The sequence below is a fragment of the Halalkalibaculum sp. DA3122 genome (genome assembly GCF_043951865.1).
Taxonomy (GTDB): domain Bacteria; phylum Bacteroidota; class Rhodothermia; order Balneolales; family Balneolaceae; genus JAMQKA01.
In genome coordinates this window covers 1-57671 of record NZ_JBINJF010000024.1, presented here as the reverse complement: position 1 = coordinate 57671, position 57671 = coordinate 1, and the positions used below count along the sequence as shown (strand labels likewise).

The 57671-nt window shown below is 47.8% G+C and carries 57 protein-coding genes, 3 tRNA genes and 1 pseudogene (1 of these 61 running past the window's edge); 33 read left to right on the top strand and 28 right to left on the bottom strand.

Features of this window, described 5'->3' with window-relative positions; translation table 11 throughout:
* Nucleotides 1-302 carry the final stretch of a glycoside hydrolase family 3 protein gene (locus ACG2F4_RS14525; RefSeq protein ID WP_395261606.1) on the top strand. 802 nt of this gene lie to the left of the window's left edge, so the window shows 302 of its 1104 coding nt (coding positions 803-1104); the start codon falls outside the window, past its left edge; the stop codon is at nt 300-302.
* Between the two features lie 266 nt (nt 303-568).
* Nucleotides 569-1153, top strand: coding sequence for a DinB family protein (locus tag ACG2F4_RS14520; protein ID WP_395261605.1), 585 nt, complete (start codon nt 569-571; stop codon nt 1151-1153).
* A 63-nt stretch (nt 1154-1216) separates the two neighbouring features.
* Here ACG2F4_RS14520 and ACG2F4_RS14515 read toward each other — a convergent pair whose 3' ends face one another.
* Both ACG2F4_RS14515 and ACG2F4_RS14510 read right to left on the bottom strand, forming a co-directional pair.
* Entirely contained in the window at nt 1217-2179 is a 963-nt protein-coding gene (locus tag ACG2F4_RS14515; protein WP_395261604.1) for a N(4)-(beta-N-acetylglucosaminyl)-L-asparaginase, read from the bottom strand.
* A gap of 16 nt (nt 2180-2195) precedes the next feature.
* Nucleotides 2196-2654 carry a sterol desaturase family protein gene (locus tag ACG2F4_RS14510; RefSeq protein ID WP_395261603.1) on the bottom strand — a complete coding sequence of 153 codons (459 nt, stop codon included), beginning with the start codon at nt 2652-2654 and terminating at the stop codon, nt 2196-2198.
* Between the two features lie 364 nt (nt 2655-3018).
* Here ACG2F4_RS14510 and ACG2F4_RS14505 point away from each other — a divergent pair, with 364 nt between their 5' ends.
* Together ACG2F4_RS14505 and ACG2F4_RS14500 are read left to right on the top strand one after the other, a co-directional pair.
* Nucleotides 3019-3717 (top strand): hypothetical protein, encoded by a 699-nt coding sequence (locus tag ACG2F4_RS14505; protein WP_395261602.1) that lies wholly within the window; start codon nt 3019-3021, stop codon nt 3715-3717.
* Nucleotides 3717-5036, top strand: coding sequence for an ABC1 kinase family protein (locus ACG2F4_RS14500; RefSeq protein WP_395261601.1), 1320 nt, complete (start codon nt 3717-3719; stop codon nt 5034-5036). The genes ACG2F4_RS14505 and ACG2F4_RS14500 overlap by 1 nt, the downstream gene beginning before the upstream one ends.
* A gap of 461 nt (nt 5037-5497) precedes the next feature.
* On the opposite strand, the gene hflC is transcribed toward ACG2F4_RS14500, so the two are convergent.
* The 5 genes from hflC to ACG2F4_RS14475 form a co-directional block, all read right to left on the bottom strand.
* The gene (hflC, locus tag ACG2F4_RS14495; protein ID WP_395261600.1) at nt 5498-6445 is read right to left on the bottom strand and encodes a protease modulator HflC; all 948 of its coding nucleotides are present in this window, start codon (nt 6443-6445) and stop codon (nt 5498-5500) included.
* 12 nt (nt 6446-6457) lie between these two features.
* Nucleotides 6458-7507 (bottom strand): FtsH protease activity modulator HflK, encoded by a 1050-nt coding sequence (gene hflK / locus ACG2F4_RS14490; protein ID WP_395261599.1) that lies wholly within the window; start codon nt 7505-7507, stop codon nt 6458-6460.
* A 64-nt stretch (nt 7508-7571) separates the two neighbouring features.
* Nucleotides 7572-10100, bottom strand: coding sequence for a PP2C family protein-serine/threonine phosphatase (locus tag ACG2F4_RS14485; protein ID WP_395261598.1), 2529 nt, complete (start codon nt 10098-10100; stop codon nt 7572-7574).
* A gap of 513 nt (nt 10101-10613) precedes the next feature.
* Nucleotides 10614-11063 (bottom strand): BrxA/BrxB family bacilliredoxin, encoded by a 450-nt coding sequence (locus ACG2F4_RS14480; RefSeq protein ID WP_395261597.1) that lies wholly within the window; start codon nt 11061-11063, stop codon nt 10614-10616.
* Nucleotides 11064-11185: 122 nt separating this feature from the next.
* Nucleotides 11186-11794, bottom strand: a complete 609-nt coding sequence (locus ACG2F4_RS14475; protein WP_395261596.1) for a superoxide dismutase — start codon at nt 11792-11794, stop codon at nt 11186-11188.
* A 240-nt stretch (nt 11795-12034) separates the two neighbouring features.
* Here ACG2F4_RS14475 and sthA point away from each other — a divergent pair, with 240 nt between their 5' ends.
* The 3 genes from sthA (at nt 12035) to ACG2F4_RS14460 (ending at nt 15597) form a co-directional block, all read left to right on the top strand.
* Entirely contained in the window at nt 12035-13489 is a 1455-nt protein-coding gene (gene sthA, locus ACG2F4_RS14470) for a Si-specific NAD(P)(+) transhydrogenase (RefSeq protein WP_395261595.1), read from the top strand.
* A gap of 724 nt (nt 13490-14213) precedes the next feature.
* Complete coding sequence (locus ACG2F4_RS14465) at nt 14214-14669, top strand: hypothetical protein (protein ID WP_395261594.1); 456 nt, start codon at nt 14214-14216, stop codon at nt 14667-14669.
* Nucleotides 14670-14679: 10 nt separating this feature from the next.
* Nucleotides 14680-15597: a hypothetical protein gene (locus tag ACG2F4_RS14460; RefSeq protein WP_395261593.1), complete on the top strand. Its 918-nt coding sequence runs from the start codon at nt 14680-14682 to the stop codon at nt 15595-15597.
* Between the two features lie 143 nt (nt 15598-15740).
* Here ACG2F4_RS14460 and ACG2F4_RS14455 read toward each other — a convergent pair whose 3' ends face one another.
* A complete protein-coding gene (locus tag ACG2F4_RS14455; RefSeq protein ID WP_395261592.1) occupies nt 15741-16451 on the bottom strand; it encodes a DUF429 domain-containing protein in 711 nt (236 codons plus the stop codon).
* Between the two features lie 9 nt (nt 16452-16460).
* Nucleotides 16461-18245 carry an aspartate--tRNA ligase gene (aspS, locus tag ACG2F4_RS14450; RefSeq protein ID WP_395261591.1) on the bottom strand — a complete coding sequence of 595 codons (1785 nt, stop codon included), beginning with the start codon at nt 18243-18245 and terminating at the stop codon, nt 16461-16463.
* Between the two features lie 333 nt (nt 18246-18578).
* Here aspS and ACG2F4_RS14445 point away from each other — a divergent pair, with 333 nt between their 5' ends.
* The gene (locus tag ACG2F4_RS14445; RefSeq protein WP_395261590.1) at nt 18579-19232 is read left to right on the top strand and encodes a response regulator; all 654 of its coding nucleotides are present in this window, start codon (nt 18579-18581) and stop codon (nt 19230-19232) included.
* A gap of 1031 nt (nt 19233-20263) precedes the next feature.
* Here ACG2F4_RS14445 and ACG2F4_RS14440 read toward each other — a convergent pair.
* Nucleotides 20264-20337, bottom strand: a tRNA-Met gene (locus tag ACG2F4_RS14440).
* 383 nt (nt 20338-20720) lie between these two features.
* Between ACG2F4_RS14440 and proS the strand changes: the two genes are divergently transcribed.
* From proS to ACG2F4_RS14405, 7 genes are all read left to right on the top strand, one after another.
* Nucleotides 20721-22187 (top strand): proline--tRNA ligase, encoded by a 1467-nt coding sequence (gene proS / locus ACG2F4_RS14435; protein WP_395261589.1) that lies wholly within the window; start codon nt 20721-20723, stop codon nt 22185-22187.
* A 28-nt stretch (nt 22188-22215) separates the two neighbouring features.
* Entirely contained in the window at nt 22216-22881 is a 666-nt protein-coding gene (locus tag ACG2F4_RS14430; protein ID WP_395261588.1) for a hypothetical protein, read from the top strand.
* Nucleotides 22878-24404, top strand: a complete 1527-nt coding sequence (locus ACG2F4_RS14425) for an NAD(P)H-hydrate dehydratase (protein WP_395261587.1) — start codon at nt 22878-22880, stop codon at nt 24402-24404. The genes ACG2F4_RS14430 and ACG2F4_RS14425 overlap by 4 nt, the downstream gene beginning before the upstream one ends.
* On the top strand, nt 24401-24796 hold the full coding sequence (locus ACG2F4_RS14420) for a VanZ family protein (protein WP_395261586.1): 396 nt from the start codon (nt 24401-24403) through the stop codon (nt 24794-24796). Before ACG2F4_RS14425 ends, ACG2F4_RS14420 begins: the two co-directional genes overlap by 4 nt.
* Nucleotides 24797-24926: 130 nt before the next feature.
* Nucleotides 24927-25583, top strand: coding sequence for an energy transducer TonB (locus ACG2F4_RS14415; RefSeq protein WP_395261585.1), 657 nt, complete (start codon nt 24927-24929; stop codon nt 25581-25583).
* Nucleotides 25584-26032: 449 nt separating this feature from the next.
* Entirely contained in the window at nt 26033-26695 is a 663-nt protein-coding gene (locus ACG2F4_RS14410; protein WP_395261584.1) for an energy transducer TonB, read from the top strand.
* A gap of 233 nt (nt 26696-26928) precedes the next feature.
* Nucleotides 26929-27591, top strand: coding sequence for an energy transducer TonB (locus ACG2F4_RS14405; protein WP_395261583.1), 663 nt, complete (start codon nt 26929-26931; stop codon nt 27589-27591).
* Nucleotides 27592-28127: 536 nt separating this feature from the next.
* Here ACG2F4_RS14405 and ACG2F4_RS14400 read toward each other — a convergent pair.
* The gene (locus tag ACG2F4_RS14400) at nt 28128-28445 is read right to left on the bottom strand and encodes a YtxH domain-containing protein (protein WP_395261582.1); all 318 of its coding nucleotides are present in this window, start codon (nt 28443-28445) and stop codon (nt 28128-28130) included.
* Between the two features lie 190 nt (nt 28446-28635).
* On the opposite strand from ACG2F4_RS14400, the gene fsa reads away from it, so the two are divergent.
* Nucleotides 28636-29298: a fructose-6-phosphate aldolase gene (fsa, locus tag ACG2F4_RS14395; protein WP_395261581.1), complete on the top strand. Its 663-nt coding sequence runs from the start codon at nt 28636-28638 to the stop codon at nt 29296-29298.
* 207 nt (nt 29299-29505) lie between these two features.
* On the opposite strand, the gene ACG2F4_RS14390 is transcribed toward fsa, so the two are convergent.
* The 4 genes from ACG2F4_RS14390 to ACG2F4_RS14375 all read right to left on the bottom strand — a co-directional run bounded on the left by ACG2F4_RS14390 (nt 29506) and on the right by ACG2F4_RS14375 (nt 33140).
* Nucleotides 29506-30984 carry a phytoene desaturase gene (locus ACG2F4_RS14390; protein WP_395261580.1) on the bottom strand — a complete coding sequence of 493 codons (1479 nt, stop codon included), beginning with the start codon at nt 30982-30984 and terminating at the stop codon, nt 29506-29508.
* Nucleotides 30985-31264: 280 nt separating this feature from the next.
* A complete protein-coding gene (locus ACG2F4_RS14385) occupies nt 31265-31939 on the bottom strand; it encodes a septal ring lytic transglycosylase RlpA family protein (protein ID WP_395261579.1) in 675 nt (224 codons plus the stop codon).
* 91 nt (nt 31940-32030) lie between these two features.
* Nucleotides 32031-32471, bottom strand: coding sequence for a gamma-glutamylcyclotransferase (locus tag ACG2F4_RS14380; RefSeq protein ID WP_395261578.1), 441 nt, complete (start codon nt 32469-32471; stop codon nt 32031-32033).
* Nucleotides 32472-32831: 360 nt separating this feature from the next.
* Nucleotides 32832-33140, bottom strand: coding sequence for a hypothetical protein (locus ACG2F4_RS14375; RefSeq protein WP_395261577.1), 309 nt, complete (start codon nt 33138-33140; stop codon nt 32832-32834).
* A gap of 373 nt (nt 33141-33513) precedes the next feature.
* On the opposite strand from ACG2F4_RS14375, the gene ACG2F4_RS14370 reads away from it, so the two are divergent.
* The 14 genes from ACG2F4_RS14370 (at nt 33514) to ACG2F4_RS14305 (ending at nt 40924) form a co-directional block, all read left to right on the top strand.
* Nucleotides 33514-34734 (top strand): tyrosine-type recombinase/integrase, encoded by a 1221-nt coding sequence (locus ACG2F4_RS14370; RefSeq protein ID WP_395261576.1) that lies wholly within the window; start codon nt 33514-33516, stop codon nt 34732-34734.
* A 2-nt stretch (nt 34735-34736) separates the two neighbouring features.
* A complete protein-coding gene (locus ACG2F4_RS14365) occupies nt 34737-35306 on the top strand; it encodes a hypothetical protein (protein ID WP_395261575.1) in 570 nt (189 codons plus the stop codon).
* A 144-nt stretch (nt 35307-35450) separates the two neighbouring features.
* Nucleotides 35451-35684: a helix-turn-helix transcriptional regulator gene (locus tag ACG2F4_RS14360; RefSeq protein ID WP_395261574.1), complete on the top strand. Its 234-nt coding sequence runs from the start codon at nt 35451-35453 to the stop codon at nt 35682-35684.
* A 93-nt stretch (nt 35685-35777) separates the two neighbouring features.
* Nucleotides 35778-36068: a hypothetical protein gene (locus ACG2F4_RS14355; protein ID WP_395261573.1), complete on the top strand. Its 291-nt coding sequence runs from the start codon at nt 35778-35780 to the stop codon at nt 36066-36068.
* Between the two features lie 212 nt (nt 36069-36280).
* Nucleotides 36281-36862, top strand: coding sequence for a hypothetical protein (locus ACG2F4_RS14350; protein WP_395261572.1), 582 nt, complete (start codon nt 36281-36283; stop codon nt 36860-36862).
* 216 nt (nt 36863-37078) lie between these two features.
* The gene (locus ACG2F4_RS14345; protein WP_395261571.1) at nt 37079-37654 is read left to right on the top strand and encodes a hypothetical protein; all 576 of its coding nucleotides are present in this window, start codon (nt 37079-37081) and stop codon (nt 37652-37654) included.
* 5 nt (nt 37655-37659) lie between these two features.
* Nucleotides 37660-37923 (top strand): hypothetical protein, encoded by a 264-nt coding sequence (locus tag ACG2F4_RS14340; protein ID WP_395261570.1) that lies wholly within the window; start codon nt 37660-37662, stop codon nt 37921-37923.
* 169 nt (nt 37924-38092) lie between these two features.
* Nucleotides 38093-38299 (top strand): hypothetical protein, encoded by a 207-nt coding sequence (locus tag ACG2F4_RS14335; protein ID WP_395261569.1) that lies wholly within the window; start codon nt 38093-38095, stop codon nt 38297-38299.
* The gene (locus tag ACG2F4_RS14330) at nt 38296-38556 is read left to right on the top strand and encodes a hypothetical protein (protein WP_395261568.1); all 261 of its coding nucleotides are present in this window, start codon (nt 38296-38298) and stop codon (nt 38554-38556) included. Before ACG2F4_RS14335 ends, ACG2F4_RS14330 begins: the two co-directional genes overlap by 4 nt.
* Nucleotides 38553-38735 carry a hypothetical protein gene (locus ACG2F4_RS14325; RefSeq protein ID WP_395261567.1) on the top strand — a complete coding sequence of 61 codons (183 nt, stop codon included), beginning with the start codon at nt 38553-38555 and terminating at the stop codon, nt 38733-38735. Before ACG2F4_RS14330 ends, ACG2F4_RS14325 begins: the two co-directional genes overlap by 4 nt.
* Complete coding sequence (locus tag ACG2F4_RS14320) at nt 38732-38980, top strand: hypothetical protein (RefSeq protein WP_395261566.1); 249 nt, start codon at nt 38732-38734, stop codon at nt 38978-38980. The genes ACG2F4_RS14325 and ACG2F4_RS14320 overlap by 4 nt, the downstream gene beginning before the upstream one ends.
* 100 nt (nt 38981-39080) lie before the next feature.
* Nucleotides 39081-39464, top strand: coding sequence for a hypothetical protein (locus tag ACG2F4_RS14315; protein ID WP_395261565.1), 384 nt, complete (start codon nt 39081-39083; stop codon nt 39462-39464).
* Between the two features lie 8 nt (nt 39465-39472).
* Nucleotides 39473-40288, top strand: coding sequence for a hypothetical protein (locus ACG2F4_RS14310; protein WP_395261564.1), 816 nt, complete (start codon nt 39473-39475; stop codon nt 40286-40288).
* A 12-nt stretch (nt 40289-40300) separates the two neighbouring features.
* Nucleotides 40301-40924, top strand: a complete 624-nt coding sequence (locus ACG2F4_RS14305; RefSeq protein WP_395261563.1) for a hypothetical protein — start codon at nt 40301-40303, stop codon at nt 40922-40924.
* A 688-nt stretch (nt 40925-41612) separates the two neighbouring features.
* Here the strand turns inward: ACG2F4_RS14305 and ACG2F4_RS14300 are convergent.
* Nucleotides 41613-41685: transfer RNA gene (locus ACG2F4_RS14300), tRNA-Thr, on the bottom strand.
* Between the two features lie 130 nt (nt 41686-41815).
* On the opposite strand from ACG2F4_RS14300, the gene ACG2F4_RS14295 reads away from it, so the two are divergent.
* Nucleotides 41816-42433, top strand: a complete 618-nt coding sequence (locus ACG2F4_RS14295) for a rhomboid family intramembrane serine protease (RefSeq protein ID WP_395261562.1) — start codon at nt 41816-41818, stop codon at nt 42431-42433.
* Between the two features lie 279 nt (nt 42434-42712).
* On the opposite strand, the gene serC is transcribed toward ACG2F4_RS14295, so the two are convergent.
* Entirely contained in the window at nt 42713-43792 is a 1080-nt protein-coding gene (gene serC, locus ACG2F4_RS14290) for a 3-phosphoserine/phosphohydroxythreonine transaminase (protein WP_395261561.1), read from the bottom strand.
* Nucleotides 43793-43815: 23 nt separating this feature from the next.
* A complete protein-coding gene (locus ACG2F4_RS14285) occupies nt 43816-45027 on the bottom strand; it encodes a DUF1015 domain-containing protein (protein WP_395261560.1) in 1212 nt (403 codons plus the stop codon).
* A gap of 149 nt (nt 45028-45176) precedes the next feature.
* Between ACG2F4_RS14285 and ACG2F4_RS14280 the strand changes: the two genes are divergently transcribed.
* Entirely contained in the window at nt 45177-45512 is a 336-nt protein-coding gene (locus ACG2F4_RS14280) for a DUF1844 domain-containing protein (protein ID WP_395261559.1), read from the top strand.
* A 12-nt stretch (nt 45513-45524) separates the two neighbouring features.
* Complete coding sequence (locus ACG2F4_RS14275; RefSeq protein WP_395261558.1) at nt 45525-45950, top strand: NUDIX hydrolase; 426 nt, start codon at nt 45525-45527, stop codon at nt 45948-45950.
* An 89-nt stretch (nt 45951-46039) separates the two neighbouring features.
* Here the strand turns inward: ACG2F4_RS14275 and rpoC are convergent, their stop codons facing one another.
* The 10 genes and pseudogenes from rpoC to ACG2F4_RS14225 form a co-directional block, all read right to left on the bottom strand.
* Entirely contained in the window at nt 46040-50377 is a 4338-nt protein-coding gene (gene rpoC, locus ACG2F4_RS14270) for a DNA-directed RNA polymerase subunit beta' (protein ID WP_395261557.1), read from the bottom strand.
* A gap of 52 nt (nt 50378-50429) precedes the next feature.
* On the bottom strand, nt 50430-54263 hold the full coding sequence (gene rpoB, locus ACG2F4_RS14265) for a DNA-directed RNA polymerase subunit beta (protein ID WP_395261556.1): 3834 nt from the start codon (nt 54261-54263) through the stop codon (nt 50430-50432).
* A 168-nt stretch (nt 54264-54431) separates the two neighbouring features.
* Nucleotides 54432-54806: a 50S ribosomal protein L7/L12 gene (rplL, locus tag ACG2F4_RS14260; protein ID WP_395261555.1), complete on the bottom strand. Its 375-nt coding sequence runs from the start codon at nt 54804-54806 to the stop codon at nt 54432-54434.
* Nucleotides 54807-54856: 50 nt separating this feature from the next.
* A complete protein-coding gene (gene rplJ, locus ACG2F4_RS14255) occupies nt 54857-55381 on the bottom strand; it encodes a 50S ribosomal protein L10 (protein ID WP_395261554.1) in 525 nt (174 codons plus the stop codon).
* Nucleotides 55382-55400: 19 nt separating this feature from the next.
* Nucleotides 55401-56102, bottom strand: a complete 702-nt coding sequence (rplA, locus tag ACG2F4_RS14250) for a 50S ribosomal protein L1 (protein ID WP_395261553.1) — start codon at nt 56100-56102, stop codon at nt 55401-55403.
* A 15-nt stretch (nt 56103-56117) separates the two neighbouring features.
* Nucleotides 56118-56549: a 50S ribosomal protein L11 gene (rplK, locus tag ACG2F4_RS14245; RefSeq protein ID WP_395261552.1), complete on the bottom strand. Its 432-nt coding sequence runs from the start codon at nt 56547-56549 to the stop codon at nt 56118-56120.
* A gap of 81 nt (nt 56550-56630) precedes the next feature.
* Entirely contained in the window at nt 56631-57197 is a 567-nt protein-coding gene (gene nusG, locus ACG2F4_RS14240; RefSeq protein WP_395261551.1) for a transcription termination/antitermination protein NusG, read from the bottom strand.
* Entirely contained in the window at nt 57194-57394 is a 201-nt protein-coding gene (secE, locus tag ACG2F4_RS14235; protein ID WP_395261550.1) for a preprotein translocase subunit SecE, read from the bottom strand. Before secE ends, nusG begins: the two co-directional genes overlap by 4 nt.
* Nucleotides 57395-57404: 10 nt before the next feature.
* Nucleotides 57405-57477, bottom strand: a tRNA-Trp gene (locus tag ACG2F4_RS14230).
* 98 nt (nt 57478-57575) lie between these two features.
* Nucleotides 57576-57671: pseudogene (locus ACG2F4_RS14225) on the bottom strand (elongation factor Tu); the annotation flags it as partial.

Below are 57671 nucleotides of genomic sequence, written 5' to 3'. Positions count from 1 at the left end.
TTTCCAGCCCGGTACTTGACGAGCTGCTGAGAGATCGCCTCAGTTTCGAGGGATTGATCTTCTCCGATGACATGCAGATGCAGGCGATACGTTCTCAATACGGACTTGAAACCGCTTTGAAACAGGCCATCAACGCCGGTGTAGATATCCTGGTGTTTGCCAACAATTCCGTTTTTGAGGAAGATATTGCCGAACGGGCAATCTCTGTCATCAGTCGCATGGTGGAACGGGGAGAAATTTCCAGGACAACTATTGAAGACTCGTACAAACGGATTATGAGGATAAAAAGCACCTTTGAGTGATAAAAAACTCAATATACAACATGGTGCAGTGATCTGTACCCATATTCTTTTTGCGATCTTCAGTTGAATTTATCAGACACTCAGCAAGGATGCAGATGGGCTGACTTGGTTTTTACCCCTTCGGGTTTTACGAATTTGAAATCCTCTTTTATGAGATATAAACTACTATTTTGATTTTTTTCAAAGATTGATCCTCAACAAGAATCTGTTTATTGAAGGCTCTCTTTGGTTTTAGGCACAAAGACAGGATATAAAATTATTCAGGTATGGCGAATCTTCCCGGCGTAAAAGAATATACGATTCAATGGTATATAACCCGGTTTTCCGATGCGCGGGACCGGGCCATTTCATTTTGTCAGCCGATAAGCGAGCCGCTCTTTATACAGCGGCCGGCTGAAGACCGATGGAGCATCGCCGAGTGTTACAGCCACCTTAATGAATTCGGGGAGATATATTTGGAAAATATTCGCGACGGGCTGGCTACCGCGCCGACCTCTTCCGCAGAAAATGAAGAGCGGCCTTTTCCGCCCCGGCTGCTCTGGAAAGGGGTTATCAAACTGTTCGCCCCACCATACCGGCTGAAGATGAAAACCGTAAAACCTTTCTCTCCGGCATCCAAAGCGCGACTAAAAAAACAACCGGTACTGGATCGTTTTGTACACCTGCAGGATGCCTTTATCGATGAGCTGACAACTGCCTGGGTCAACTCGGTAGACCTAAACAAAATCAAAGTCTCCAATCCCCTTCTCAAATTTGTCCGAATGACCCTTTCGGAGAGTTTTGCCGTGGCCGAGGTTCACCAACGCCGTCACATCTGGCAGGCACAACAGGTTTGGAAACAGCTTACATAGCTTACTTTAGTAACTCTTTACGACAGCCAGAGGTATTCCTTTTCGTGTGATCAAAAACGAACCCTAACCAAACCAGCTCTCACTGGAGATGAGCTCTTCCTGTTGCAAGGTCCGAACAGCGTAGGAATATCCCGACTGAATCGCGTATCCACCATAGGCGCCTTTCTTGTTTAATGCCAGAAATCCGACCTGTCCATCCATTGCTCCCCCGTGGTTATTGACAATCCGTTCTACGGCCCGACGGCAGGCGTCTGTGGGCGACGCTCCATGCCGCATCAGCTCTACCACAAGGTGACTCCCGGCAACCCTGATCACCTCTTCCCCTACCCCGGTGGCCGCGGCAGCCCCTATATCGTTGTCAACAAACAGACCCGCGCCGATCAGGGGCGAATCTCCCACGCGGCCGTGCATCTTCATGCCGATTCCGCTGGTCGTGCACGCCCCTGAAAGATTTCCCTGCCGGTCCAGTGCCAGTATCCCGATCGTGTCGTGATTCATATATTGATCCCAGCTTGTCACCGGGTACTCCGGATTCTTTTTCCAGTTTAACCATACCTGGCGGGCTTCTTCGGTGAGCAAATTTTCCTTTTTAAAACCGTTGTCGAGGGCAAACTGCTGCGCACCCTCACCGACCATCATGACGTGTGGTGAATTTTCCAGTACTTTCCGTGCCACCGAAACAGCGTGCTTGATATCCAGCAAAAACGCCACCGATCCGCATCGCGATTCATGGTTCATGATACAGGCATCCAGAGTTACCTTCCCGGTACGGTCCGGATAGCCCCCATATCCCACGGAGCGATCTCCCGGATCGGCCTCCGGTACCCTTGCCCCCGCCTCTACTGCATCCAGGGCCGGCCCGCCTCCAGAAAGGATCTCCCACGCGGCACTGTTCGCCTTGCGGTTGTCCCAGGTTGAGATTACAACCGGTCCCTCAGCTTCAGCTTGCCCAGAGAATGAAAACTTTCTTCCCGCAGGCAGTAATGCGCCCAGCAGGGATGTCTTTAAAAAAATTTTGCGATCCATATGACAATTTCTCCTGTTATCGGTTTTCTTGGTTGTACTTGTCGTAGGGAAAAAGAAACAGCCCGTACGGTTCATGCCCCTTTTTATCCGCCGACTGGTGATGACGCTGGTGCGCGCGACGAATTAAGCGCATGATCTTGTTGTCACTTTTAAAGGGCATAAATCGTTTGTGAGCAAACAGGTCGTGAATGATAAAATACAGGATCCCGTACACTGCAATGCCGGTTCCGATGGCAAAGGCGACCGAACCCAGCGGATCTCCCGCCCCCCAGAACATCAATCCCACCGATACCAATGCAAAGAAGAGCGAAAACAGGTCGTTCAACTCAAACCAGCCATGCGTGGGTGTGTGATGCGACTCGTGAATATTCCAGAGGAACCCGTGAAACAGGTACCGGTGTACAAGGTAGGATATGATCTCCATCCCGTAAAAACCCAAAAGTAGCAATCCGGCAAATCCCAGAATCTCGTTCATGATATCTTTTTCCTGTTTATTAATCTTGGATCAATATGTTAACCCTGGCCGAGTAGAACGCCGATGTTAAAACATGCGCAACTAATTATAAAGAGCGGGCGTTGTAAAACCAACTACCGCTGGAGGAAGATCAAATACAGCGCTATGTTGAGCGGAACCAGTTTAAGAGCGGGCAGATCTACTTCAGTAATTAAACGTGTAATCAGGGGAATGAGACAACCTCCCAGAAAACTTACTCCTATTCCATTACCTTCGGATTTAATTACCTGCAAAAATTGTTTGCGGAAATGGATGATAAAAAAGACAGAGTTACGTTTTCAGAAGACGAGCAAACATGTTGAATGTTTAAATATCCCTTAACCCGATGAATAAAACCGATCCCGGAAAATTTGAATTCAAGTACAGGATATCTGAAGCTGCAGTAGAGCAGTACGAGAAAGAGGGAAAAGGCTTTACTCTTAAGCAGGTGAGCCGTCAGGCAGATTGCACAGTGGCCGACATTCTTGAATATTTTCCTGGTAAAAAAGCGATCCTTCAATTTTACTACACGGGCCTGCTTGTTCGCTACCGGCTGATGTTGGAGGATATCGAGGGATTTGACGATTACCTGCTAGCTGAAAAACTATCCAATTTTGTATATACCTCATTTGATCTTTTGGATGAACACAAGTCGTTTGTCCGGGAAACGTTTACCCCGTTGATATTCTGTTCCTATTCCGGTACCGGGTTCGAACAGCAAACACGGGAACTGCTGGAGCGTTTTTTTTCCGGTGATCCCCGGATATCGTCGAGCAGTGCCCTGCTGATGAACCGTTACTTTTACCAGGTGCTTTACCGGAAATATACGGCGCTGATCCGCTTCTGGCTTAAAGATACCAGTGAAGAGCAGGAGGTAAGCATGGAGCTAACTGATAAATACACTGCATTCCTTCAGGAGCTTGTGTACAGCGCGGCCGTCGACAAAGGATTTGACCTGGCTAAGTTCCTGTTTTCCAATGCAGTTTTCAGCAGCGGATTCCAATCGATTAAAAACCTGTTCCCAGAAATTGAAATACGAGACTAATGAGTGACGATTTTCCCTCTTCAAAATTTGAGCGCGGAAAAATATTTGCCAAAACCGGGTTAAAGCTGGGCACCAACTATGCCAGGCGCCATCTGAAGAAAGCCGCCGGCCGGAAAGAAAGCCGTGAAGAAAGCAGCCGGTTCCATACCGAAAACGCCCGTCAGGTATTTAATGAATTCAGCAAGCTTCGCGGTACGGCCCTCAAGATTGCGCAGTCGCTGAGCATGGACCAGGGCCTGTTGCCGGAAGAGTTTACAGAAGTGATGGGAGAAGCCCAGTACAGCGTCCCACCCATCAACAAAGCGCTGGCGCGATCGATTATCAAAAAACAGCTTGGCGCCTATCCCGAGCAGCTGTTCCGGTCTTTCAACCCGGAGGCACTGGCAGCAGCCTCTATCGGGCAGGTGCACAAGGCAACACTCAGGGATGGGCGGCCCGTAGCGGTGAAGATTCAATACCCGAATGTACGTGAGACCATCCAGTCGGACTTGGGGATGGCCAAGCTCTTAATTAAACGGTTTGTTAAAAACGGGGCCGACCTCGACGATTATTTTGAGGAAGTACAGTCCACCCTTATGGAAGAGACCGATTACATTCATGAAGGAGAACAGATTGAAGCCTTCCACAGGCGGTTCTCGGGCGACCGGTACATCACGCCGAGATGGATCAGGGAGTATTCCACCCAAAAGGTGCTGACGATGACATTTATTAAAGGCAAGCACCTGAAGGAGTTTCTCGACACCTCGCCGTCCCAGGAGAAACGCGACCATTTTGGCCAGCTGTTGTGGGACTTTTTCCACGACCAGGTGGTGCAGCGCGATACGGTTCATGCCGATACGCATCCCGGCAACTTTTTTTTTACGGATGACGACCGGCTGGGGATTATCGATTTTGGGTGCGTAAAGAAATTTCCCATCGATTTCTCAAATAAATACCTGCGCCTGCTGCCGATCCACATGGCGGACGATATCGACAAAATTCGTGACCTCTTCCTCGAACTCGACATCATCAGGGAAAACCCGGACAACCCCCAGAAAGAGGAGCAGTTTTTCCAGTTCTGCATGAATTACGGGCGGGCGTTCGCAGAGCCCTACAAAACCGACGAATTCGATTTCGGGGATCCCGAGTTCCGGGAGCGCATCAACCGTTTTGCCAAGGAACCTCCCATCATGAACGAACCACGCGGCTCAAAACACTTTATCTATAGCACGCGCGTACATCTGGGGCTTTACAATCTGCTAATGAAACTGGGGGCCCGGGTCAACACCCGGAAAAGCCGCGAAAAGGCTCTTGCCGTCCTGGAAGAAATGACAGCCTGAACACGCTTACCGACTGTACACATGTTCAGAGCTTATCAGTTGTTGCAAGGACCTTTGCAGAACCTGCTATTTTGCTGGTAAGTAGTTGTACCACCAAGCTTGTTGACCTTTAAACGGGAGTAAACCCCTCAGAACAAGGAATTGAGGGTTTTGCAAAGCCCTTTACAATACGTTTTCGATCTTCCTGTATACTTATAAAGGGACAGCCGTGACTTTTTAAGCAAGTTCTAACCCGCATTTCTCACAAGTATTTTGGATAAATTCCTGTAACTTTTTGGGTTACAATAACTTATACCAATTTTTACTGCCAAATTATCATTACAATCTGCAAAAGGCTGCGAAATTTGCCCTTCAGCTTCGTTGAAGGACAAATCGCCTACTCAACGTTCAGAGAGGTACGTCTGCGCGGTCATTTGCCCTTCGCCTTGCTGAAAAACAAATTTCTTGGTGAGAAATCCGGGCTAATTGCCCATATTCTGCAGATATTGGTAAAAGTCGCTGTTTGTCGAGATCACGACCGAGGTCTTCTCATCGAACGTATTGCGATACGCTTCCATCGAACGGACGAACTTGTATAGCTCCCGCGCCTGCGCACTCTTGTCGTATGCATTGGCATAAACGGCCGCAGCTTCGGCATCCGCCTGGCCCCGAATCTCCTCCGCCCTTCGAAACGCTTCTGACTGGATCTGCTTCAGTTCCCGCTCTTTTTCGCCGTTAATACGCGATGCTTCTCCCTGTCCCTCGGAACGGAACTTCTCGGCTATGCGCTGCCGCTCGCTGATCATACGGTCATAGACGGTCTGGCGCACATCCTCTACGTAATTGATCCGTTTAAACCGAAAATCGAGTACGGCCAGTCCCAGGTCGCCGGCCCGCTCATTTGCCAGCTGCTGAATGGTGGTCTGAATAGAATCACGCCCGACCGAAATATCTGCCAGGGAGTCTTCCACCACCTCAGAAATGATTCCCTCCCGGATCGGCTCGCGGTTGGTGGATCGGACCAGCTCCACGAGATCGTGAGAGGCAATGGCGTTGCGGGTTTCCCCATCCAGGATATCATCCAGACGAGATTGAGCACCGCGCTCATCCCGAAGCCGTTTGAAAAACTGGAGTGGATCGGTGATCTGCCAGCGGGCGTATGTATCCACAAAGATAAATTTCTTGTCCTTGGTCGGTATCTGATTCCGATCCCCGTCCCATTCCAGGTAGCGCTTGTCAAAATAATGCGCCTCGTGGATGAACGGGATCTTCATTTTCATACCGGGTTCCGTTTTCACTTCTCCCACCGGTGCCCCAAACTGCGTGATAACCACTTGTTCTGTCTCATCTACAATATAGAAGCCATCCATGGCTACCAGTACAAGGATAGCCAGGATCACTATCATGGATATTTTCGTGATATTTTTCATTGACCTGAAATCTTAGTTATTTCCTGAATTATTTGTATTTGATTCGGATCCACCGCCCGCGCTGCTGCCCGCCTGTTGCAGGGGCGTACCGGAGCCGTTCATCTGCATTTGAAGCAGCGGCAACACGCTGTTACCCTCCTGGTCGGTAACAACTTTATTCCCGATTCTGGGCAGGATTTCCTCCAGCGTTTCTAAGTAGAGGCGCTGCTTGGTCACCTCCGGGGCCTTCATGTATTCTCCGTACAGGTCGTTGAACCGTGCCACCTCTCCCCGGGACCGGTTCACACGGTTCACCGCGTATCCCTCGGCTTTCTGGATCGTCTCCTCGGCTTGTCCGCGTGCGCGGGGAATCACGCGATTATAAGCCGATTTCGCCTCATTAATAAGCGTTTCGCGCTGCTGCTGGGCCTCGTTCACTTCATTGAATGAGGGCTTCACGCGTTCAGGAGGGTTGACATCCTGCAGCACCAGCTGCTCCACTTTAATGCCGGTTTCGTACTCGTCACAAATAGCCTGGATCAACATTTGGCCCTGGTTGGCAACCTCGGCGCGTCCTACCGTCAGCACTTCATTCACGGTGCGGTCGCCCACAATCTGGCGTATGGCTGCTTCCGAAATATCGCGCAACGTCTGATCCGGATTCCTGACCTTGAACAAAAACTTGTACGGGTCTTCCACGCGGTACTGTACGACCCATTCCACATCCGCCAGGTTCAGATCTCCGGTCAACATCAGCGATTCATCCCGGTATCCCTCTTTCTGGTATGTAGACCGCACTCCAGAGCTGGTGGTGCGATACCCAAACTCGAGCTTGAGCTGGCGTTCCACCGGTACAATCTGGACCTCTTCAGCAAGCGGTATTTTGAAATTGAGTCCCGGATCGGCCGTGCGGGTGAACTCTCCGAACCGCATTACCAGCCCCACCTCTTCTGGGTCAACCGTAAAAAAGGAAGTGAATGCAAGGACAAATGCGACCGCCCCGAGGACAATTAGCCTCAGATGACCGCCTAGATTTTTTATTTGCTCGGGCAATTCGGGCCCCGAATATGTTTTTTCTGCCATCGGTTAGTGGTTAAATTTTGATTTATCATTTGCTGACTCAACGTACGGCCTCAGTTGGTCTGCCTCAAACTTTAAGACAGATAATTGTCGTATCGTCGGCCAGTTGGTAATCACTGAATTTCTGAATCCTGCGTTTGATGTCCAGTGCAATTTCATTGCAGGTTTTCTGGTCTGTATCCAGGGACTCCAGCAGTCCTGCGAGATTCTCATAGCCAAACCGGTTGCCCTCCGGATCAACGGCTTCCGGCAGGCCGTCGGAATAAAAAAGAAGAAAATCACCCGGCTGCAAGTTTGTTTCAAGTGCCTGGTAATCTACCCTGTCGAACAGGCCCAGCGGGTATTTCGGGGCCGGAGTGGTGATGAACTCCGCCCTGCCCTCCCGCTTGATCATCGGGAGACAATGCCCGGCATTTGCAATAGTCAGCTTCCTCATCTCCGGGTCATACTGCGCAATAATACAGGTAATAAATGTCTGTGGATCAGTACGATGATAAAGCGTTGGCGCCACTTCACGCAGGATGGAAGCCGGATGATCATTGGACAAGCGAGAGAGCAGCAACCCGCTGGTAAATACGGCATGCATGGCTGCCTTCATCGCTTTACCTGACACATCCGCGATCGTCATCGTAAGAATCTCGGCTTCGGGCCTGCTATTGCGACCCACGACATAGTCAAAATAATCGCCGCCGACCTCAAAAGAGGGAAGGAAAAAACCATATACATCCACCCCCGGTATTGACGGGGGACGCAGCGGCATCAGCTTAAACTGGCTTTCCCGCGCTATCTCAATCTCTTTTTCTACGCGCAGGTGGTTGGCAATACGTTCCTGGTATTGCGGGATGTAGCCCCCCATCTCGGAAACAGAATTCCCATACCTGAAGGATGCCAGCCCGTACAGGAAAGGGAAGCCGAGTATAAAAAACTGGACCCAGGCAACATAACCGATATCCATGCTCCGGGACCCAACATACGGGAGCGTGAATATCGTAACGGCAAAAATCCACCACCCCGTGGAAACGGTCAATATTCCCGCCCGGTCAAACGCATAAATCAGGGCAGGGGCCAGTCCCGTAAACAGGATTACCTCATGCCAGATGGTACCATTTGTACCAAAAAGAGCAGCAGAGCCGGCACACAAAAATCCGAGAAGAATGGCAGCCACAGGATAAAAAATCTTTTTATTCGGAAGCCGCTTCCTCAGAAATCCGACAACAACCCCGATGTGTCCCAGGGCGACCAGCCAGGCGTTGACCCAACCCGACATGTTGATCGTAAGCAGCTTGGGCGAAATACTTGGTTCTGTAAATCCAAACTGGCTGTCATGCTGATAAAAAACCAATCCCATTAGGTAGAGCGCAAGGGACAGTCCGCCCAGCAACACGCCTCCCAGGGCGAAACCCCGGAGCAGTCCATCGCCGGTTTCCCTGAAGAAAAACCGGTATCGCCAGAACGCATCGATCACGTGGAGTTGTTCATCCCCGTTTTCACGAGCAGTGGCCTCCCACCCGATATACGCGAGGGCTCCATACAGTCCGCATACAGCTCCAAATAAAAGGAAATTGAAAAACAGGATGGTAAACATATCATCCGTCAAAAACGGCCTGTGGGTATAAATAAGGAAGAGAATACGCCACAAAAAGATAGCCAATGTAATAGTTACAAATACAAACAGGGCGCGTTTCCACTCTACTTGCCCTTTATTGATATGCTTGATCCCCTTGAAAAATACCAGCACTACCAGCAAGCCGACCGTCAGGTAGAGCACAATATAATATTGACTGTCCGGTGCAAACGGTCTTGCGAACTGTTCCGGTTCGTATTGATCGGTGGCGGCAAAGGAGATCAAGGAAGCCCCATACCTGATCTGCGTTCCGTATTGCCCGTTCACTTCCCTTATTTTGGGCTGTATCTCCAGTATCAGCCGCTCTGGACCAGCATTTGCCTTTTCTATTATCTGCCAGTGAAATGTGGTATTGCTGCCCACATCGGTTTCCGAAACGTTTGCCGAGTTGTTATCGAATGTCGGTGTTACGTCCGACAAGGAGGTATCCCGGATATCCACGCTTGACAGCCGGTACTCGCTGAGATCATAGGCAAAAATATCAGACACAATCTTTTGTGCCACCCCGAGCAGGGAGTCTCCTGGTACAAATGTGGGATTATCAGTGACAGAATTGGTTGCAGCACGGCGCACTTTTCCTTCATCATCATAACGCAGCTGCAGGTGTCCGGCCCGTTCAAACAGGTCAGACTGTGAAAGAGAAAGCGAAGTTTCCAACTCGTCCAGGCTTGTGGCCACGGTAACGAGCCAGCTACTCAGGAAGGCATCCCGCTCATGAAGCTCGCCGGGGCGGGACAGACTGTCGCCCAGCGAGTCAGCAAGTATTTCATAATACCCCAGGTGCTGCGTCCGGGTGCTGAGCATATGCAAACTATCGGTGGAAAATCCCAGTTCGCGGGCAAGCTCAGAAGTTCGGCTCTCAACCGTCGCCCGGCTTTCGTGAATAGGGTTCCCGGCATTAAAATCGACGGATGGACGCAGAAGAAAAAACAGTGCATAGCCAACAGCACCGAGGAAGATCCAATATGCCAAACGTTGCCCCATCTGTTCGTACGAGTAATAGTTGATTCTTAGAAACTACAAGCAAAATTTTGTATAAAACGAAAAGTGACTGAATGCAAAAGTCTTTGCAAAACCGTTGTTTTGGCCAATATCGTCATTTTTTCGGCTTCGAAATCCTCATTTATTAGATATAAACTGCGGTTCCGAATCCGCTCAGGCTTTGATCTTGACCAAAATTCCCGGTTTTTCAAAGCCCTCTGCAAATCACCCTTCATGAATAAGAACCTGATGACGTGATTTGACCTGTGCGAATAGAGACTACGACTTTTAATTCATTTTGTTACTTTATTTTTGAGAAAGGGCTGCCAGTTGACGAATATTTCGACATAACAACAGGTACTTCTTGCCCACATTTCTCTGTGAGACAAACAGGCTTACGGCTTTGAAACAGCAACGGTTTTGTAGCCCATTTTAAAAAAGTAAGGGCACCCGGTTGCTACCAGTGCCCTTACATATAAACAGAATAAAAATCAGCGGTGGCCGTCAGCCCTCTTTGGCCTCCTCGGCAAAAGATTCAAATACCATTTTCAGGTCTTTAGAAATTTCTTCTTTTGTGCGGCCTTCAATCCTGTGACGGGGTATCATCGCCTTGATGTCGCCATCTTTAAAATAGGCGAATGCCGGGGATGACGGCGGGTATTCGCTGAAATATTCGCGCGCCCGAGCCGTGGCCTCCTTGTCTTGACCGGCAAATACGGTGACCATGTGATCCGGTTTTACATCGCTTTCGTCAAGCGCAATTTTTACTCCGGGCCGCGCATTACCTGCGGCACATCCACAAACCGAGTTGATAACCATCAACATGGTACCTTTGTCATATTCCTTCATTGCGCGATCCACATCATCCGGGGTCTTCAGTTCTTCAATTCCCAGTTCCGTGAGCTCTTCGCGCATCCATGAGGTGTCGGGACCTACTCCAAATCCGAATTGCATAACAGTGTGTACTTTTATTAAAGGGGTGTCTGATTCATTTCAAATATAACAAATATATAAAGAATGTGCGACGCATCTTCAGATACGCCGCACAAATCCTTACCCTTTTGCAGTTGATCTGATCAGGTGGCGTCGTTGTAATATTCGTTCACCTGATCCCAGTTGACAAGATTCCAGAAATTGTTGACATACTTGCCACGCTCGTTTTGGTAGTGCAGATAGTAGGCGTGCTCCCATACGTCAACACCCAGGATAGGGGTTAGCCCATCCATGTACGGGCTGTTCTGGTTGGCCGTTGACAGTACCTGCAGCCCGCCGTCTTCATCGACGCACAGCCAGCCCCATCCGGAACCAAACTGGCCGGTAGCCGCATTGTTGAATTCCTCTTTGAAGTCGTCAAAACTACCGAATTCATCATCGATGGCATCTGCAATGTCACCGGTCGGGTCGCCTCCCCCATTGGGAGAAAGAATCGTCCAGAACAGCTTGTGATTGGCAAATCCGCCACCGTTGTTGATAACAGCCTGGCGTTTTTCTTCTGGTACCTCGTCAATGCGTTCGAGCACTTCTTCTATCGGGAGATCGGCAAATTTATGTCCCTCAAGTGCTGCATTCACCTTGTTGGTGTATCCCTGGTGATGCTTGGTGTGATGAATTTTCATCGTGCGTTCATCAATGTGAGGCTCCAAGGCATCATAATCATACGGAAGATCTGGAAGTTCAAAAGCCATAATAATGTATAAAAATTTTATTTAACGGTTTGTTTAAAATAAATTCCAAACAGACTTAACTCTTTGGCTTGCAACGCACTATTGTGCTATTGCAGGAGCGTGTATATAATCATTTTTTCTGTAAAAATCGTTCCCGAAAGTCTTAACAATGTTTTAATGAAACCGATGCAGCATTGCTTGCTCATTTCTGGTATTTTAACATGAATTTTGAATGTTGTTTTCAGTTAAAAACACAAAGGTATGTCTCACGAATACGATGTAATTATAGTTGGAAGTGGACCTGCAGGTTATTCCTGTGCCATGCAGAGCTCCAAATTTGACAAAAAGGTGCTGGTCGTTGAAGCCCATGACAGCAACCTGGGGGGAACCTGGATCAACCTGGGAACCGTGCCCAGCAAGGCTCTCCGGGAATCGGCCAACACAATCAAAAAATTTGACACGCAGTTCGGAACCAGGGAAACCCGAAAACCGTATGAGCGCTTCCGCATGGAGGACCTGCTGCAATACAAAAATGCAGTATTGGAACAGGAGAATAAAAAGGTAAAGAATGACCTCATCAAAAATGAGGTTGATGTGGCCCGCGGATTCGGCCGTATTGCCGGGGAGCACACCGTAGAGGTCGAAACGCCCATCGGAACCACCGAACGGTACAGCGCAGACCGGATTTTGCTCTGTACCGGAAGCAGCCCTGTCTATCCAACAAGTTTTGAGATCGATCACGATAAAGTGCTGGACTACAAGTCCATTTTCGGCCTTACCCATATTCCCAAGCGCCTGGCGATCATCGGCATCGGCGTGAACGCCCTGGAATATGCGACCACGTTCGCCGCGCTGGGGACGCGGGTGACCATGCTAAGCGAGGACCAGGAGCACCTGACGTTTTTGGATGAGGAGATCCAGGACCACCTGGACCAGGCGCTGGCCGATCAGAGTATTACCATTAAAAAGGGGGTACAGGTTGAAAGTATCGAGTATAACTCCATACGAACCTGTGTAGAGGTCCGTTTTAGAAAACTGCAGGGCGATGACCGATTGCAGGTTATAGAAACCGAGCACGCACTCTACATGGGGGGAAGCAAACCCAACACCGCTGATATCGGGCTGGACAAGGTCCAGATCGAAATCGACGATGAAGGGTATATTCCGGTGGATGATACCTACAAAACAAAAATTGACAGTATCTACGCCGCCGGAGATATCATCGGGTTTCCCCGGCTGGCCTCGGCTTCTTTCACCCAGGGACGTCTCGCCGCCTGCAACATGTTCGACATACCGGCCAAAGACATCCCCCAGCAGATTCCCTTTGGCATCTACACCCTGCCCGAAATGTCGCATATCGGGCTGACCGAGCAGCAAGCTATCGATGAGGGAATAGATGTGACCGTGGGACGCGCCTATTTTAAAAATATTGCCAAAGCGGATATGATGGGCGACCCCAGGGGCATTCTCAAACTTGTCTTCAGCACTGATTCTTTTAAACTACTGGGCGTGCACATACTCGGAGACCAGGCCTGCAACCTTATCCACCTGGGGCAGTCCGTGATGGCTTTTGACGGTGATATCCGCTACTTCATCCGCAACGTCATGAATTATCCCACCCTGAGTGAAGCCTACCGGCGGGCCGCCTTCAACGGAGTCAACCGCGTGTACAAAGCGGGAGTGAAATATAAGAAGATACTCGAAAACGGTGGCTAAGACCGGTGATAAATCGGTCAAAAACAGATTGATAAATAGTGTGAGCCGGCGGTTTATTGATACTGGTATTGAGACTACGGGAATACTCCCATTTTCCGCTCAGTCCTTTGAAATTTTGGGGCGGCAGGCCACCGTATCGGGACCGTGCCGGCCGCCCCACTTCTCTCCTCGGTTGGTCGCTGTGCCATAATATTTTGAGCTGGCGTTCACACCTGCATACCACGGGCGTGTTGAGATACTCCGCGTTATTCCAGTGACCCGATTGATGGGGGGGGGGCAGATCCCGATCCCCGAACGTTTAGAAGACGAACCTTTCACGGCCTGTAATCTGTAAGATTTCGACCCTGAACCTCGTCAGGAGATTTATTCCCAAGCAAGGCGACAGGTTAAGCTCAGTCACCTCACCGCGATATGTGGTTTGTTTCAACTGTGCGTTTGTAAAGCACTCCACCGGACTCAAATACAGGATCCTGCAAAACTGTATCTTTGACGAGCCTCCTGCAAACATACAATGCAATCTCCTTTTGGAGGCATAGACCAGGAGGTGACTTTGCTGTCCCCGGGAATGATCGCTGGTTTTGATATAGTATTCAAAAATTAAATAATTGTTAACATTTACACTTATTCAAGATAATTAATGATGCTAAATGTTATCTTGAATTGATGTAAAACATTCATTCTTAATAAATCAAAGTTGACTATGGAGAGAGGAATATTATCTAAAATGAAGAACGTTTTACTCGTTTGTTTCCTGGTAAATGCGGTCTTGGTAAGCACCCACAAGGGAGAGTTCTGGCCATTCAGTATATTTCCCATGTTTTCGCAAGCGGGCAACCCGTGGTCGCGTGCGATTGTTGAGGAGGTGGATGATCCCGCCAGGGCAGATTTGTGGGATACCAAACCCCTTGCTGATGTAAGCGATCGTGTAGTGCCTCTCAGCGAGCATGGTATTGATGATATCGATTTTGCCAACTTTATATCCAAGACGGAGAAGTGGGATAACGAGCGTATACAAGCGCTTCGAGACCTGTTCCGGGCTGAACGGATGGGGGATATGAAGTGGCTGGCCACCCGGGTTACCGGCTACATGACGGAAGATGATTCGGTTGTCGTTAACGCCATCCCGTTGCTGCTGGTTACAAAAGACACCACATATAAGAATCCAAATCTATTCAAATAGAAGAGGACCCATGTTACGGACTTTCACCAATTCTATTAGCAGAAATCTTTTTGAACCTGAGCACCCCGATTCCCTGGGGACCAAGGTTTATTACCGTCTTTTCGAACTGTTCACAGTGGTCTACTCCATTATCTACGTATGGAAGTGGGGACTTTATACCCAGCGCCTGAGCGATGTGGTTTTACCGCTGGGCCTTGCCCAGTACATCGATGTGGAACTGTTTTTGGGGACCTACTTTCCCCTGGTCAACGCCGGGCTTCTCACCATCTTTGTGATCAGCGCCCTGTTTTTTGACAAGGCCAAATGGCTGTACGGGGTTGCCTTTATATTGCTTCATTTGCAGTATGTGACCCGGTACAGCCAGGGCGAGATTCCCCACAGCCAAAACATGGTCGGGTTCTGTCTTCTGGGCCTGGGAATCGGAAGTGTTTTCTTCAAAGACAGGGAGCACTCATTACATTTCGGGCTCGGTTTTGTCGTCTTTTTCCTGGGACTCGGCTATACCACCGCAGCCTTTTCCAAACTGGTTGCAACCGGAGTTACGTGGGTCGACGGCCATCACCTTTGGCTGTGGATTGCCGAAAAGGGAACCGATGTGCTTTCAGATAAAGGAACATTTCAGTTGAACTGGGTACAGGAGGCAGCGCTTCAAAGTCGCACCGTGGCCACCCTGTTTCTCACGGCAGGACTTTTGACAGAATTTTTCGCTTTCCTGGTCTGGTGGAAACGATACCGAACGCTTATGTTTATCGGCATTATCGGCTTGCACATGGGTATCTATATAACGATGAATATCCTGTTTCTCTCCTACACGATCGGGCTCTGCATCATCGGGCTGCCCTGGCACCGTGTCATTGACCAGGGTTTAAAATATTTTGGAAAAATGAAACAGCGTTCTGTTCAAAGCGAATATCGCTCCCGGTATTAGCAATGCGTATTTATATTTGTAGAGGACTTTGCAAAATCAAAGCCTCAATTCCTCGTTCCGAGGGAGTTGTATTCCCGTTTAAAAGTCAATAAGGCCAATGGTACAACCACCTCCAAACAAATGGCAGGTTCTGCAAAGGGCCCTTATACGTAATGGATAGCCATCGGAAGGCCGGTGGAATCGGTGGGCGGATCTTCCGGCAGCGTCTTTATCGGCTCTTCAAGCGAACGGAGCGCAAACAGCGCCAGCGCCATGGCATCCACGATGTCGTCCTCCTCCACCTGGTTTCGCCGGTATTCCTCCTTGATATCCCGGAAAAAGTCGTCGGCAAATTTGCTCTGCTCCTTCAACAGCCCGAGTCGATGACGCAGCCCTTTTTTGGTCTGTTTTTTTTGCAGAATCGAATTGCCGCCGTTTAACTTCTGAAACAGCAGCTCGGGGTGACTCTCAAATACTTTTCCCCGGAAATCCTCATGTTCCTGCAGCAGGCGATCAACGGAACGGATATTGGGGGTGATATTCCATGCCTGGATGGAAATTTTCTTGCCCGTGGTCTCGTAGCTCTCCATCGAAGCCTCCGCATAAGTGGGCGAGTGGAGCGCCGGCCGGATTGGAGGATCAAATACGCTGGCCTGGTAGTCGGGACCAAGCACCTCGCGCAGCATCTCATCGCATTTTCGGGTATAACTTACATCATTTAGCCCGATCGGGACATCGATGAAGATGCGATCGTATTCCCGAAACGTCTCTTCAAGCTCACTGTCCGACTCCAACAGCCAATAGCCGGCGTGCTCCTCATCCAGACTAATAGCGATCCAGCCCACTTTGCAACCGTCAATTCCTACTGTTTTCAACTTGTAATCCTAGTTTTGTTCTTTAATATCTTCCTGCAGCCGAATGTGTAAATCGTCCAGCTGTTCCGGGTCCACATAATCGGGACTTCCGTCCATCAGGTTTTGAGCCTTCTGGTTTTTGGGAAACGCGATCACATCGCGCAGGCTTTTGCCACCGGAAAGCAGCATCACGATCCGGTCGACCCCAAGCGCGATACCGCCGTGGGGCGGGGCGCCATATTTGAAAGCTTCCAACAGGAAGCCAAACCGTTTTTCAGCTTCTTTATCGTCAATGCCCAGCAGAGCAAACATCTTCTGCTGGAGCTCCCGGTTGTGAATACGGATCGACCCGCCGCCGATCTCATATCCGTTCAGTACGAGATCGTACGCCCGCGAGCTCACCTCGGAGGGGTCCGAATCCATCTTCTCGATATCCGCAGTCTTGGGTGAGGTAAAGGGGTGATGCAGGGCATGATAACGCTGCGAATCTTCATCCCACGCCACCAGCGGAAAGTCAGTCACCCAGAGAAAGTTATACTGCGATTCATCAATCATGCCGTGTTCCCGGCCCATCATAAGGCGAAGTTCGCCCAGCTGCTCGTAGACCGTAGGTTTGGGTCCGGCAAGTATGAGGATCAGATCGCCCATCTCGGCATCCGCCTGGTCAATCATCGTCTGTATCGTCTCATCCTTCAGGAATTTCCCGACACTGCATTTTGTGCCTTCCTCCTCGTTCTGCTTGATATAGACGAGTCCCTTGGAGCCGACCTCGTCCTGCACGCGCTCGGTCAGGCGGTCGAGGGCTCCACGGCCCATCGTACCCTGGCCCGGCACCTTGATGCCCAGCACGCCGCCACCGCTCTCAACTGTTTTGGAGAATACCCTGAATTCCGACTCTCTCACCAGTTCCGAATAATCCACAAACTCCATCCCGAACCGGGTGTCCGGCTTGTCAGTTCCGTAGGTTTTAATCGCCTCTTCATAGGTCATACGGGGAAACGGGGCGGAAATATCTTGTTCCACCGTATCCTTCATCAACTTCTGCATCAGCCCCTCGGTGGTATGCATGATCTCATCTTCATCCACAAACGACATCTCCACGTCAATCTGTGTAAACTCGGGCTGGCGATCGGCCCGCAGGTCTTCATCCCGGAAACATTTCACAATCTGGAAATAGCGGTCATATCCCGATACCATCAGGAGCTGCTTGTACGTCTGGGGACTCTGCGGCAGGGCAAAAAACTTTCCCGGGTTCACCCGGCTGGGCACCAGGTAGTCGCGGGCGCCTTCGGGAGTACTTTTCATTAAGAAGGGGGTCTCCACCTCCGCGAAATCCCGGTTGTGGAAATAGGTGCGAATCGAATGATACGCATCCGAACGCAGCATCATATTTTGTTGCACCTCATTGCGGCGCAGATCCAGGTAACGGTATTTCAAGCGCAGCTCTTCCCCGGTCTCCAGGTTATCTTTAATCTCAAAAGGTGGAGTTTCCGATTCAGAATAGATCCTGACCTCATCCACAAACACTTCAATATTGCCGGTGCCTATATCGGGATTCACCGTCTCTTCCGAGCGTTTTTCCACGCGCCCCTTGATTCCCAGCACATACTCATTCCGGATCTCTTCTGCAATGGCATGGACATCTCCGGCCTCTTCCTTGAACACGATTTGGGTAATCCCATAGCGATCGCGCAGGTCAATGAAAATAACCCCGCCCAGGTCGCGCCGCGCAGAAACCCAACCGTTCAATATTACCTGGTCTCCGATGTTCTGCTCGGAAAGTTCACCGCAGGTGTGCGTACGTTTCAAACTCATAAACTATTGTTCAATGTTTCTTTTTCCAGTTAAAAGGCTGAAAATAAGTAATATGGCAACCAATCGCCTAACGATTATACAAAGAATATCGGAGGCCGGGCAACACAGGAAGAACCGTCGGGGGAAGACCCTCTTCATCGGTTTCAGGCAGCAAAAGAATGATCGTTGCCCCATCAACGTTTGGTTATGTTATAATCATTTAATTTGCAGAACTAGCGCTTTTCCATTTGCTTAAGTGAGTGAAATAATTACCTTGAATTATATAGATGATTCATCATCTCTTTTTTTTAAGTGATGAACTAGAGGGTCGACAAACCAGGCGGGGTGTACTACATGCAACAGATAGATGTTGTGGTTGCTGATGACCACGAAATTCTTCGATTTGGAGTGACAAAATATCTAGCCTCAGCAGAAGATATCAATATCGTCGGTGAGGCTTCTACGGGAGATGAATGCATTAAACTTTTTAGAGAGCACTCTGCGGATGTATGCGTGCTGGATATAAGCATGCCTGAAAAGGATGGAATTGAAACAGCAAAAGAACTACGCAATATTGATTCCGAGGTAAAAATCCTGATTCTCTCCATGCATATTGACAAAGATATCCTTGACAAGGTGCTTGAGGCCGATATCAACGGCTACCTGCTGAAAAATGCCGAAAAGTCGGACCTGCTGCAGGCGATTCGTTCGGTAATGAAAGGGCAGCAAGTGTTCAGCGACCCCATCTCCAAATTGATTACCAACTCGTACCTCAACAAACCGAATGAACAGCCGCAGGAGCTGGATATCAACATTACGAAACGGGAGCACGAAATTTTGACATTGATCGTCGAGGGGTATACCAGCCAGGAGATCGCAGATCAGTTGTATATCAGTCCACGAACCGTTGACACCCATCGATTTAACCTGATGCAGAAGTTGGAAATTAAAAACACCGCCGGCCTGGTTCGCTTCGCCCTGCAGAACAATCTTGTTCCCTCTGAGTAGCAGAGAACTGTTTTTTTACATAAATACGTAATTTTACGTATCCAAAATACGGCCTTTTATCTATTGATGCGTGTCGCTGTGTAGATTATGTTAGTAGTGCAAATGGGGTAATAGCCGTCTGTAGATGATATTTAGCAGTCCATCCTTGATTGGAGGGCTGCTAATTTTTTTGTACCTGCCTTAAAACGAGGAATACAAGCTTTCAATTTGCTCCACTCGCAGGGCTTGGTTCTCGATTCAATAGTTAGGGCTGTTCGATATCCAGCCACAACAACTTGAGTGAACGCATCGCGGCTGCCATCTCTTTCAACCTAATTCCGGTGTCGGAGTACAAACTTTCACGTACCAAATTACGCCTTTTTTTCGATTGATGACCTTTCCAATTGCATGTATGTTCGTATACACAACTAGGATACTGATCGCCTGTAGATGACATTTAGCAGCCACTCTTGACCGGGGGGCTGCTAATTCTATGCACGCCCTGCAAAACTCCTCACCCATCCCATCGTGGATATCCATAGTAGAAGTATCGGCCCCTTCAACAAAGTAAAATGATTATAAGTAATTAATTAAAAAACAGATATTTAATCATAATAACTTATACTATTAATTCCTTTTGGATATCTAAAATTATTACTTCATTTATTTATAAAACTCTTTTTACATACATAGTTTTACGTATATAAATTTACGATTTTTTATCTATTGATGGGTCCCCATCTGCCGATTATGTTAGGAGTGCAAATGGGGTAATAGCCGTCTGTAGATGATATTTAGCAGTCGTCCTTGATTGGAGGGCTGCTAATTTTTTTGTCTCCCGGAAAAAATCAACTTGCTATCGTTAGGACAACCGCCTATTCCACTCCCTGTAAACCGATCAAATGAGAAAAACCATCTTGCCCCGTGACTCCCGCAAATAAATGGCAAGTAGCAGATATTCCCATTTAAAACTCACCTGAAAGGCCAGATACTGCATTTAACTGGAATGTCCTCCGGAAGCGGGACGAATAAAGCGAAGTGCATAAAAGTAGTAGCGTGGGGCGGAATCGAACCGCCGACCTCCGGGTTATGAATCCGACGCTCTCACCAACTGAGCTACCACGCCAAATCTGGCTTCGCGGTTATTGGTTCTTTGGGTTGTGCCAGGTACCGGCTGCCAATAACCTCCTATAACTTCAACAGTTATTCTCTCATATTCCTGCGGCCTAAGAGCCGTTCCTATCAAGAGTTGCCAAATATACGATTTATAGAAACAATTTTAAATCCATAATATTACTTTTTCATACTTCCTTATCATGGAACATGAAATTTGGGGCGTGTTCATTAATAATGTCTCAGCCAATTCGAAACTACAAATGGATGTTACCTGCTTCTCACACATAACCAGCAACAAGTATCCAATAACCCATTGCCCCCTCTTGTTTTTCGCGTTATTTTAGCGCTCTTACGAGAACAGCAACTTTAACATAGTATTTGACAGCGTCACTCATGGCTAAGAAGATCACAAACAGAGATGAAGATTATTCACAATGGTATCAAGATGTAATCCGGGAAGCCAGGCTCGCCGATCATTCCCCTGTGCGTGGATCGATGGTGATCCGCCCCAACGGTTTTGCATTGTGGGAAAACATGAAGCAGGCCCTGGATACCATGTTCAAAGATACCGGTCATGAGAACGCCTACTTCCCCCTTTTTATTCCAAAATCGTTTCTTTCCAAAGAAGCCCAGCATGTTGAGGGTTTTGCCAAAGAGTGCGCTGTGGTGACGCATAGCCGTCTCCAAAGCACCAACGGCGGGGTGGAAGTGGATCCTGACTCCAAACTTGAAGAGGAACTGATCGTGCGCCCCACCTCCGAAACCATTATTTGGGATTCCTACAGGAACTGGATTCAATCCTATCGCGATCTGCCAATCCTCATCAACCAGTGGGCCAATGTTGTTCGGTGGGAGATGCGCACGCGCCTGTTCCTGCGCACGATGGAATTTCTGTGGCAGGAGGGACATACCGCGCACGCCACTCAACAAGAGGCGATCGAAGAAACCGAACGGATGCTGGAAGTATACCGCACCTTTGCCGAAGATTTTATGGGGATGCCGGTCATTAAAGGGGTGAAAACCGAATCCGAACGGTTTGCCGGTGCGGTGGAGACCTATTGTATTGAGGCCCTGATGCAGGATGACAAGGCCCTGCAGGCGGGGACCTCTCACTTTCTGGGGCAAAATTTTGCCAAAGCATTTGATGTAAAGTTCCAGGACAAGGATGGTGAGCACAAATACGTGTGGGCTACCAGCTGGGGCGTCTCAACACGACTGATCGGGGGGCTTATCATGACCCACTCTGACGATCAGGGGCTTGTTATCCCGCCCAGGCTTGCTCCTACCCAGGTGGTGATTGTACCTATTTGGAGAAATGACGAGCAAAAAGCGGAGATGCTGGAGTATGCCGATTCCATCCGGAATGAACTTGACGATCTCGACATTAGTGTAAAGCTCGATGACCGGGAGAACTACAACCCCGGCTGGAAATTCAATGAGCATGAGACAGCAGGCATTCCGTTGCGCATTGCCGTGGGTCCCAGAGATCTTAAGAACAATAATGTGGAACTGGCCCGCCGCGATACCCTGGATAAAAATATCGTCGAGCGGGAAGGACTGGGAGAACGCATTGACAACCTGCTCGACCAGATCCAGCAAGATCTCTACAACGCCGCCAAAGAACGGCGAGATAACAAAACGACCACAGTCGACTCCTACGATAAGTTCAAAGAGGTGCTGGATGAGCAAGGCGGATTTATCTATGCCCACTGGGATGGAACGGCTGAGACCGAAGAAAAAATTAAAGAAGAAACCAAGGCCACAATCCGTTGTATTCCCCTGGAAGAGGGTGAGTCCGGTACATGCATGGTAACCGGGGCCCCCTCCGAACAACGGGTCCTTTTTGCCCGCGCCTACTGATTTCTCATAAATTATCCGACAGAACGTGATGCCATCTCAAGGAGTGTATTCTCCCCATGTTAAAAAATTTGCACGGTGGATTTCCGACTTGGCAAACCCGCTTTTTATTCCACCGTTTGTTTTTATCCTGGTGGGAGTGTACAACGGGATTTCGCCTGCTGAACTGGGCTGGCTCACCGGCCTGTCACTGCTTTTTTATACGGTCGTCCCCCTGCTCGCAGCCCTCTCAATGCTGAAGGTGGGCAAAATAGAATCTCTGGATCTGCCGCGCCGGGAGTCAAGAAACCAGCTCTACCTGCTCGGCATTGCCAGTTCATCGATCGGGAGCCTGATCCTCGGAATCTATTTCTACCTTCACAGGCCGTTTCTTACGCTTATTTCTTGGGTATTTCTCATCAATCCCATTATTGGTTATCTGCTGAACCGCAGGTGGAAGGTGAGTATCCATGCCGCCTCGATCGCCAGTGGAGGCATCATCCTGCTGTTCTTCTATTTTTGGAAGATGGGCGTTTCGGAATCCATGGCAGTTGTTTTTTCCTTAAGTATGCTTTTAATACTTTTACCGGTGATGATGTGGTCTCGCTTCCACCTGGATATCCATACCATCCCCGAACTCATCGGCGGTGCTGCCGCGGGTATCATCTTTACCTCCATTGAAATCCTTTTAATCTTTTATTTTTGGCAACCGTTATGAAGGCAACGCTCCCTCCCCATCCCTTTTACCTGTCAACGGCTGAGCAGTCTCAACAGATGGACAAGGCTACGATTGAGCAGTTCGGTATCGATGGATTTACCCTGATGGAGGTTGCCGGCAGTTCTGCGGCCAAGCGTCTGCTTGACGAACTGCCAGCCAATGCTCACGGCCTTTATCTATGCGGCAAAGGCAACAATGCAGGCGATGCCCTGGTCGTTGCACGCTATCTGATTCAACACGGGCATGCAGCCACTCTACTTTTTATAAACGGAACCGAAGAGCTTTCTGACGACACCGAACAAAACCTCGAGCTCCTACGGAAAATTGCAGAACATGATTCCACCTCCGCACCGGTAACCATCATTAATGGCTGGCCCCAATTCAAAAAATCCGGGCTTGCTGAACTGGATTTCATAGTTGACGGCATGCTGGGAACGGGACTCAACAGTGAACTGCGGGGCGACTACGCCAAAGCCGTGGCGTGGGCAAACGAGGTGGATCGCCCCATATACAGTATCGACATTCCCACCGGGCTGCATGCCAACACCGGACAGATAATGGGAATGGCTATACAGGCCAGCACAACTTACACCTTTGGCAGCCAAAAGCTGGGATTTTATCTCGAGGATGGATACAGTTGCACCGGGGAGATCGATCTTTGCGAGCTTCCCTTCCCCAATTATTTAAAAACCTGCAACAATTTTTTGTTGGACCGTTCGTGGGTTAACGAACCTGAGTACCCGCCTGCAAAACACAAATATGACGCCGGGGCACTCTACCTGATTGCCGGGTCCGAAGGGTTGACCGGGGCAGCCATCCTCTCCGCCCGAAGTGCGTGGGCGGCAGGAGTGGGAGCGGTCATTATTATCTGTCCCCGGGGCATCCTTCCGGTTTTTGAGCATACGCTTCCGCAAATCATCAAAAAGCCGGTAGGTACTCCCGACGACACTTCGTTGAGCATCGAGCAACTGGACAGCGTGATTCAGATAATCGATGAGAAACCCGGAAATGTGCTATTCGGACCCGGCATCGGGAGAGCGCCGTCCACGCTGCAATTTTCCACCGCTTTTTTTGAACAGTTTACTGGGCGCCTGCTGATCGATGCCGACGGCTTGTGGTGCCTGGGGCAGCAACAAAACTGGCAGAAGCCCGACCAGGCTTCGTGGATTTTAACGCCTCATCCCGGGGAGCTCGCCAAGCTGTCGTCCTCATCATTTGATGACGGAGGCGAGCGGCTTGAGACCGTACGAGAAATCAGCTCCACAAAAAATATTACTGTTGTTTCTAAAGGTTTTCCTTCTGTTATTGGAACACCATCCGGCAAATGCCTTTTAACCCGTTACGATACCCGTGTATTTGCCCGCGCCGGTTTTGGCGACATTCTTGCAGGCAAGATCGGGGCTTACTGGTCCCTGGGAAATCCACCCGCTAAAAGTGCTGCTTTGGGACTTCTGCACGGCTATGAAAAAAAGAAATCATCCAATAAAAAGAATCGATTCCTCGAGCCCAACGATCTGATATGATTAAATTTCTAACTCGCTATTTCAGCAAGCACCCCACGCTGCTGCTTTTCTGTATCACCGGAATGACCATTGCAGCTCTCCTTCTTACCTTAATTCCTGCTGACTACCTTTCAAAAAGCACCATCTGGTCATACGACAAAATCGGTCACTTGCTGCTTTTCGGTTCGTGGACCTTCCTGATAGGTCTCTACAGCATGGTAAAGTACCCGCAAAATGTAAATCTGTGGAAAATTTTTTCAGTCGGTGTCCTCTTCGGTGGGGTTATCGAGATTTTGCAATACCTCCTGCCCGTCAACCGTCACGGCAATATTCTTGATTTCTGTTTTGACGCGCTCGGCGCCATCGGGGCTGTCTTGCTTCTTAAAATTTGGGGCCCCTCGTCAGGTAGCTGACCATACCTCAGTTTCTGCACAAAAGTTGACCGGAATTAAAATTTATTGCAATTCAACTTGCATGGAATTCAAATTTTGATATCTTGAAGGACTTTTACTAGTCAGCAGTAACCCTAACGTTTGAATTACCATGTCTAACAGAAAAAACCCGAATGCTGATTTGAAGAAGTACTATACCGTATTTCTTGAAATTGGCCTTATAATAACACTTGTCGCAAGTATTGCGGCCGTCAAGATCGATTTCCGTTCAGAAGTTAAAGACGTTGACTTAACCGAGGAACAGGAAATTGTAGAGATGGAAGAAGTGATACAAACCAAACAAATTGAAAAGCCACCACCCCCTCCCCGCCCGCCGGTGCCCGTTGAGGTTCCCAATGACGAGGTGCTTGAGGATCAGGTTATTGACCTGAATGCGGAGCTGGACCTGGATGCTCCCCTTGACATGCCTCCTCCGCCACCCGACCAAGAGGAAGAAGAGGAAGAAGATTTCTTCGTTGTGGTTGAGAACATGCCCGAGCTTATCGGTGGACTTGCAGGACTCCAACAGAAAGTACGTTACCCGGAAATGGCACGTAAGGCCGGAATTGAAGGCCGTGTTATCATTCAGTTTATCGTGAATGAAGAGGGCCGAGTGGAAGATCCCCGTGTTGTACGCGGTATTGGCGGTGGATGCGACGAAGAGGCTTTGCGAGCGGTAAAAGAAGCACGCTTCCAGCCCGGAAGACAGCGGGGAAATCCTGTACGCGTTCAGTACAGCCTGCCGATCGTTTTCAAGCTTCAAAACTAGTTCGACCTACAAAGAGTGCAGCAGTATCGACTGCTGCACTCTCCTTTTTCTCCTTTCCCCTTTCTTAATTTCGTTTTTTCCCTCCCAATATTAACTAAAGATTAAGAAACTTCTCTCCCTGCCGCTCTTCACAAGAAATTTATATTCAATGCTTTTCTTTGGCAATTCATTTGAGGACCTAATGAATCAGACTCATAATAACTGACAATGGTTGATAGAAGATCTTTATGAACCGGATACCAAATAGCTATTAGACTTTTATTACAAATAAGCCAATATTAACTTTTCGAATTAAACAATTAACCAAATATTAATATTAAATTAATATTATTAGTTGACTTTCTGTTTTAACTAAAATAAATTAGTTCCAGTTCTGTTAAGGCAGAACTGCTAAATAACAACCAGAATCACAATCATTCAATCTCAATCCCAACAAACGTTATCATCCCATGCGACTTGATCGTAAAAATCCCAAAGCTGATCTGCGCACGTATTACACGCTCTTTTTCCAGGGCGGACTTATAATCGTACTGCTCCTGTTCCTGGCAGCTACCAAAATCGATTTTCGTGGCAAACAGGCACAGGCTGACTTCACAGAAGAACAAGAGGTCGTTCAAATGGAGGAAATTGTGCAAACAGAGCACATTGAAAAACCACCTCCCCCCCCCCGTCCTCCTGTTCCGGTGGAAGTCCCCAACGACGAAATTGTTGAGGACCAGGCTATCGATATTAACGCTGATCTCAATTTCCACGATAAACTGGAGGTTCCTCCCCCCCCTGAAAACCAGGAGGAGGATGCCGAAGACTTCTTTGTCGTAGTTGAACAGATGCCCGAACTCAAAGGGGGACTGGCCTCCATCCAGCAGTGTGTCAATTATCCCGACATGGCACGGCAGGCGGGTGTTGAAGGCCGGGTAATCGTGCAGTTTATCGTTAATGAGAACGGCAAAGTCGACAATCCCCAGATTGTAAGGGGAATCGGAGCCGGAGCCGACGAGGAAGCTATTCGCTGTGTTAAGAACGCGGAGTTCGTTCCGGGTCAACAGCGTGGTAACCCCGTTCGTGTGCAGTTTACGGTGCCAGTTATCTATAGTCTTTCAAGCAACCTTTAATGAAATAAATTCTTTCCCATTATTTTTCCCCTGACTCAACATTCCCTAGTTGAGTTTAAATCCCTAAGGTGTGGCCGCTGAAACCGGTCACACCTTTTTTTATGTAAAAAAACCGATGGAACTACACCGCTGCCAGCATAGTTTATATAATGTATCTTAATGTATATATTGGGATCGATATAAAATACTTTAATAAGTAATGATAATTTAATTGCCTGAAAACGGAGGTTCTCATGCGTACCGAACGCAAAAAACCAAAATCAGACTTAAGAAAATATTATACGGTCTTCCTTCAAGGTGGCTTAATTGTAGTACTGATCCTTTTTATTGTAGCCATGAAGCTGGATTTCCGCAGCGAACAAAAGAATGTGGATCTAACCGAGGAACAAGAAGTGGTTGAAATGGAGGAGATCACCCAAACCGAGCACCAGGAGAAGCCCCCACCTCCCCCGCGACCTCCCGTACCCGTGGAAGTTCCGAATGACGAAATAGTGGAAGATCAAAACTTTGACATTAGCGCCGACCTGAACCTGCAGGACAAGCTTGAAATGCCTCCGCCACCCGACGAAGGTCAAGAGGAGGAAGAAGAGGAAGACTTCTTTGTAGTAGTTGAAAACATGCCTCAACTCAAAGGGGGGCTGGCTGCACTGCAAAGCTGTGTTAATTATCCAGAAATGGCACGCAAGGCCGGAATTGAAGGCCGTGTTATTGTTCAGTTTATCGTAAATGAACAGGGACAGGTTGAAAATCCTCAAGTAACGAGAGGCATTGGCGGGGGCGCTGACGAAGAAGCGGTCCGTTGTGTAAAACAGGCTGAATTTGAACCGGGTCGACAGCGTGGAAACCCCGTGCGCGTTCAGTACAGCTTGCCGGTTGTCTTTAAACTTCAGAACTGACCGTTAACAACTTATTTCTTTTCAAAAGGCGTGGCTCCAGCGGGAGCCACGCCTTTTTCATTTAGCCTGCATTTCTCACGATAATTTTTTAATGAAATTATGTACCCTAATGGCAGGCAGTATCTTACATCATATTTTGCAGACCATTGTATGTAACAGGGGGGATAACGTGCCGCGAAATTTGCCCTCCAGCTGCGTTAAAGGGGGCCTTTGCAGAACCTGCCATTTTGTTGGGAGATAGTTGTACTACCGACCTTGGTGCCCTTTTAACGAGAGTATAACTCCCTCAGAACGAGAACTTGAGGGTTTTGCAAAGCCCCCTTAAATGGGGAAATCGCCTGCTCAAGTACGAAGGTACGTCTGCGCGGCCACTTTCCCTTCGACTTGCAGAAGAACAAATTTCCTGGTGAAAAATGCAGGTTAGTCATTTTCGTACCGACAATATACAGGAGTGGCTTATGGAACAATTATTTTGATTTCCTACAACCCTGGATTACGGATCTCTTATATGGACCCGACGCTCTCTTTATTGTACCCTACGAGTCCACTTCTTCCTCGTTTTTTGTTTCTTCAATAGTGTGCAACAGGTCCTCCGCCTCTCGGATCAAGTCTTCCGCTCGCTTGCGTGCATCTTCCACGACCTCATCGCCTTTTCGTTTGGCTTCAGAGATGGCGTGCTTTTCATCAGACAATTTGTCAATCACGTGGGTAAGTTCATCCAGGTAGTTGCTCAGGCGATAAGAGATCACATTACGGGTATTACTTCCTTTGTCTGGCGCGTACAGAAGGGCAATTACCGACCCCACCAGTGCGCCGGACAGTACTCCAAGGGTAAAATCTTTAGAACGGCTCATACTGCTTAAAATCCTTTATTTTGTTAAGCTTTTGTAGATAGATACCAACTATTTATTAAAAAACCGGACAACTATTTTGCTGCCCTCTGTTAATATGCAACATGATAGATACATATTAAAGTTTCAGCAATATTTTTTTATCTTAAACGTGGATTAAGTGAAGAACCAACCATAAAATCAATATTCCGTTATGAAATTTTTTATTGACACCGCTGACCTGGATGAAATACAGGAAGCGAACGACCTAGGTGTGTTAGATGGTGTAACAACAAATCCCAGTCTCTGCGCTAAAATTGGAGTCGAGGATTTTGAGGGGCATATTGCCAAAATATGCAATATCGTCACGGGTGATGTTTCGGCCGAGGTTGTTTCAACTACGTATGAAGACATTGTGGCTGAAGGACGGCACCTGGCCGCCATTGCCGATAATGTTGTTGTTAAAGTGCCCTTGATTAAAGATGGTATCAAGGCGATTAAGACACTTTCCGGGGAAGGCATCAAAATCAACTGCACGCTCTGCTTTTCCGCTCCCCAGGCACTGATAGCTGCCAAAGCAGGTGCTACCTATATCTCCCCTTTCATCGGTCGGCTGGATGATATTACGACTGACGGAATCCAGCTTATTGAGGATGTGGTTACCATTTATGACAACTACGGGCTCGAAACAGAAGTACTCGCAGCCAGCATCCGGCACCCGATGCACGTGCTGGAGTGTATGCGCCTGGGAGCCGATGTAGCCACCATGCCTCTCAACGTCATAGAACAGCTGCTCGAGCATCCGCTGACAGATCGGGGCCTTGAAAAGTTCCTGGCCGACTGGGATGCCCTCCAGGAAGAAGTGAAAGCCAGATAATTCAAATATTAGAGAGCTTTGAAAAAGCCAGGAGTTTTGGTCAAGATCAACTCCTGAACGGATTCGGAACCGCAGTTTATCTCTCATAAATGAGGATTTCGAATCCGCGAAAATGCCGCTATTGGCCAAAATGACTCTTGCAAAGTCCTCCCTATAACCAGAAGCATATGTGAGAAGCCGGGCTTTTATAGGTCCGGCCTTTTCATTTTATGCCGGTCCGATTAGCTTTTCTGCAATTTTTGCGGACGAGAGCACCCCCGGCAGTCCGGCCCCCGGATGCGTACCCGCCCCCACAAAAAACAGATCTTCAACATCCTCCGACTTGTTGTGCGGCCGGAACCAGGCCGATTGAGTCAAAATCGGTTCAACAGAAAACGCTGAACCCCTGTAACTGTTCAGGGTCTTTTTAAAGTGAATAGGATCGATGTAGTGTTCGGCAATAATATGCTCCTGCAGATCCGGCAGATAGTTCTCCTCCAGAAAGTCCATGATAGCATCACGATATTCCGGTGCCTTCTCCTCCCAATCCGTGTTGCTTCCAAGATTGGGTACGGGTGAGAGTACATAAAAAGCTTCACATCCCTCCGGCGCCAGTGAGGGATCCGTTTTGGTTGGCATATGCAGGTACAACGAAAAATCATCTGCCAGCTTATGGTGGTGAAAAATATCCTCAAGCAGTCCCCTGTACCGTTCACCCAGAATAATATTGTGGTGAGCAAGTCCCGAATCCAGGTACCGGCGGTCGGTCCCAAAATAAATAACAAACAGGGACATGCTGTACCTCATCTTGTCAATTTTCTGATTTGTATAAGTCGACCGAACGGATTCCGGCAGCATGTGCCGGTACGTATAGGCAACATCCGCATTAGAAACAACCTGATCGGCCTGGTGCACCTCTCCACCTGCCAACCGTACCCCCCGGGCGCGACCCTCTTCAACCAGTATTTCATCCACCTCTGCATTGAGGTGTATCGTCCCGCCCTGCTCTTCAATCAATCGACCCAGCCCGTTTACGATCGATCCGGTTCCCCCCGTGGCATAATGGACACCCCATTCGCGTTCCAGGTAATGAATCATCGCGTATATCGAGGTCGTATCAAACGGGTTGCCACCCACCAGCAGCGGATGAAAGGAAAACACCCTCCGCAGAAACTCATTTTCAATATACTGAGACACGTAGCGATATACTGTTTTATAAGATTCCAGCTTAAGCAGGTCGGGAATGACTTTTACCATCTCCCAAATATTGTGGAACGGCTGATCGGCAAGTTCTGTAAATCCCTTATTAAAAATAGCCTTGGTGCTGTTAAGAAATTCGGTGTATCCCTGCTTGTCTCCGGGATTCCATTTTTCAATTTCGCTCAGCACGAAAGCGTGATCTCCGTTGTAATCAAACTTCCTGCCCTCATGATTAAAAATACGATAAAAAGGATCGCAGGGAACAAACTCGATATAATCTTCCCTTCTTTTACCCGCCGCCTCAAAGATCTCGTCAAACAGGAATGGAGCAGTAATCACGGTGGGACCGCCATCAAACGTGAACCCATTTAGCTGATAGACGTACGCCCGGCCGCCGATCTTATCCCTTTTTTCAAACAGTTCTACTTCATGTCCGCGGGAAAGCAGTCGGGACGCTGTTGCCAATCCTCCAAAGCCGCTGCCAATAACTATTATTTTTTTACGCATAAATGCTCTCTTTTAGGTTGATAACCGAAGGAAATAACTATAAACGGGCGCCCAACATTCCGGATAATAGTCTGCTAAGATCTCCACCTTTATATGGATTTCAAAGATCACCCTATTTTCCAGGCTAAACCAGGTCGATTCCATCCGAGAGAAGCAATATTTATTGGCATATGCACTATTGTAGCAAATGGTCAATCAGGCATCACGGGGAAAGCCACGTCATTATCTTGCCCGTACACAATCCCTTACCAGGTTTCCTTACATATAAAATGCCAGAAACCTACGAGTTCTCCAGTTGTTTTACATACCCATTATATCCCCGGCGTTCGAGCCTTTGCTGCTCTTTCTCAGCCTTTGCCTTATCGGTAAAAATACCGTAGTAAACGCGATACACGCTTGTTCCGTCATTCAAAGTAAACTGTTCTATCCTGGTCCCTTCAATCTCATTTGACACATCGACTGCGCGACTCTCATCCTCATACGATCCGACCTGTACCGTGTATGTTGAAACTTTGAGATCCCGGTTCATGATCTGCTGCCTGTCTCCTTCAACTACATAGAGCCGGACGTTGGCCGTACCCGGACCGATCATTTCAATTTCCCGGGCGGCCTTCCGTGAGAGATCAATGATACGGTTGTCTTTAAACGGTCCCCGGTCATTTATTCTTACCACAACCGACTTGTCATTGTCGACATTTTGTACCCGAACAAACGTATTGAACGGAAGCGTGCGGTGAGCCGCAGTCATTGCATTCATATTGTAGATCTCTCCGTTTGCTGTCATCTTCCCGTGAAAGTTGGGCCCGTACCAGCTGGCAACTCCGGTTTCGATAGCCTTGTTCATCCGGCCGGGAGCAGGCCGGGACGGTTCCGTCACCCGGGAAGTTATACCACATGAGCTTAATATTACCAGCAGAGACAGGGCCAGCAGAACAAAAGTAGGTCGTTGTAACAAACCAGGTTGATTTATTTAACGTTGCAGATAATATATTTTTGGAAATGATAATAATATACAGGCAAAGAAACAGCTAAAAATCACATCCCCTTCAACAAAGATCCTGCTGTCGAATGTATGAAAGGTAGTCACCCGACCGTATCTCCGTTAATCCATCCGTTGAACGATTATAAAGATATATCCAGGCTGTAACAGGATTGACATATTCTGATGAAGCAACCCACACACTCTCCTTTTTCCGTACATACAGGCTATTATCCGGATCAAAGGCGTCATAACCCTCATACCGATCCAGCCGCTCAAACGCTTTTTGGGCGTCACTGAGCAGGTACAGTTCGCCCCGTATCCGGCTGGCATCTCCACATGCCGAAACCGCACCGGGATAATCTTCCACCAAAAAAAGATGCCCATGGAATTCAGCCTTGCATATATAATCAGCAAACGCTGATAATATGCGATGGGCGGGATGGCTGGCACCACGCTGCAGTGAACCGTACACAAACAGGTACTCTCGCTCTTCTGATATAGACATCGTAAACTACATTAATAAAAAAGCCGGCCTCCGGGCTTCGATACATCCGCCTGCCCGGGGCCAGCTCTCAATTTACCCATTAACTTGATTCCCATTCAACCATGCGGAACAAGTTGGATTCAAGAATTACTTCTTGTTGCTTTTCGGTTTGCTTTCGGCCTTCGGTCTTTCCGAAGATGCCTTGGCTTCTTTTTTGGATGGTTTATTCGGCTTTTTATCCATTTTAAGCACCATGCAGTTGTCAGGTTATGGTCCCAGACGCTGCCCGTAGCGAACAGCATTGGACCCTCATCCTGTCGGATGATTACCTGCTATATTACAACCTTTTTCCAATTCCATGCAACAGGAAAGGCTCCTTTTTTAAAAATTATTTTTCCACAACAATTGATCCAGGAATTCCGCTTTTTCCCGATCCTTGTAGATCGTAGAACCTCCCACCAGGTAGCCCTTCACGCCCGAATCGGTCTCGATCAGGTACAGCGCAGAATCGTCTCCCGGGTCCGTTCCCTGGTCAAACTGGTAGGTTGCAACAATTGTAAGCTGATCCACAGGATAACGCTGCTCTTTTTCTTTTTCCTCGCAGCATAGCACATCTTCCTCCACTTCAAACAGATGAGTATACCCTTTCTCCTGTACATCCTCTACGGCTTCTGCTAAATCTTCATACATATTGTGACCTCCCTCGTGTTATGCAGAGACTTTGCCAACCCGGATGTTGTCCGCGGCCAAAGCCTCACTGTGTTTAAAACTATCGCAATATTACTTTTTCAAACATTTTTTCGTGGGATCAACGTTCTGTGGGGTAAGCAAAAGTTACAATGGGAGGAGGTGAGAGCCGAAGATCGGATTCGAACCGACGACCTACGCTTTACGAGAGCGTTAAGGTATGAGTTTCGCAATGTTTCACTTCCGTTAAAAATGTTGCTTAAACTGTTGAATATCATGGCTTTAAAGGATACTTTGTATTGAACAATGTTTCAGGGCGTTAAAATATTTGTTGTCCCTATGTTGTCCCGAGAGCACAAATTCAATCTATAGTATTATGTCAAAACTTAAGCTGACAGATCCCTTTATTCGCAATCATCCAGCACCGGAAAAGAGAATTGAGATATACGACAAACACACGTCCGGCCTGGCTGTTAGAATAACTCCGAACGGCTCAAAGTCTTTCGTGTATCGGTATCGGTTTAATGACAAGGTAAAACGATTTACGATTGGCCGGTTTCCCAAAACCAGTTTGGCCGATGCACGGGAAGAAGCGGGGGAACTCGAATACAAAGTTAATCACGGAACCGACCCCTTAGAAGAGAAGAAAGCTAAGAAGAGCAGGCCGAAGCCTAAAACATTTGAGGAGATAATAGAAGCTTATAAAGAGGAGCATCTGCCGACCCTAAGAGAATACACACAGAACGACTACAAGCGACGCATAAGGGTTATAACACGTTCGTTAAATACAAAGCTACCTATAAAGGACGTAAAGCGCAGAACGCTAATAAGCTTCTTGAATAAAAAAGCCAAAACAGCACCCGGACAAGCTAAATATTTGCAAACGATACTATCCGGGATCTTTCAATTTGCAATGGATAAAGGTTTGGTTGATGCCAACATTGCCCAAAAAATAACGATAAAGACGCCGGAGCGCGAAGATAAGGGCACTAAGTATAAAAATGTGGCATTGGATGACCAGCAGATCCGTAAGCTTTGGAAAGGCTTTACAGATTATGGTGACCCGGTGGGGAGCTTATTTAAATTTTTGCTGCTAACAGGCCAACGGTGTGGGGAAACCCGTAGAATGAAATGGCAGCATGTTGATTTTAAGAAACGGATATGGGAGATCCCACCCACCAACACAAAAAACAAGACCAAGCACTTTGTTTACCTTTCCGATATGGCTATTGATATACTTGAGAGCCTAGGTAATGGAAGTGATTATGTTTTTACCAGCCCGGTACAATCCGGCCACATTGCCCACCCCGGCAAGCCACCACAACGGATAAGAAAACGGGTTAAGGTGCCAGAGTTCAATATACACAGCTTAAGAACCACCTTCGCCACCCGATTAGCCGGGTTAGCCGTGCAACCACAGGTGTTGAGTAAGATCCTAAACCATAAGAAACCGGGAGCCGGAAGCACGATAACGGCTGCGTATAATAAGCATGAATACAAAGAAGAGAGATGGCAGGCCATGAATCGATGGAGCCACAAACTGAAACAGATTTTAGAGGACAAACAGGAATCAAAAATTGCAGGTAAAATTGGATAATTATGAGTGAACAAGATGGATTTTTTAAGGTGAAAATTGAGCGCAGCACTGAAAAAGCTTATAAAGACCTTAAGGCTAAGAAAGAAAAGCTGAGAAGAGAAATTGAAGTCTTACAGGAGCGTTACGATAATGAGATAAAGAAAACACTTAAAATCGATGATCCCACAAAGAGAGTTGAGAAGCTACAGACGGGCCTCTCTCAACTAAGAGCACATCGAATGGGTGGCAAGGTTGAACCAAATTGGGCTGATCGGAAATTAAGGTTATTTGAAAGAGAGATAGACAAAGCTGAAAATCAGATTTATAAAGTAGAATCTGCAGATGGTACGGAGCCAACCAAAAGAGGCAGGCCGCCCAAAAATGCCAAGGTGAAGAAGGGTATAAGGGATTATTATAGAGAAAACAGGAATAGGCTAGAGGAAGAAAACAAAGATGAAGAGGGTTATCCTATTCAAAAGTGGATCGCAGAACAGATACTTGAGGAAAAGGATGAAGATTTAGGCATTTCAAAAGAGTATGCGGATCCCATTCGCACAATTACTTTGTGCATGGAGGAAGTTAAGCATCAATGAAAAAAAAGAAGAAGTGAAGAATTATTATTCATCCTTGAGCGCCAAGGACTTATAGAATTTTAGAAAGTCTATTTTTCCCTCCTTTCATACTATTTATACTGAAGCAGAAAGAAACAGGAAACCCCTAAACAAGCTGCTTCAATTATGGAAAAATCACTTCACATTTTGCGCCCCTCCGACCTAGCTGACATGTTGAACGTGTCCCGCGTTACAATTTGGCGAATGCAGAAGAGAGGCGAACTCCCACCCAGAAAAAAATTCAGTAATCGATGTGTAGGATGGGATTCTCGAACCATTGAGAATTGGTTTGAGAGCCGTCCCTATGCCGATCCCAAAGCTGAAGAGAAAAGAGAATCTGAATTGGAACCCGTGCAATAAAAAAGGCCGTGGCACTAACCACGACCCCGAAGAACGACCGTTTAAATATACGGTTATTCTTTAAAAGTGCACATCAAAGAAGAGGAACGACCAATGAAAGACTCAACGAAAAAGGCTCAAATGCGAAGGTTTTATGAATGCCTCAAAGAAAGGCCAATGACCACCAAAATGGCCTCTGTCAAATCCGGCATCCAGCGATGCAATCTCACCCGATACGTGGCCGACTTTGAAAAGCGTGGAATCATCACAGTTGTAGAGGAAAAGAAGTGCGAAATCACAAAGCACAAGGCAAAATATTATTCTACAGATCCAAAATATTTCAAGCCCAAGGTTCAAAGCTCCCTATTCCCCAATAAATCCAATTCGGGGGTGCTTGAACGATGAATACAACTTACCTCAAAATACCCGTGGAAATGGCCTTATTTTCCCTATCAGAGGGTTACTATAGGCAGGCGGGTACTTACCTGGCTTCTCACTTCCTATACTCTGGAAAGGCCCGTACAAGCGATAAACCAGCCCACAGAATAGGATCTGCAACGGATAGTTCACCCCGAACCGTTCACAGGCATTTTAAGTGGCTGTTAAACAGAAATTGGATGGGCAAGGATACTGCTAACGGTTGGTATTTTTTTCGTGGATTAGACCGAGTACACGAGATTGAGGGATGGAAGTTCGGGAGAGCTGCTATTATGTACCCAAAGGATTTGAAGACTATTAAGGCTTATTTGGTAGGTGTAGTGTTAGCTTCACTTGCTAAAACGGGAAAAGGGCAACGGACAGAGCGAAAATCCCGAGGCTCCGAGCCAACCGTTGCCCCTATTTCCCTTTCAGTTATTGCAGATACCTTAGACGTATCTGAATCAACTGCTTATAGGTTACGAAAATTGGCTCACGATAACAATTACGTTAAGAATACAGAGAATCTCATTCAGATAACAAACTGGACACCAAACGACCTTAAACAACTTAAGGCTAATGATGTTCACCAAGTTCCGGTTGAGCTTTTGGGGTACGCGGATAGGAGGATTGTATCTATTGACCGTATCCGATACAAGGATAACAAGCTTCACTTGCAAGACCCAAATTTGATCTATTCCCTGATTCAGTTAAAGCACAGGAAAGGTTTACTAGATACTGCCCCCTATCGGGGTACTAATGTTAGTCAAGAATGTCAATGACCCTGACAACTCACTGACACACCAATTATGAGCAAAAAGAAGAAACGAATTACACGAATTGAGAAAGTCTCTAAACCCGATCATTGGGATAAGGACTTTGATCCACACGAACAGAAACAGCAACAAAGCCACCAATCCAATGACTAAACAACTGATGGACAAGATACTGCTTAGTTTAATTTTCATTCTAATCGTACTCAAAATTTTACTGTGATTATGTCGTACAAAAAAAAGAAATCCGAAGTAGCCGATTTACGAAATAAGAGCCGGACAGCTCAAGGCGAACTTGCTGAACTTGAAACGAAGTTGGAAGGCCTAAAAGAGGATTTTGAAGCTTCCTATGAATCCCTTACTGATGCCCGAGCTAAGGCAGAAATAGGAGACGCTTCAAAGAAAGAGGTGTCCAAAGCCGAAAAAAAGAACCAGTCTCATAAAAGTGATATTGAGGCAACTAAACAGGAAATAGACACAAAGAAAAAAGTTGTATCCCTACTGGAAGAGAAGCTGGCAGAATCTAAGCAGGAATTTAAACAGGTAGCTCAAAAGCACCACAAAAAGAAGATTGAGCCAATACTCGAAAATATAGCATCTAAGATGGAAGAGATTGAATCCGAGCTTGACGAAATAGCCGAAATAAGAAAGGATCTTCAAAAGGATGGCTTCTCTTATCCCGATACGTTTTTAAACGGCCTAAAGCCTCATTCAAAGCCCGTTATCACAAAGGGAAAGATTAGAGGCCTATCAATGAAAGACTTTTTAACCGCTAACAGCTTAACCGATAACCAAAACTAAACATTATGCGAACAACTAATTTAACAAAGGAACAGATTGAAGATTTAAAAAGTGAAGATGAAACCTTTTCACAGGAGCAAGCTCATGCTATCGAGACGTTAACAGGTAGAAGCCTAAGTGAAGTTTTAGAATCGAAGGATAATAATTCACCGGCTGAAGCTCCTGAAGGCCACCCATCTACATGGGAACGTAGCCGAAAACTTGAATTTATTGATAAAGCTGGAGCTGATGAATTTAAAAGGCTATGCCGTGAACGAAAGGCCAAATAAGGTAGGTAAGCCCCTTTAATCCTTGCTCAATGCAGGGGGTAGGGGGTTTATGCTATTTACAGGTTTGGAGCCGTTAGGAGCCGAAATCAAGCCTAAATTATAACGTTTAACCCTTGTTTTTTTTATGGCAAAAAGTTGGAAATATCATAGAAGTAAGAAGCCCTTATCATTGGATGATCTGAAATTACGGTTAACCGATGCTATTAAGGAAATGGAACGTATCATTATGACAGATGACAGCGACCAAAAGAAGATACAAGCCTCCAATACTTTAGCAGGTTTGGTTAATAGATATAGCCGTTTACTGGAGGTATCCGATTTAGAGGAACGAATAACCGCACTTGAAGAGCAAAACAAAATGAGGAAAGTAGGATGAAGTCATTAGATAGAAGATTAGAGCAATTAGAAAACCAGCAAAATGAAACCGTTTCCTTTGGTATGCTAACAATATCAGATAAGCCCGTAACCAGAAAGGAAATCGAAAACGATACCCGAAAGTACATAGCTGTAAATTCACCTTTTGGCATGGCCTTAAAGCCGGTTGATGAAGAGCACCCCAGAGGCATGACAAAAAAAGAGCACCTGAAAGCAGGAAATAATATTTCTTTTGTAATTGAAGATGATCAACAATGAAAAGTTTAGAAAGACGATTGAATAAGATCGAAGATAAACAGCCTGAAAGGGAGCCTTGCAGAATGGTATTTCAAATCCTGAATGGCTCTTATCGTATTGGCAATGACAAGCTAACAGAATCAGAGTTTCAGGAATACGAAAAGAAAAATAGAGTCATTGTAATGGAGCCAATATCATGAAATCACTTAGAAAGCGATTGCAGAAAATAGAGCAACGTAACCGACAAAAAGAAAGACCAGCCCCTTTTGTAGCTATCATTAAAGAAGATGGAACCGTAACCGTTTCCCATACCAATGAGGATGATTTTACTTTACCTAATGAAGAGGCGTTACGAAGTTGGATTGTAGATAATAACCTGAATGAATCCGATTATTTGAGAGTGATAATTGTTAATTCACAGGGGAAAGCCCCAGATGTTAAATAAGGCAATATTGACCCTTGTTATACCATTAACCCGAAGCCGTTAGGCTCTTAGAACCCAATTATGAAAGCCGTTTTGAGGCCGTAAACGTACATTTTGCGATATGAGTAATTTACCGATAATTAACGATATAAAAGCATACGAAGGCGCAACATTCGACTTTTCGTTTACCTTTGTGGATGAAGATAATGGGGATCCTATTGATTTGTCTGTATTGGATAATATCAAAATGAAAATTATAGATCTGTTCAATTTGTCCACTGATGCAGGAACGCTGGCCATTGAGAATACGAATAACCTAACCGGACGTATTGAAGCCAGTCAAATGGGAGTGGCAAAGCGAATCTATTATTATGATATAAAAACGATTGAATCGAATGGATGGGTAACACCGGTTGCAGCAGGAAAATTTAAAATAATAACCGCCGCCGACCAGACCCGACAGACAACACATAATTTCACACTACAGATTGAACCTTTTAATTAACTAATACGATGAATTTTGACAGTGAAGCACTCTGGAGCAGCAACAATGGCAACACGTTCAAAGGCGATGGACTGTATATCAACGCTGCCGATGAAGATTTTAGCCTAAGTGATCGATTCTTTTACGACAAATCCGAAGACCTGGCGAACCTGGCCGGATGGACCGGGGACGCCTCCAAGCTCTACGGGGGGAACGTGGCCGGTGAGTTTACCGGCATGCAATCGGGAGCGGGTACTACCAAGGCATTCTTTGCTGGTGCAAGTGATAATGTGGGGACGAATGCAAAATTCTTTGCCCAAGCGGACGGGAACATCTTCCATAAAAGCATCGCCCGTATTGTGTATGCCGGAACGCGGATGGCCGGGTTTTCAGAAAACAGCAACGTATCGGATCTTACCCGGGAGTTTCATACCTCCGAGACGGTCAACGAGGGCGGGGCCGGATTCAACCGCAACGACAAACTGAAAGTGCGCTATTATCACCGGTTCGGCACCAGCAAGCTGGTCGTAAATGGACTGGCCCGCATATCCAATACGCATAACGGAGGCGGGAGTGCCGCTTTCAGCAATACCATGTATGTGGTTATCAGAGATTTGGATGACAACTTTATTGATCAGGTTTCCATTGATGTAACGGCCACAAACTACAATTCAGCCAATATTGACCATACCATTGATGTGGCTGATCTCACCGATGATACCTACTACAAGGTGTTTGTAGACCTGGAGGCGGGAATCAGCAGTTCCGCGGATACCGGCGGCGGGGATACCGTCGAGGCGAACACCTACCTGAGAGAAGATTTCACGATACTTGCCACAACCTAAACCAACAACAATATGAGTGCCGTAGCCGCCGTAGTAAGCCAGCAGGGAGCCGTTCTCCTTTCGGATGGAATCACCTTCCGGGTGCCGGAGGACCTAAGCGTACATGAGGACCTTAAACGCTCTGATTTTGAAATTGTCGATACCGACAAACCCAAAATATTTAAGGTCAACGACCGGGTGGGGGTCTCCTGGGTGGGGAATATCATCGGTGAAATACAGCAACAGATTACCGGATGTGGCCAGACACCCAAACAGGTGGGGAACTGGCTATCAGAGCAGCTCAAAAGCTATCACAGGGGTAAACAGTACCTACTAGGCCGGGACAACTATAATATCCTTATTGGAGTAACGGGTTTCGATGAGGGTGGGACCCCGTGGGGAATCGACATTTCAAGCAAGCATAATTTCACCCCGAATGCCGTACAACTTGCCCAAGGAGGGCTGCAGACAATGTGCCGGATCCCGTTTGTGGAGGGAAACGACAGTATGTTTGACCTGCTGCTGGAAGAGCGCAACAAGCTAACCACCGACCCAGAAGAGCTGTCCCGCCGCGCCTTTACCGAGATGATCCGTTACTATGAGGACAAAGATCACATTGTGGGTGGCCAGATATTCAGTTTCAGGCTTTACCCGTAGGGATTGCGGAAACCCGCTCCATTTAGCAATGGTATGATACCACTGGCGGAAAGATAGGCTCTTAGAATCGAAATGAGAGATTGGATTTTATATCATGCTATAAAACAAGAGGAAAACAACAGCTAACCTACCGAATGCCAACCGGTTACAGTATTTACGGGTATCCTACAGGCCCGAAAAAAAACAAGAGCCGTTGCAGTGCTATTGTAAAAAAAACAGTAGCACCCCCAATGGGGTGGCTATAGGCCCCCTATCACGGAACGGCAACCGGAACACCTAAGGGTATGGGAGGCAACCGGTTATCCTGATAGGCGGAACACAGACAGAACAGGGTAACAGCCAACATAACAGTCAATATTCTTTTGTAAGTGCATGCAACTGAGAGGGTTGCCAATATTCAGAAGGAGAAAAGGAACAACCAGGGTAACAAGCAATTGATACCCTTCAACAGTTTATTAGTTGTACTTCTTACCAAACCAACGATCAGCTTGAAGAACTAAAATAGGAAACACCTTATGTTATGCAAGTTACGCACAAAATCCCACCTATTCGAGAGGCTAAATAGCAGGGGGTAAAATCTTTTCTGTTGTCCCTATGTTGTCCCGAGAATATTATTAGTCGGGAAAGATGTAAAAAAAATATTTTCCGGAAGGGCGTAAGTCGTTGTCTAGCAACTATTTATAGAGAGAGCCGAAGATCGGATTTGAACCGACGACCTACGCTTTACGAGAGCGTTGCTCTACCAGCTGAGCTACTTCGGCTTGGTTTTGAGGTGAGCAAATATAAGCATTGTCTGAGACTGCAAGCAAGTAATTAAACCGATTTAAATCAAAATTAGCTTAGTATTCCGCAGTTCTCTATTTTCGCTCATAACCTAAAAAGCAGGTAAGAATGCACAACTACGACTTTTTCGGATCCGTAACATTTATCCTTATCGCAGTAAACACGGCCGTTTCACTGGCGGCCCTGTACTGGAATCCCCGCCTGATCGACAAGGGATTTCTTAAACCGTACCGCGTAATACGGGAAAATACCTGGTATGAGCTGTTGACTTCCGGATTCCTGCATGCCAATTTCACTCATCTGTTTGTAAATATGTTTACCCTCTACTTTTTTGGACAGGTGATGGAGCGGGTTATCGGCCCCTATTATTTTACCGGGCTTTTCCTTTCCGGGCTGATCGTATCGGGCCTTCCTTCTGTACTAAAGTACCGGGACAACGCCAATTACGCCACGCTTGGTGCTTCAGGGGCCGTGGGCAGCGTGCTTTTTGCATTCATCTTTCTCTTCCCGATGGAAAGTATCTACCTGTTCCTGATTCCGATCCCGATACCGGCATTTGTGTTTGGCATTTTATACCTCATATACAGCATGTACGAGAGCAAAAAGGATGTGGGGAAGATCAATCACGAAGCGCACACCGCCGGATCCATATGGGGAATATTATACCTTATTATTTTTGTGCCGAATTCTATTGACCATTTTATGACGGTAATCGGATTAACCTGAATTGATAACGGTGAAATGGCTCTTTAATCGCAGCATTTATAATTTTCCAGCTTACGTACCAGCATCCGAGGGAACTGAACAGCCAGGGATGTTTTCCAAAGTACCACCCCCGAACCCAATTCAACAACCGCTCTTTCCACCCATCAAACTGGAATAACGAATCGATGGCAATACCGGGATGGCCATTGGTTATGATTTTGCAAAGCCCTTGTATAAAAAAAGTGTAGCCCGGTATACAACGGGCTACACTTTTCAACAGGTTAACCGGCAAAGGTTCTCCTAGCCGTTACGTTTCCTAAAATCACTCATAAAATCGACGAGTGCATCAACGCTCCCCATGCTGCAGGCGTTGTAGATGCTGGCGCGTATGCCTCCAACACTGCGATGCCCTTTCAGCGAATACAGGTCATGTTCAACCGCCTCTTCCAGGAACCGGGCCTCCAGCTCTTCCGTCGGCAGCCGGAACGTGGCATTCATCAGTGAACGGGACTCTTTTTCGACCGCACCCCGGTAGAAATCATCTGCATCGATTTCGTCATAGACTTTTTGGGCCTTCTCTTCATTGAAGGATTTGAACCAGGAAAGTCCACCTTTGTCTTCAATCCACTTCAGTACAAGGTTCACCATGTAGACATTAAACGTGGGTGGTGTATTAAAGATTTTCTCCACGTGAGTACTGTATCGCAGAATCGTCGGCACATTTTCCGTATCTGCCTGTTCAAGGAAATCCTTCCTTATTATGACGACCGTGACGCCTGCCGGTCCAACATTCTTTTGTGCCCCTGCATAGATGATGCCGTATTTATCCACATCAATGGGACGGGAAAGAAAATCGGAAGAAGCGTCGCAAACAAGGGGCACCCCGTTTGTTTCGGGCTCTGTAGGGAACTGCGTCCCGGCAACGGTATTATTGGAAGTAAAATGCACGTAGCGGGGATTGTCGCTGAAGTTCAGCTCCTCCTGGGTGGGAACACGATCATAATTTCCCTCCGAACTGCTGAACGGAACATGTACATTTCCAAATATTTTTGCCTCCTTGATCGCCTTGTCCGACCAGCGGCCGGTATCGATATAGTCGGCTGTCTGATCCTTGCTCAGGAAGTTGTACGGTGCCATCATAAACTGACTGCTGGCGCCCCCTTGGAGAAACATTATTTCAAACTTGTCACCCAGTCCCAGAAGGCTACGCAGCCGATCCTTTGCCTGCTTATCGATCTCCTCATAATGAGCACTGCGGTGGCTCAATTCCATTATGGAACGTCCGGTATCCTGATACTCCGTTAGCTCCTCCTGGGCCTGCTCAAGCACTTCCAGGGGAAGTGTAGCAGGTCCTGCACTAAAGTTGTGTACTCTTTTCATTGTGTTTGTAGTCAATTATAATATTAGAAAGTGTGAATAAGTAAACCAGATCTCAGCTTGGGTTCAAACCAAGTTGATTTTGGCGGCATCAGCAGTCCTTCGTCCGACACCTCTACCAATTCTTCAATATCGGTAGGATACATGCTAATTGCTAAATCTGCCTTGCCGGAATCCACCAGCCGTTCAAGCTCTTCCGTGCCCCGGATTCCGCCGACGAACGAAATATTTTCATCTCTTCGCTGGTCGCTAATATCAAGCATCGGTTCCAGGATAAACGCCTGCAGCCGGTGTACATCCAGTTGTTCCACGCTGTTTGCCTCGGGCACTTCCGGAAGACGCATCCCGTACCAGGTACCGCCATGGTAGATTGAAATGGCACCTTTTTCAGCTGGAGTCGGGTCCGCTTCTTCGACGAGCTCAAACCTTTTTTTCAAAGCGGCTAAAAATGAATCCGGAACAGTATATATAATTCGGTTGTAAGCCAGAATTTTCATCTGGTCCATCGGAAACAGCACGGCGGGGAAAAAGTTGTATTCCTCTTTCCCGGTGTGATGAGAATTTAGTTTTTTCATCTGCTCTGCCGCCCGGGAGGCACTTTTACAGCGGTGGTGACCATCCGCAATATAAAGATGCGGAATCGCACCAAAAGAATCGACAAACGCCTCCGGATCAGGTACCTTCCAGATGGTGTGCTGCACGCCGTCGTCTGCTGTAAAATCATAGATCGGCTCACTCGAGTCCATGATCTCCTCGCTCTCCGACGCTATGCCTTCGGTATCTTTGAAGGTCATCATCACAGGTTCCGCATGAGCCGACTGCGTCAGGATGTGGCGCGTGCGGTCATCCTCCTTGGCGGGCCGTGTTAGCTCGTGTTTCAAGATCACTTCGTTATCGTAATCCTCAACTGAAACGCAGGTAAAAATACCGGTTTGAGAGCGCCCTTCACGAATTAACCGATAGATATATAGGGTTTCATCCTTTTCCTGGGTCATCAGATCGGACTCCAATATGCGAGCCAAGTTTTCAGCTCCCTTCTCATAAACCTCCTCATCGTTGTAGGAAGTACCTTCCGGCAGGTCTATTTCAGGACGTATGACGTGCAAAAAACTGTCTGGTTTGCCTTCAGCCAACGATCGGGCTTCTTCAGTATTGATCACATCGTAGGGAACACATGCAACTTCATTTAACTTTTCCGGGCGTGGACGCCAGGCTTTAAACGGGTGAATTATGGCCATTATACTTTTTGTTATGCTGAGAAATAAAGGCGTAAACTTACGCCGGACATTCCAATAAATAAAGAACAAAATCCATTAAATATTAACCCCTTACAAAAGAGGGCAAAAGCCGTTATTTTCAGGGCAAATATCAATCAAAATAACGATTCATGGACCTGCAAAATCTAGACTTTGAGAACGAGAATTTATCTGAAGATCAGCAAAACCAGTTACTCTTTATGATGCTTGTTCAGCAGCATCAGCAAATTGCCATGATGGGAATGGGCAAAATTAAAAATCCCGCCACCGACAAGGTTGAACGGGAAATGAAGTCGGCCAAATTTGCCATCGATACGCTGTTAATGCTGAAAGAGTTTACCAACGGCAATCTGCCGAAAGAGCTGAAGAACTACCTCGACCAGACCCTCAATAACCTGCGCATGAATTATGCCGAGGAGAAAGAAAAAGAGGGCAGTGATTCAGCCGCTGACACCGAAGAAGAGTAAAAATAGTAAGTCATGGATACTATTCCAGTAACTGCGGCGGGAGGAGTTCTGTACAAGATGAATGGGCAAGACCCCGAAGTACTGCTAATTTTCAGGCGAGGGATATGGGATCTCCCCAAAGGGAAATTAGAGGTTGAAGAGTCTATCAGAGAGTGTGCCCGGCGGGAAGTCTCCGAAGAGGTGGGATCCGCACTTCCGGAGGTCCTTCACAAGCTGGGCACCACGTACCATGAGTACGAAGAGCAGGGAGAGAATTTCGGTAAAACGACACACTGGTATGCCATGCAGCTTGGTTCAGAATTCGGCGGAGACTTCACCCCTGAGCAGGAAGAAGATATTACGGAGGTTGCTTGGTTTCCCCTGGAAGAGGCAAAAGAAACGGTGGGATTTGAGAACCTCCGCATGGTACTAATCAAGTTAGAGCAGTGGCTGCAGTAAAACGCCGGCTCACTGTCACGTTGACTGTACCCCATAAAAAAAGCCCGGATTTAACATCCGGGCTTTTTACGTTTACATCATTTGGAAGTTTATGACTCCTCCTCTTCCACGTTGGCTGCAGCAGTGGCCTCTTCTCCATTGCTTTCGGCTTCGGCACCGAGTTCTTCAAAGACGCGTGCCACCTCTTCCTCTCCTTCATCCAGCTCTTTTCTGGAGCCGACAATAAGGTCTTCATACTTGCGAAGACCTGTACCGGCAGGTACTTTGTGGCCAACCACCACATTTTCCTTGAGTCCCATAAGGTGATCTTTCTTGGCTTCAATAGAAGCTTGAGTAAGTACCTTGGTGGTCTCCTGGAATGAAGCAGCCGAGAGCCAGCTTTCGGTGGAGAGTGCTGCCCGCGTAATGCCAAGGAGTATCGGCTTGGAAATAGCCGGCTCGGCTTCACGGGTTTCAAGTTCTTCCAGTCCTTCCTTAATCAGCTCGTTGTTAATATCACGGACTTCCCGTCGATCCAGGATTTTTCCCTGTTTGAGATCGCTTCCTCCCGGATTGGTAACAACATATTTGCCGATCAGTTCGTCGTTTCGGTTGTTCAACTCAAAACGATCCACTTTGTCGCCCTCCAGGTACATAGTGTCACCGGGATCGGTAACTTCCACCTTCTGCATCATGGTCCGCACAATAACCTCGATGTGCTTGTCATTGATGCGTACCCCCTGCAGGCGGTAGACCTCCTGGATTTCATTTACCAGGTAAGACTGCACCGCGTAGGGTCCGAGAATATTGAGAATCTCCTCGGCCGGAACGGTTCCATCGGAAAGCTGCTGGCCCGCCTCAACATAATCGTTCTCCTGGACCAAAATATGCTTGGACAGGGAAATAAGGTATGTTTTTTCGTCGGTGCCATCTTTACTTTCCACGATAACCTCCTGCTTGCCGCGCTTGCGGCCTCCCATGCGGACGATACCGTCGATCTCAGAAACGGCCGCCGGCTCGCTCGGGGAACGCGCCTCGAACAGCTCCGTTACCCTTGGCAGACCCGCTGTAATATCTTTCGACTTTGCAGTGGCCCGTGGAATCTTGGCGAGAACTTTACCAGCCTGTACTTCCTCCCCGTCATCTACCGTAATGTGGGTATCAACAGGCAGCGTTTTTTCGATCACCCGGTCTCCGTCGCCTTTCACCATAATGGTTGGTACAAGCGAGCGGTCCTTCGAGTCGATAATAACCTTTTCGCGGTGACCCGTTTGAGAGTCTGTCTCCTCGGAGTACGTGATATCCTCCATGATGTCCTTGTACTCAACGACACCATCAATTTCCGAGTAGATGTTGGCGTTGTACGGATCCCACTTACAGAGTGGCACCCCTTTCGGCACGGTATCTCCCTCCTCAACAAGGAGTTCCGAACCGTAAGGCACATTGTAGGTGGTCAGGACTTTGCCCTCTTCATCAACGATTTTTATCTCCCCGGCCCGGCTTAATACGATGTTCTGAACCTCTTCTCCGTCATCGTATTCTACAATGCGTACATTTTCGAATTCAACCTTGCCTTCGAACTTGGTCTTGTGCTGCGACTCAGATTCCATGCGGGAGGCCGTACCTCCAACGTGGAATGTACGCAACGTAAGCTGGGTACCCGGCTCACCGATCGACTGTGCGGCGATAACGCCCACAGCTTCACCAACCTGGACCATCGTTCCTCTTGAGAGATCGCGTCCGTAGCACTTTGCACACACGCCGCGTTCGCTCTCACAGGTCAGTACCGAACGAATTTCCACTTCTTCGATCGAGGTTTCGGCAATACTCTTTGCCACTTTTTCATCGATCAGCTGATTGGCCTCGCAGATCAATTCATCCGATATAGGATCATAGATGTCGTGCAGCGAAACGCGGCCGAGAATACGATCTTCGAGACTTTCGATCACATCCTCGTTGTCCTTGAGCGCCTTCATCTTGAGACCACGGAGTGTTCCACAATCTACCTCGTTGATGATAATATCCTGCGATACGTCAACGAGACGCCGTGTAAGGTAGCCGGCATCCGCCGTTTTAAGCGCCGTATCAGCAAGTCCTTTACGCGCACCGTGTGTAGAGATAAAGTATTCGAGAACGGTGAGTCCCTCTTTAAAACTGGAGAGAATTGGATTCTCGATCACCTCGTTACCGGATTGCTGTGAACTCTTTTGGGGTTTTGCCATCAGTCCGCGCATACCGCCAAGCTGACGGATCTGCTCTTTCGAACCACGGGCCCCGGAATCAGCCATCATAAATACCGGGTTAAACCCTTCCCGGTCGTTGGTCAGCTCGGTAAAGAGTGTTTCAGACACCCGGTTGGTGGTACTCGTCCACTTGTCAATAACCTGGTTATACCGTTCGTTATCGGTAATAAAGCCCATCTCGTAGCGATCGGTAATATCAGAAACCTCGCTCTGAGCTTTTTCGATGAGCTTCATTTTTTCATCGGGAATGACTATATCCTCGAGATTGAATGAGAGTCCACCGGTAGTTGCCTTCTCAAAACCCATCTGTTTCATCTTGTCAAGAAAAGCAGCTGTACGGGCCGTTCCCACCTCGCTGTGGATGTCGCCGATCAGTTTTCTAAGCTCCTTCTTGCCAAGAGTCTTGTTAATGAATTTGATTTCCGAAGGAAGAATCACATTAAACAACACCCGGCCGGTCGTGGTCTTGATGATCTCGTACTCGGTCTCTTCCTCATCCCCTGAAACAGGAACGCGCACATTAATTTTTGCGTGCATGTCGATCTTGTCCTGGTCCCAGGCTACCAGCACTTCCCCGGGATTGGCGAATGTTTTGCCTTCCCCGCGCTGATCGTTGGCCATCTTTGTGAGATAGTAAATCCCAAGTACCATATCCTGCGAAGGCACGGCAATAGGCCCGCCGTTGGCCGGGCTCAAAATATTATGAGAGCCAAGCATCAGCACCGAAGCCTCGAGAATAGAATCGTGACTCAGCGGTACGTGCACGGCCATCTGGTCACCGTCAAAATCAGCGTTGAAAGCGGTACAGGAGAGCGGATGCAGTCTGATCGCCTTCTCCTCGATAAGTACCGGCTGGTATGCCTGTATACCGAGGCGGTGCAACGTCGGAGCACGGTTCAGCATTACCGGGTGACCGTCGATCACATTTTCCAGCACTTCCCAAACCACCTGGTCACGGCGATCTACAACCTTCTTCGCACTTTTCACCGTTTTCACATACCCGCGCTCAATCAGGCGGCGGATGATAAACGGTTTATAAAGCTCAACAGCCATCTCCTTGGGCAGCCCGCATTCATGCATCTTCAACTCGGGCCCAACCACAATTACCGAGCGGCCGGAATAATCAACCCGCTTACCCAGCAGGTTTTGCCGGAATCGACCGCTCTTGCCTTTCAGCATATCACTGAGTGATTTCAGCGGCCGGTTGTTATTGCGGACAGCGTTGGATTTTCGCGAATTGTCGTAAAGCGAGTCCACCGCCTCCTGCAGCATCCGCTTCTCGTTGCGCAAAATTACATCCGGTGCCTTGATATCGATCAGGCGTTTCAGCCGGTTGTTGCGGATTATAACACGACGATACAGGTCATTAAGGTCGGAAGTCGCAAAGCGTCCACCTTCCAGCGGTACCAGTGGTCGGAGTTCCGGGGGAATAACCGGAATCACCCGCTGTACCATCCATTCCGGACGGTTTTCAGTGTGCTGGTTGGCAGAACGGAACGATTCGATAACCTGCAGGCGCTTCAGCTTTTTCTTCTTCCGCATCTGCGAGGTTTCATTGCGAACCTCATCCCGAAGGCGATAGGCGAGGCTGTCCAGGTCCAGTCCGGCAAGCAGATCCTCAATAGCATCTGCACCCTCTTTTACCCTGAACTTGTCTTCGTCCTCGTCGTCCAGTTCATATTGATCATCCGGAAGCTGATCCAGTATGTCATAGTACTCCTCCTCGGTGATCAGATCGCCACGCTTGTATCCCAGGTCACGTGCTACGCCGGGATTCATGATTACGTGCGTTTCGTAGTAAACGATCTTCTCCAGATTCTTGGAGGAATAACCCAGAAGATACGCCAGTTTGTTCGGCAGTGATTTGAAGTACCAGATATGGACCACCGGAACGGTAAGGGATATGTGTCCCATACGCTCGCGGCGAACCGCTTTTCGGGTTACTTCCACGCCACAGCGGTCACAAATAATACCCTTGTATCGGATACGCTTGTACTTGCCGCAGTGGCATTCGTAGTCTTTGACCGGACCAAAGATCTTTTCACAGAAAAGACCATCCATCTCCGGTTTAAAGGTACGGTAGTTGATTGTTTCGGGAGTCAAGACTTCCCCGTGCGAACGGGACAGGATAGTCTCGGGCGAAGCCAGCGAGATTCCAATATTGTTGAAGTCTTTCGTGACCGTTAATGTGTTTGTAGTCGGCAAGGATGTACCTCCGGATTAACTTTGATTAACAGTACAAATTCTTTGATTCAATTTAGTCTATATGTATTTCCAGGCCGAGCCCCATCAGTTCTCGCAACAGTACCTTGAAGGATTCCGGTACGTCGCCATCGGGGAGGTTTTCACCTTTCACGATCGCCTCATACACTCTGGATCGGCCTTTCACGTCATCGCTTTTCACCGTGAGCATCTCCTTCAGGATGTTGGAAGCACCATAGGCGTACAGGGCCCATACCTCCATCTCACCAAGTCGTTGACCGCCGAACTGGGCCTTTCCACCCAGCGGCTGCTGCGTAATAAGGGAATAGGGTCCGATCGAACGGGCGTGCATCTTGTCTTCAATCAGGTGATTGAGCTTCAGCATGTAAATATAACCTACCGTTGTATCCTGGTCGAAGGCTTCCCCTGTACGACCGTCATAAAGCCGTACGCGGCCATCTTTCGGCAGTCCGGCCTCCTCCAGCTTCTCCTGGACCTGGTCGTAAGACGCGCCGTCAAAGATGGGGGAAGCGAACTTGACCCCCAGCTTTTTGCCGGCCCATCCCAGGATCGTCTCATAAATTTGACCGAGGTTCATTCGGGAAGGTACACCCAGCGGGTTCAACAAAATGTCAACAGGAGTACCATCTTTCATGTACGGCATATCTTCGACGGGTACTACTTTCGCAACCACGCCTTTGTTACCGTGCCGGCCGGCCATCTTGTCACCAACCTGCATTTTTCGCTTTTTGGCGACATAGACCTTGGCATTCTGAATAATTCCGGGAGGCAGATCATCCCCGACCTGAATCTGGTACTTGCGCCGCTTGGCTTCCGTATCGATCTCCTTGCGCAGGGCTCGATAGTTTTTGAAAAGCAGTCGGACGTGCTCCACCAGCTCATCGTCGGTCGCCCAGTCAATATTTTCATTGATAACGACGGGATCTATCTCTTCAAAGTCAGATTTTCTGTACTTTTCCCCCTTTGGTATGAGCAGCTGCCCGTTAAGGTCATATACCCCGGGAGAGGTTTTATCCCGGAGCAAGGTGTAGAGCTTGTCGTACATCTTGCTGTTCAGCTCTTCCACTTTTTCAGCATGACGCTCATTTTCCTGCTCCACCATTTTCTTTTCCTCCTTGCGGGAGATCTGCTCGTCGCGCTTACGGCTGAACAGTTTTGTGTCGATAACCGTGCCGGAAACTCCGGGAGGCGTCTTCAATGAAGCGTCTTTTACATCGCCGGCCTTGTCACCGAAAATAGCGCGCAACAGCTTTTCTTCCGGCGTCGGATCGGTTTCTCCCTTCGGCGTAATTTTACCGACCAGGATATCGCCCGGATTCACTTTCGCCCCGACCCGGATTATTCCCTGCTCGTCAAGATCTTTCGTTGCATCTTCACTCACATTCGGAATCTCACGGGTCAGCTCCTCTTCACCCCGCTTGGTGTCACGGACCTGCTGCTCAAACTCCTGTATGTGCAGGGAGGTATAGATATCGTCTTGAACAATACGCTCACTAACGACGATAGCATCCTCAAAGTTGTAACCTCTCCATGGCATAAAAGCTACCAACAGGTTGCGACCGAGTGCAAGTTCACCACCATCGGTGGCGCAGCCGTCAGCCAGTGTTTCCCCTTTTTTAACCTTGTCGCCCACACTTACGATGGGACGCTGGTTAATGGTGGTGTCCTGGTTTGTACGCTCAAATTTTTTGAGCTCATATTTTTTTATGCCTTCATCGAAATGGCAGGTTTGCTCCATCTCGGTGCGGTCATACTTAACGCGGATCTCTTCCGCACTGACATATACGACCTCTCCATCCGCTTCGGCAGCTATAATTGCGCGTGAGTCTTTTGCGGCACGATGCTCCAGCCCGGTTCCCACAATGGGCGATTCGGGACGCAACAGAGGCACAGCCTGCCGCTGCATGTTGGAGCCCATGAGCGCGCGGTTGGCGTCGTTGTGTTCTATAAACGGAATCAAGGCCGCTGCCACCGAAGTAATCTGGTTCGTGGATACGTCCATATACCCGATCTGATCCGGTTTGGCAAGCTGGTAGTTGCCGTCCCGGAAACGGGAAAAGACATTTTCGTTGGCAAAGATTCCCTCCTCGTCAAGAGGAGCGTTTGCCTGTGCAATAATCGTTTCATCTTCCTGCTCAGCAGAGAGGTATTCGATTTCGTCGGTAACCTGTTTCTCTTCCACCTTGCGGTAAGGCGTTTCGATAAATCCGAAATCATTGACTTTGGCATGCACACACAGGGAGGAGATCAGACCGATGTTCGGCCCCTCCGGAGTTTCAATCGGGCAGAGCCGACCGTAGTGCGTGTAGTGGACATCACGAACCTCGAAGCCGGCTCGCTCTCGTGTAAGCCCGCCCGGACCCAGTGCCGACATACGACGTTTGTGCGTCAGTTCGGCGATCGGGTTGGTTTGATCCATAAACTGCGAAAGCTGGTTCGTACCGAAAAAGGTATTGATAACGCTGGAGATCGTACGCGCATTCACAAGATCCTGGGGAGTAAGCTGCTCAGCATCGCGCGAGTTCATCCGCTCCTTGATGGTTCGAGACATTCTGGCGAGCCCGATAGAGAACTGCTGTCCAAGCTGTTCTCCCACGGTACGCACCCGGCGGTTGCTGAGATGGTCAATATCATCGACCTGAGACTTCATATTTTTGAGGCGAATTACCTCTTTTACAATCGCCACAATATCCTCTTTAACCAGATAGCGGATATCCATATCCACATCCAGTTTCAGGCGCTTATTGAGCCTGTAACGTCCCACTTCTCCCAGGTCATACTTCTTGTCGCTGAAGAACAGTCGCTCGAGAATTTGTCTTGCGGTCTCGGCATCCGGCATTTCACCGGTACGGATCTGCTTGTAAATTTCACCGAGCGCCGTCACATCGTCATGAGCAGGGTCTTTACGCAGCGTATTCATGATCACATTACGCTCAGAATCTTCGGGCGCGAGGTTCTGCACCCGCACGCTCTCGACATCCGCTTCTTCGAGCGTTGCATAATCCTCTTCAGTCAGTTCATGATCCCGCTCCAGCAGCACTTTGCGATTTGTCGCCTCGGTTACCTCTCCGGTCTCCTCATCTACGACCTCTTCCATTACTTCAATGGAGATTTCCGAAGCCAGACGCTTACCGACGCAGTTTTCCATGAACTTTTTCTCGGAACTGCAATCCACCCGTTCCGAAAGTTCAAAAAGGCTAAATATCTCATCATCGTCAGAGTAACCGAGGGCACGTAACAACGTGGTGGCCGGTACTTTTTTCTTCCGATCAATATAGGCCCACAGGACATCCCGGATATCGGTGGAAAACTCGATCCAGGATCCCTTGAACGGGATGACTCTTGCATTATATAACTGAGTTCCGTTTGGATGTACATTCTGTCCAAAAAACACCCCCGGAGAACGGTGCAGCTGGCTTACAATAACCCGCTCCGCACCATTAATGATAAACGTACCCCGTTCAGTCATCCACGGAAGGTCACCCAGGAAGACTTCCTGTTCGATTGTTTCTGTGGCTTCATCGTCATCATCAACAGCTGAAAGGCGCATTTTCGCCTTCAACGGAACTGCATAGGAAAGACCACGCTCCTGGCACTCCTTGATATTGTACTTGGGCGTATCTACCGAATAATGGAGGAATTCAAGAATATGGGTTTCTCGTGAATCCTGAATCGGAAAATTCTCGTTAAATATCTTCTGGAGTCCCTGATTTTTCCGATCTTCCGGGGCAACATCAAGCTGAGTAAAACTGTTAAAAGATTTGAGCTGAATGTCCAGAAAATCAGGATAATCCAGTACGTGTTCAGTTTCCGCAAAAGAAAGACGATCGGTAAATGGGACCTTCTTCAAATTGTTCTTCGTACTCAAAGGAACCTCTCCTTTAAATTAATGTGATAGTGACGAGCTTTTATAACGCAGCAATTGCCAGCGGGAATTGGAAATAAGGAATTGAAGTGTACACATGATTGAGACGCCAATAGCCAATACCGTTAATAACGATATTGGCTACGGCTAAATTGTACAAGTATTTAACCCTTACTTAAGCTCGACTTCAGCGCCTGCATCCTCAAGTTTGGACTTGATATCTTCAGCTTCTGCCTTGTCGATACCCTCTTTAACAGCGTTGGGCGCATTGTCGACAAGCTCTTTCGCTTCTTTCAGGCCAAGCCCGGTAATTCCGCGAACTTCCTTGATGACAGCAATCTTCTTCTGCCCGGCAGATTTGAGAATAACATCGAATTCTGTTTGTTCTTCTTCACCGCCGCCTTCTCCACCGGCACCACCGGCTACGGCTACAGCAGCTTGTGCAGGTTTAATGTCGTACTCTTCTTCCAGAACCTGTGAAAGTTCGTTTGCTTCTTTAACAGTTAGGTTAACTAATTGTTCAGCTAATTCTTTAACGTCAGCCATTTTCTTTCTCCGAATTGATCTTTGTGAATTAAAATTCTTGGTATTTGTGATTAATTTTCGCCTTCTTCGGCGATCGTTTCAACAGCGCCGGCGACCTTCTTGCCGGGAGCCTGAAGTGCACTGACAACATTGGAAACAGGAGCCAGCAGAAGACCGATAATGTCTCCGATAACTTCCTCCCTGGATTTCATTGCCGCCAAAGTTTCGAGCTTATCCTCCCCGTAATAGTCGCCATCGATTATGGCTGCTTTAAACTGGGGTTTTTTGTAGTCCTCCCGAAACTTCTTGATAACTTTTGCAGGTGCAGCAAGCTCTTCTTCAACAAAGGCAAAAGCATTTTGTTCGACCAAATGAGGATAAAGATCATCATAACCTCCCACCTCATCCATCGCACGCTTAACCAGTGTATTTTTGTACACCTTATACTTGATATCACCTTTGTAGAATTCGCTACGCAGTTCATTGATTTCAGCAACCGACATGCCCGCATAATTCGTTACATACACTGCATCTGAATTATTCAGGTCTTCGGCTATTTCTTCAACAACTGCCTTCTTTTGTGCTAGTGTTGGCATTCTATCTTCCTTTAATTTCTTACACTGAAATTACGGATGAACGACTTAGTTGAATGCTCGGACCCATGGTAGAACTCATGTACACACCACGGAAATACAACCCCTTGGCGGATGCAGGCCGCAGCCTGTTCACCGTTCGCAGGAATTCTATCGCATTTTCCCTAAGCTCGTTGGGCTCAAAGCTGACCTTCCCGATTGAAGCGTGCAGTATACCATACTTGTCTACACGAAATTCAATCTTGCCGGCCTTCACTTCTTTAATAGCCTCTGCGACATTTTCAGTAACAGTACCACTCTTGGGATTGGGCATCAAACCTCTCGGACCTAGTACCTTTCCGAGCCGGCCGATCTTCCCCATCACATCAGGAGTTGCAACAATTACGTCAACGTCGGTCCAACCTTCTTCTTCAATTTTCGTTATATATTCGTCGAGACCTACATGATCTGCCCCGGCATCTTCGGCTTCTGCTTGTTTTGCCTCACTTACCAGAGCCAGCACACGAACCTCTTTTCCCGTACCATGCGGCAGGGAAACAGAACCGCGCACCATCTGATCGGCATGACGGGGATCAACCCCGAGCTTGATATCCATGTCGACAGATGCGTCGAAGTTCACTTTCGAGGTCTTCTTCACAAGATCACACGCTTCTTCCAGAGTGTATTCCAAATCCGGATCGATGAGCTCGGCGGCCTCGCGATACTTTTTTCCTCGTTTTGCCATTATACTACCGTTCCTTTATTTATCTCTTAAAACTCGCAGTCCCATACTTCGGGCGGTACCCGCTACCATCTCGGCACCGGCCTCAATGTCGTGGGCGTTGAGATCTTCCATCTTCTGCTCTGCAATCTCCTTGCATTGCGTCCAGGTCACCTCTCCTACTTTGGTTCGGTTTGGTTCACCAGACCCGGTTTTGACGCCGGTAGCCTGTTTAAGGAGTACAGCTGCAGGTGGAGTTTTTGTCTTGAACGTGAACGACTTATCCACAAAGACCGTAATTTCGACCGGTATAATCGTTCCGGCCTTGTCTTGTGTGGCTGCGTTAAACGCTTTACAAAACTCCATGATGTTGATCCCTGCCTGACCTAATGCAGGACCGACCGGAGGTGCAGGGTTTGCCTGACCGCCGCGGATCTGAAGCTTTAAGACAGTATCAACTTGTTTTGCCATTTCTGTTAATTAAATCGTAATAGATTAGCTTTTCGATTTGCCGCGTAATAGCTCACTTTGCATCCAGTGATATGATTTCGGTCAAGTTGCAGGTTCTACCTGGTTCACATCAACTTCAACCGGGGTCTTTCGACCAAAAATACTTACCAATACTCTGAGTTTCAGCTTGTCGGTGTTCACTTCTTGTACGGTCCCGTCAAAATCCTTGAACGGGCCATCAATTACTTTTACAAGGTCGCCTTCATTGTAGGGGATTTCAATTTTACCCCCCTGTTCCATCACCTCTTCACTATCTTTGACCCGGCCAAGTATTCTCTTTACCTCGTGCTTGCGCAGGGGATTGGGCTTTTTATCATTTTTGCCGCTCTTCAAAAAGCCGAGCGTAGAAGGGGCCCCCTGAACCAGGTTATTCACCTCTTCATCATATATCGTATGAAGGAGAAGATAGCCCGGGAAAAAGTTCTTTTCCCTCGTGCGCTTCTTTCCAGATCGTATTTCCACAACAGTTTCAGTCGGGATCAGAACTTCATTAATCTTATCTTCAAGGCCCTGAAGCTCCATTTCCCGCTCCAGATACTCTTTGACCTTTTTTTCATGGCCTGAGAAACATCGAACTACATACCAATCGTATTGTTTTTCAGCGGTCATTGATAAATTGCCCCTAATATGGTGCTATATAATTGATCTACAACGAAGATAAATACGGAAATGAGAACGGTGAATACCATAACAACCATGGTATTATCCACCAGCTCCCTCTGGTCCGGCCAAGAGACTTTTTTGATCTCTTTGCGAACACCTTCCAAAAACTCCTTAATATTGTCCATGATTCTATCTTTACTCATTCTAAACTTGCACGGGTGGAAGGACTTGAACCCACAACCTGCGGTTTTGGAGACCGCTGCTCTGCCAATTGAGCTACACCCGTAGATACACCAAGAGAATAGATTCACCTGAACCTATTCTCCAAACGTGTCTAGGCTTTACAGCGGGGTTTCACCAGACGAGATGAAACCCCCTGCCAACCTATTCAATAATTTTGCTAACCACGCCGGCCCCGACGGTGCGCCCGCCCTCGCGGATCGCAAATCGAAGCCCCTCTTCCATCGCCACCGGCTGGAT

Bases quoted from the DNA above. Each gene is read 5' to 3' on its own strand.
- ACG2F4_RS14520 (WP_395261605.1), top strand. From the start codon at position 569: ATGGCGAATCTTCCCGGCGTAAAAGAATATACGATTCAATGGTATATA.
- ACG2F4_RS14515 (WP_395261604.1), bottom strand. From the start codon at position 2,179: ATGGATCGCAAAATTTTTTTAAAGACATCCCTGCTGGGCGCATTACTG.
- ACG2F4_RS14510 (WP_395261603.1), bottom strand. From the start codon at position 2,654: ATGAACGAGATTCTGGGATTTGCCGGATTGCTACTTTTGGGTTTTTAC.
- ACG2F4_RS14505 (WP_395261602.1), top strand. From the start codon at position 3,019: ATGAATAAAACCGATCCCGGAAAATTTGAATTCAAGTACAGGATATCT.
- ACG2F4_RS14500 (WP_395261601.1), top strand. From the start codon at position 3,717: ATGAGTGACGATTTTCCCTCTTCAAAATTTGAGCGCGGAAAAATATTT.
- hflC (WP_395261600.1), bottom strand. From the start codon at position 6,445: ATGAAAAATATCACGAAAATATCCATGATAGTGATCCTGGCTATCCTT.
- hflK (WP_395261599.1), bottom strand. From the start codon at position 7,507: ATGGCAGAAAAAACATATTCGGGGCCCGAATTGCCCGAGCAAATAAAA.
- ACG2F4_RS14480 (WP_395261597.1), bottom strand. From the start codon at position 11,063: ATGCAATTCGGATTTGGAGTAGGTCCCGACACCTCATGGATGCGCGAA.
- ACG2F4_RS14475 (WP_395261596.1), bottom strand. From the start codon at position 11,794: ATGGCTTTTGAACTTCCAGATCTTCCGTATGATTATGATGCCTTGGAG.
- sthA (WP_395261595.1), top strand. From the start codon at position 12,035: ATGTCTCACGAATACGATGTAATTATAGTTGGAAGTGGACCTGCAGGT.
- ACG2F4_RS14465 (WP_395261594.1), top strand. From the start codon at position 14,214: ATGAAGAACGTTTTACTCGTTTGTTTCCTGGTAAATGCGGTCTTGGTA.
- ACG2F4_RS14460 (WP_395261593.1), top strand. From the start codon at position 14,680: ATGTTACGGACTTTCACCAATTCTATTAGCAGAAATCTTTTTGAACCT.
- aspS (WP_395261591.1), bottom strand. From the start codon at position 18,245: ATGAGTTTGAAACGTACGCACACCTGCGGTGAACTTTCCGAGCAGAAC.
- ACG2F4_RS14445 (WP_395261590.1), top strand. From the start codon at position 18,579: ATGCAACAGATAGATGTTGTGGTTGCTGATGACCACGAAATTCTTCGA.
- proS (WP_395261589.1), top strand. From the start codon at position 20,721: ATGGCTAAGAAGATCACAAACAGAGATGAAGATTATTCACAATGGTAT.
- ACG2F4_RS14430 (WP_395261588.1), top strand. From the start codon at position 22,216: ATGCCATCTCAAGGAGTGTATTCTCCCCATGTTAAAAAATTTGCACGG.
- ACG2F4_RS14425 (WP_395261587.1), top strand. From the start codon at position 22,878: ATGAAGGCAACGCTCCCTCCCCATCCCTTTTACCTGTCAACGGCTGAG.
- ACG2F4_RS14420 (WP_395261586.1), top strand. From the start codon at position 24,401: ATGATTAAATTTCTAACTCGCTATTTCAGCAAGCACCCCACGCTGCTG.
- ACG2F4_RS14415 (WP_395261585.1), top strand. From the start codon at position 24,927: ATGTCTAACAGAAAAAACCCGAATGCTGATTTGAAGAAGTACTATACC.
- ACG2F4_RS14410 (WP_395261584.1), top strand. From the start codon at position 26,033: ATGCGACTTGATCGTAAAAATCCCAAAGCTGATCTGCGCACGTATTAC.
- ACG2F4_RS14405 (WP_395261583.1), top strand. From the start codon at position 26,929: ATGCGTACCGAACGCAAAAAACCAAAATCAGACTTAAGAAAATATTAT.
- ACG2F4_RS14400 (WP_395261582.1), bottom strand. From the start codon at position 28,445: ATGAGCCGTTCTAAAGATTTTACCCTTGGAGTACTGTCCGGCGCACTG.
- fsa (WP_395261581.1), top strand. From the start codon at position 28,636: ATGAAATTTTTTATTGACACCGCTGACCTGGATGAAATACAGGAAGCG.
- ACG2F4_RS14390 (WP_395261580.1), bottom strand. From the start codon at position 30,984: ATGCGTAAAAAAATAATAGTTATTGGCAGCGGCTTTGGAGGATTGGCA.
- ACG2F4_RS14380 (WP_395261578.1), bottom strand. From the start codon at position 32,471: ATGTCTATATCAGAAGAGCGAGAGTACCTGTTTGTGTACGGTTCACTG.
- ACG2F4_RS14375 (WP_395261577.1), bottom strand. From the start codon at position 33,140: ATGTATGAAGATTTAGCAGAAGCCGTAGAGGATGTACAGGAGAAAGGG.
- ACG2F4_RS14370 (WP_395261576.1), top strand. From the start codon at position 33,514: ATGTCAAAACTTAAGCTGACAGATCCCTTTATTCGCAATCATCCAGCA.
- ACG2F4_RS14365 (WP_395261575.1), top strand. From the start codon at position 34,737: ATGAGTGAACAAGATGGATTTTTTAAGGTGAAAATTGAGCGCAGCACT.
- ACG2F4_RS14360 (WP_395261574.1), top strand. From the start codon at position 35,451: ATGGAAAAATCACTTCACATTTTGCGCCCCTCCGACCTAGCTGACATG.
- ACG2F4_RS14355 (WP_395261573.1), top strand. From the start codon at position 35,778: ATGAAAGACTCAACGAAAAAGGCTCAAATGCGAAGGTTTTATGAATGC.
- ACG2F4_RS14350 (WP_395261572.1), top strand. From the start codon at position 36,281: ATGGGCAAGGATACTGCTAACGGTTGGTATTTTTTTCGTGGATTAGAC.
- ACG2F4_RS14345 (WP_395261571.1), top strand. From the start codon at position 37,079: ATGTCGTACAAAAAAAAGAAATCCGAAGTAGCCGATTTACGAAATAAG.
- ACG2F4_RS14340 (WP_395261570.1), top strand. From the start codon at position 37,660: ATGCGAACAACTAATTTAACAAAGGAACAGATTGAAGATTTAAAAAGT.
- ACG2F4_RS14330 (WP_395261568.1), top strand. From the start codon at position 38,296: ATGAAGTCATTAGATAGAAGATTAGAGCAATTAGAAAACCAGCAAAAT.
- ACG2F4_RS14325 (WP_395261567.1), top strand. From the start codon at position 38,553: ATGAAAAGTTTAGAAAGACGATTGAATAAGATCGAAGATAAACAGCCT.
- ACG2F4_RS14320 (WP_395261566.1), top strand. From the start codon at position 38,732: ATGAAATCACTTAGAAAGCGATTGCAGAAAATAGAGCAACGTAACCGA.
- ACG2F4_RS14315 (WP_395261565.1), top strand. From the start codon at position 39,081: ATGAGTAATTTACCGATAATTAACGATATAAAAGCATACGAAGGCGCA.
- ACG2F4_RS14310 (WP_395261564.1), top strand. From the start codon at position 39,473: ATGAATTTTGACAGTGAAGCACTCTGGAGCAGCAACAATGGCAACACG.
- ACG2F4_RS14305 (WP_395261563.1), top strand. From the start codon at position 40,301: ATGAGTGCCGTAGCCGCCGTAGTAAGCCAGCAGGGAGCCGTTCTCCTT.
- ACG2F4_RS14295 (WP_395261562.1), top strand. From the start codon at position 41,816: ATGCACAACTACGACTTTTTCGGATCCGTAACATTTATCCTTATCGCA.
- serC (WP_395261561.1), bottom strand. From the start codon at position 43,792: ATGAAAAGAGTACACAACTTTAGTGCAGGACCTGCTACACTTCCCCTG.
- ACG2F4_RS14285 (WP_395261560.1), bottom strand. From the start codon at position 45,027: ATGGCCATAATTCACCCGTTTAAAGCCTGGCGTCCACGCCCGGAAAAG.
- ACG2F4_RS14280 (WP_395261559.1), top strand. From the start codon at position 45,177: ATGGACCTGCAAAATCTAGACTTTGAGAACGAGAATTTATCTGAAGAT.
- ACG2F4_RS14275 (WP_395261558.1), top strand. From the start codon at position 45,525: ATGGATACTATTCCAGTAACTGCGGCGGGAGGAGTTCTGTACAAGATG.
- rplL (WP_395261555.1), bottom strand. From the start codon at position 54,806: ATGGCTGACGTTAAAGAATTAGCTGAACAATTAGTTAACCTAACTGTT.
- rplJ (WP_395261554.1), bottom strand. From the start codon at position 55,381: ATGCCAACACTAGCACAAAAGAAGGCAGTTGTTGAAGAAATAGCCGAA.
- rplA (WP_395261553.1), bottom strand. From the start codon at position 56,102: ATGGCAAAACGAGGAAAAAAGTATCGCGAGGCCGCCGAGCTCATCGAT.
- rplK (WP_395261552.1), bottom strand. From the start codon at position 56,549: ATGGCAAAACAAGTTGATACTGTCTTAAAGCTTCAGATCCGCGGCGGT.
- nusG (WP_395261551.1), bottom strand. From the start codon at position 57,197: ATGACCGCTGAAAAACAATACGATTGGTATGTAGTTCGATGTTTCTCA.
- secE (WP_395261550.1), bottom strand. From the start codon at position 57,394: ATGAGTAAAGATAGAATCATGGACAATATTAAGGAGTTTTTGGAAGGT.